We start from the raw sequence: 57,671 nt of genomic DNA on the forward strand, positions 1-57,671 counted from the left end.
CTCGCTGCTGGCCACCGTGCTGCTCGCCCGACTGCGCCAGGAGCATGGCCAGGCGCCGGCCCTGCGCCAGTTGTTCGAGCAGCCGACGCTGCGCGCCTTTAGCGCCCTGCTCGGTACCTCGGCATCCGGCACCGCCGCCGAGCTGACGCCGCAGCCACGCCCCGAGCGCCTACCGCTGTCCTATGCGCAGCAGCGCCTGTGGTTCCTCGACCAGCTCAACCCGCAAGCCGCCGAGTACAACATCACCTCGGCCGTGGAGCTCAGCGGCCCGGTGCGCCTCGACTGGCTGCAGCAGGGCCTGGCCGAGATCGTCGCCCGCCACGAAGTGCTGCGCGGCCGTCTGCTGGAGCGTGGCCAGGGGGCCGAGCTGCTGATCGACGCCGAGAGCCGTGCGCACCTGCCCATCGAGCCGCTGGCCGAGACGGACTGGGACGCCCGGGTTGCCCAGCGCCTCGAAGAGGAGTCCCGGCGCCCCTTCGATCTGGCGGCTGGCCCGTTGGTCCGTGGCTGTCTGCTGCACAACGAGCGGCGCACCCTGCTGCTGCTGACCCTGCACCATACGGTGGCCGACGACTGGTCGATGCAGTGCCTGATCGACGAACTGGCCGAGCTCTACCGCGCCCGCGACGAGCAGCGCGAGGCACGTCTGCCGGCCCTGCCGGTGCAGTACGTCGACTACGCCCTCTGGCAGCGGCTGCCGGCCCAGGCCGAGCGCTACCGCCAGCAGTTGCAGTACTGGCGCGAGACCCTCGGCGATGGCGACTACCTGTTGGAACTGCCCACCGACCACCCGCGCCGTGCCGAACCCGACACCGCCAGCGGCTTCCACGATCTGCTGCTGCCCGAGGCTCTCGTCCAGCGCTTGCGCGAGGCGGCGCAGCGCCAGGGCGTGACCCTCTATGTGCTGCTGCTGGCGGCCACCCAGGTGCTGCTCGGCCGCCTGGCCGGCCAGCGCGACGTGCGCATCGGCACCGCCGTGGCCAATCGCGATCTGGCGGAAACCCAGGCGCTGATCGGTTGCTTCGTCAACACCTTGGTGATTCGCGCCGAGGTCGACCCGCAGTTGGCCTTCGAGTCCTTCCTGAAACAGGTCGGCGAACGCGTGCTCGATGCCCAGGAGCATCAGGAGGTGCCCTTCGAGCAGGTGGTCGATGCCCTGGTCAGTGCGCGCGACATGACCCGCACGCCGCTGTTCCAGGTGCTGTTCGCCATGCAGACCGCGCGTCTGCGCGCCGATGCCTGGGCGCCGCTGACGTTGCGCGAAGTGGAGGTACCGTCCAGTGCCTCGAGTTTCGACCTGGGCTGGGAGGTACACGACGACGGCCAACGTCTGTCGCTACGCCTGAAATACAAGCGCCAGCTGTTCGAGGCCGACACCATCGCGCGCTGGGCAGGCGCCTGGCAGCGCCTGCTGGCCGAGGTCGCCGAACGTCCGCTGGCGAAACTGGGCGAACTGGACCTGCTCGGCAGCGCCGAACGCAGCCGCCAGCTACGGCAGTGGAATGCCAAGACCAGGGCCTACCCCGGTCCGCACGACCTGGCTCAGGCACTGGCCGAACAAGCTGCGCGCACCCCGCACGCGCCGGCGCTGGTCCATGCCGAACAGCGCCTCAGCTATGCCGAGCTGCATGCCCTGACCGGGGCCGTGGCCAGGCAGTTGCGCGAACGCGGGGTGGGTCGCGAGCAGGTGGTCGCCGTGTGCATGCAGCGCTCGGTGGAAATGGTGGTCGCCCTGCTCGGCATCGTCCGCGCCGGCGCCGCCTACCTGCCGCTCGACCCGGAGCTGCCGCCGGCACGCCTGGCCCTGATGCTGGAGGATGCTGTCCCGGCCCTGACCCTGGTCCAGTCGGCCACCGCCACCTGCCTGCCGGCCGGCACGCCGCTGTGGTGCCTGGATGCCGCGGCGCTGGAAGACGGCCCGCAGCCCGAGCCGATCAACCAGCCCGGCGACCTCGCCTACGTCATCTACACCTCCGGTTCCACCGGCACGCCCAAGGGGGTGCTCAACGAGCACGGCGCGCTGATGAACCGCCTGTACTGGATGCAGGACGCCTTCCCCATCGGTGCGGACGACCGCGTGCTGCAAAAGACCCCCTACAGCTTCGACGTGTCGGTCTGGGAGTTCTTCTGGCCGCTGATCACCGGTGCCTGCCTGGTGGTCGCCAAGCCCGACGGCCATCGCGACAGCCATTACCTGGCCGAGCTGATCCAGCGCGAACGCATCACCACCCTGCACTTCGTACCCTCGATGCTGCAGGCCTTCGTCGGCGAACCGGCCCTGCCGCGCTGCGCCTCGCTGCGCCAGGTCTTCGCCAGCGGCGAGGCGCTGCCGCTGGAACTGCAGCAGCGCTTCCAGGCGCGCCACCCGGCTAAGCTGATCAACCTCTACGGCCCCACCGAGGCGGCCATCGACGTCAGCTGCTGGGTCTGCGATCCGGCCTCGACCCTGGGCTTCGTGCCCATTGGCAAGCCGATCGCCAACCTGCGGCTGTATATCCTCGACGAGGCGCTCGCCCCGCTGCCCATCGGCGCGGTCGGCGAGCTGTACATCGGCGGCGCCGGCCTGGCCCGTGGTTACCTGAACCGGCCGGAACTGACCAACGAACGCTTCGTGGCGAGTCCGTTCGACGCCGGCCAGCGCCTGTACCGCACCGGCGACCGCTGCCGCTTCCTGGCCGACGGCAATATCCAGTACCTGGGCCGCCTCGACCATCAGGTCAAGCTGCGCGGCCTGCGCATCGAACTGGGCGAGATCGACGCCGTCCTGCTCGACCAGCCCGGCATCGAGGCAGCAGTCACTGTCCTGCGCGAAGACTTGGCGACACCGCAACTGGTCGCCTACCTGAGCGCCCCCGAGGCCGTGGACGTCGAAGCTCTCAAGCGGCACCTGGGCCAGCAGTTGCCGGCGCATATGGTCCCGGCGTTCATCGTGCAACTGCCGGCCCTGCCGCTGAGCAGCAACGGCAAGATCGACCGCAAGGCATTGCCCAAACCCCAGGTCGAGGGCCAGGCGCGCACGCAGCGGGCGCCGAGCAACGCCACCGAGGAGGTGCTGTGCCGGCTGCTCGGCGAACTGCTCGGCGTGAAACAGCCGAGCGTCGACGACAACTTCTTCGCCCTCGGCGGCGATTCGATCCTCGGCCTGCAATTCATCGCCCAGGCGCGCGCCCAGGGCATCGGCCTGACGCCGCGCCAACTGTTCCAGCAACGCACCCTGGCCGACCTCGCGCGGGTCGCCAGTCAGGTCGAGCAGTGCCAGGCGGAACAGGGCCTGCTGCAGGGCGAGGCGCCATTGCTGCCGATCCAGCACTGGTTGCTGGAACGAGCGCTGGCCGAGCCCGGCCACTGGAACCAGTCGGTGCTGCTAAAGCCCAGCCGCTCGCTGCACGCCGATGCTCTGCATGCCACGCTGCAGGCCCTGGTCGAGCAGCACGACGCCCTGCGCCTGCGTTTCACCCGCGACGGCGATCGGTGGCGCCAGGCCTATGCCGGTGCCAGCCAGGCCGTGGCATTCGCCCAGGTCCGCCTGGCCGTGCCCTGCACGCCGGAGTCCCTGCGCGCCTGCATCGCCGAACGGGTCGAGGCGAGCTTCGACCTGGCCGGCGGGCCGCTGATCCGCGCCCTGCTGATCGACCTGGCCGAGGGCGAGCAGCGCCTCTATCTGGTTGCCCACCACTTGGTGGTGGATGCGGTGTCCTGGCGCCTGTTGCTGGAAGACTTCAGCACGCTCTACCCGCGCTTGGCCGCCGGCCAGAACGCCACGCTGCCAGCCAAGACCAGCTCCTACCGCCAGTGGGGCCAGCGCCTCTGGCAACAGGCCGCCAGCCCGGCCGTGCAGACGCAGCGCGACTATTGGCTGCAACAGACGCGGCCGGGCGAGCTGCCGGTGGACCAGCCCCAGGCCGACAACCGCGTGGCCGATGAGGTCAGCCTGAGCGCGTCATTGAGCGTCGAGGAAACTCAGGCGCTGCAGCAGGCGCAGGGCAGCTATCGCACCCAGGGCCATGAACTGCTGATCGCCGCCCTGGCCGGCGCGCTGCAGCAATGCTCGGGCGCGAGAGCCATCGGCATCGACCTGGAAGGCCACGGCCGCGACGCGCCGTTCGCCGAGCTGGATATCAGCCGCACGGTGGGCTGGTTCACCCAGCTCTATCCGGTGCGTCTGGACCTGCCGCAAGGCGGCGATACCGGCGCGCTGATCGTCGCGGTCAAGGAGCAACTGCGTGCCGCGGCCGACAAGGCCCTGGGCTACGGTCTGCTGCGTCACCAGACCGAGGCGCCGTTGCCGGCGCACCGCCATCCCGTGCTGTTCAACTACCTGGGCCAGATCGATGGCGTCGGCGCCGAGGGGCTGCTGCAACTGGTTGATGAACCGCTGCCACCCACCGTCGCCGCCGACACGCCGCGTAGCCACGAGTTGGAAGTGGTGCTGGCGGTGCTTGGCGGACGCCTGCAAGTGGAAATGAAGTTCGCCGGCCTGCGCCTTGCGCCAGCCACCCGCGAGCGCCTGTTGCAGGCCTACCTCGCCCATTTGCGCGGCGTTATCCGCCACTGCCAGGACAACCAGACGGGGCAACTGTCGCCGACCGACTTCCCTCTGGCCAAGGCCCTGAACCAGAAGAATCTGGACACCCTGCTGAGCAAACTCAAGAGCAAACCGATCTCGCAGAGCTAGCGGGCGCTGCGCCGGCCGCCCATGGGGGCGCCGGCGCCCGCCACGCACTCGACACCTTTTTACGGCCTACGGACTGGAACAAGAATCATGAGCAACATCGAGGACATCTACTCCCTCTCGCCCACCCAGCAGGGTCTGCTGTTCCACAGCGTCTACGAGCCGGATTCGCGCGTGTACTACCAGCAGCTCAGCCTGGACATGACCGGCCCGCTCGACACCGGCGCCTTCCGCCGTGCCTGGCAAGCGCTGCTGCAGCGTCATGCCGTGTTGCGCACCGCCTTTCTCTGGGAAGACCTGGACGACGCCTACCAAGTGGTACAGCACGAGGTGCCGCTGCCGCTGAGCGAACTGGACTGGCGCGACCGCGACGAGGCCGAGGAGGATTTGCGCCAGCGCGCACGGCAGGAACGCGACCAGGCGCTGGAACTGAACGAGGCGCCGCTGATGCGCCTGTGCCTGGTGCGCCTGCCGGAACAACGCTGGCACCTGATCTGGACCTTCCATCACATCCTCATGGACGGCTGGAGCGTCGGCGTGGCCATCCAGGAATGGCTGGCCCTCTACTACCAACAGGTGCGCGGCGACAGCGCCGGCCTGCCGCCAAGCCGTGGCTACCGCGACTACATCGCCTGGCTGGCCGAGCAGGACGCCCAGGCCACCGAGGACTTCTGGCGCGAGCAGTTGCTGGACTTCAGCGAACCCACCCCGCTGCCCAGCTTCGCCCCGCCGCCCGAGGCGCCGCAGACGCATCCCTACGCGGAACGCGAGACGCGCCTGGACGCCGTCGAGACCGAACGCCTGAACCGGTTCGCCCGTAGCCAGCACCTGACCGTCAACACCCTCATCCAAGGCGCCTGGGCATTGCTGCTGGGGCAGCACGCCGGGCGTGACGAGGTGGTCTACGGCGTCACCGTCGCCGGTCGCCCGGACGATCTGGCCGGGGCGGATGCCATGGTTGGCCTGTTCATCAACACCCTGCCGCTGCGCGTGCGCCTGGACGACGCCCGTTCGCTCGGCGACTGGCTGCAGGACTTGCAGCAACGCAACAGCGACCTGCGCCAGCACGCCTACCTGCCGCTGAGCCGGCTCAAGCCGCTGAGCCAGGTGCCGGCCGAGCGCGCGCTGTTCGACTCGATCCTGGTGTTCGAGAACTTCCCCGTTACCGACGCGCTCAACCAGGACGCCGAAGGCCTGAGCTTCAGCGCCCCGCCGGAGCTGCGGCGCGAAGACGGCATCCGCCTGACCCAGGGGCGCAACCACTTCCCGCTGTCACTGATCGTGGTCCCCGGCGAGCGCCTGGAATACCTGTTCAGCTATGACCGCAGCCGCTTCAGCGACGCCGAGATCGCTATCCTCAGTGCCCAGCTGCGGGCGATCCTGCTGGCCATGGCCGAACAGCCGCAGGCGCGCGTGCGGACGCTGGACTGGCTGAGCGACGAGGAACGCCAGCGCCTGGAGGCTCATGGCCAGGGCGCTCACCTCGCCGTCGCTGCCAGCACCCTGCAGCAGCGCTTCATCCAGGGCGCGCAGGCCCATCCCGAGCGGCTGGCCGTGCAGGATCGCCAGCGCGCCCTGAGCTACGCCGAACTGGACGCCGAGTCCAATCGCCTGGCCCACCACCTGCAAGCCCGGGGCGTCGGCAGTGGCCAGTTGCTCGCCTTGGCCCTGGAGCGCAGCGTCGACTTCGTAGTGGCGCTGCTGGCCACCCTCAAGTGCGGCGCCGCCTACCTGCCGCTGGACCTCAAGCAGCCGGCCGGACGCCTGGCGGACATCCTCGAGGACAGCCGCGCGGACCTGTTGATCAGTCAGCGCGCCCTGGAGTCGCGCCTGCCACGCAGCGAAAGCCCGGCGCGGCTGTGGCTGGACGACGAGGCCAGCGCCCTCGCCAACCGGCCAACCACGGCCGTATCGGCTGACGACGATCCGGACGCTCCGGCCTACGTCATCTACACCTCCGGTTCCACCGGTACGCCCAAGGGCGTGGTGGTCGAGCACCGCGCCATCGTCGGCTACCTTGCCGCCGTCGCCGAACTGCTCGATCCGCCTCCTGCGGCGCACTACGGTCTGCTCTCGACGGTGGCGGCCGACCTCGGCCACACCCAGTTGTTCGGCGCGCTGTGCAATGGCGGCAGCCTGGTCCTGGTCGACGAGGACACCAGCTTCGATCCCCTGGCGCTGGCCGACTTCTTCGGCGAACACCCGGTGGACGTGCTGAAGATCACCCCCGGCCACCTGCACGGCCTGCTCCAGGCCCACCCCGACCCACGCCTGCTGCCGCGCGAGAGCCTGGTATTCGGCGGCGACGCACTCAAGCCCGAGCTGCTGCGTCAGGTCGGCGCCCTGGCTCCGACCTTGCGCCTGTTCAACCATTACGGCCCGAGCGAGGCCACGGTGGGCGCGCTGGCTACGCCGCTGGCGGCCGATAGCGGCCTGGTGGCCCTCGGCCGCCCGCTGGCCAACCGCCGCCTGCGCGTGCTCGACGGCAGCGGCCGCCAGGTGGCCATCGGTGTTCCCGGCGAGCTGTGGATCGCCGGCGACCTGGCGCGCGGCTACCTGCACCGCGCCGACCTTAGCGCCGAGCGCTTCGTCGAAGTCGACCAACAGCGCTGGTACCGCACCGGCGACCGCGTGCGCTGGCTGGCCGACGGTCAACTGGCGTTTCTCGGCCGGGTCGACAACCAGGTGAAAATCCGCGGCAACCGCATCGAACTGGGCGAGGTAGAAGCACAGATCAAGCGCCTGTCACCGCTGATCGAGCAAACGCTGGTGCGCGTGCTGGAAATCGATGGCACACCACGCCTGGTGGCCTACGTGGTGGCGCGCCAGTCGCTGTCGGCGAGCAAGCTGTGCGACGACCTCGGCCGCCGCGTGCCGGACTACATGGTCCCGGCGCACGTCATTACCCTCGACGCCATCCCGCTGACCGCCAACGGCAAGCCGGACCTGCGCCAACTGCCGTTGCCCAGTGCGCCGGCAGCCGACAGCGCCGGCCACGTCGCCCCGCGTAACGAGGTCGAGGCGTTGCTGGCGCGCATCTGGCAGGACGTGCTGAAGGTGGAGCGGGTCGGCGTGCACGACAACTTCTTCAGCCTCGGCGGCGACTCGATCCTCAACCTGCAGATCATCGCCCGCGCCAACCAGCAGGGGCTGAAGCTGACGCCCAAGCAGTTGTTCGAGAACCGCACCATCGCCGATATCGCCCAGGTGCTCGGCGCTGGCGCCGAAAGCGCGGCGTCCCGGCAACAGGGCGATGGCTTCGTCGTACCGCTGAGCGCCGGCCAGCATTCCCGCCTCGAAGCCGGGGCACTGCAACCCAGTTGGCGCTGCCTGACCATCGACGGCGAGCTGCCTGCCACCCACCTGGCCCAGGCCCTGGCCGCCCTGCAAGACCATCACCAGGCGCTGCGCCTGGCGGTGCAGCGCACCCCGGAAGGCGAGTGGCAACAGCGGGTGTTGGCCACTGCCGCGCCCTGTGAGGTGAGCGAGCAGCAGCACACCGACGAGCCGCTGCAAACCCTGGCCGAAGCGGCCTTCGCCCGCCTCGACCTGGCCGCCGGACAGGGCCTGCATGCCAGTTTGCTGCGCGGCGAAACGGGTGATCGGCTGCTGCTGGTCGCCCATCCGCTGTGCCTCGACGAAGCGGCCTGGCCACTGCTGCTTTCCGACCTCAACCTGGCCCTGTCGCAACTGCGCCATCAGCGGCCGATTCGCCTGTCCTACACGGGCGGCGAGCTCGGCGCCTGGTGCGAACATCAGCAGCGGGACGCCAGCAGCGAGCGCCTGGACGAAGTCTGGGAACACTGGCTGCAATTCGCCGGCCTGGAACTGCCGCCGCTGGCCCTGCCCGAGCCGGACGGACAGGCCGAGCAGCGCCTGGACGAAGCGACCTCGACGCAACTGAAGCGTCTGCTCGACACCCTGCAATTGGACTGGAACGCCCTGCTGGCCGCCAGCCTGGTCGAACGCCTGCGCGGCGAAGACGGCGCACCGGTCGCGCTGACCCTGCTGGCCGGGCGCCCGGACGCCACGCGACTACCGCTGTGGGCACCGATCGTCCAGGCGGACCTCGATCCGGCGCGAATCCTCGGTGCTCTGGCCCTGCCGGTGCCGTTCTACCTGCACGCCCCGAGCGGCGACGCACTGGCTCGCCTGCAGGATGTGGCCGCGCAGTTGCGTGCCTACCCGCAGTTCGGCGCGGACTACGGCACCCTGCGCCATCTGGCGGACAATCCCTACCTGCTGGAGCCGCTGCGCGAGCTGTCAACGCCGACGCTGGCCCTGCGCTGGCTCGGCGACTGGGATGCGCACCGCGAGGCGCAGGCGGTGCTCGCCGGCGTCCAGGCTGCCAGCCGCGAAGCGGCCCTCGCCGAGGCGCTGACCCTGGACGCCTGCTGGCACGACGGCACCCTGCACCTGCACGCCGCAGGGCCGCTGGCCAGAACCTGGCTGCCTGCCCTGGTGGAACATCTGCAAACCCTGGCGGCGCTGGCCGACAGCCCCGAGTTGCGTCCAGCCAGCGCGGCCTTCCCGCTATGCCACGCGCAGGCCGCGACCTTGGCCAGCGAGCCGCTGCCCTGGGCGCGCCTGGAGGACCTCTACCCGCTTTCGCCCATGCAACAGGGCATGTTGCTGCACACCCTGCTGCAACCGCACAGCGGCATCTACCTGATGCAGCAACGCTATAGCTGGGACGGCGCGTTGCAGCGCCCGGCCATGGAGCGCGCCTGGCGCCTGCTGCTCGAGCGCCACCCGATGCTGCGCACCGCCTTCTGGTGGCAGGAGGACCATGCCCCGCTGCAGTGCGTGTACCGCGACACCGAGCTGGCCTTCGAGTGGTACGACTGGCGCCACCTAGACGCCGAACGCCAGCGCGAGGCGATGGATGCCGTACTGGCCGACGAACGCCAGCGCGGCTTCGATATGAGCCGCGCGCCGCTTACCCACCTGCGCGTGTTCCAACTGGCGGACCAGCGTTTCAGTCTGGTGCGCAGCTTCCATCACATCCTCACCGATGCCTGGTGCTTCGGCCTGCTGATGGAAGACCTGCTGGCCATCTACCAGGCCGTGGCGCGCGGCGAAGCGGTGGCGCGCCCGCGCCTGCCCCCGTTCCGCGGCTACATGAGCTGGCTCGCCCGCCAGGACATGGACAGCGCGCTGGCCTTCTGGCGCGGAGAACTAGCCGGCTTCGAGGCACCGACGCCGCTGCAGGTCGACCTGCCCGTGGCCCAGCCGGACCGCGCGCCGGAGGTGGTCGGCGACTGCGACCTGACCCTCAGCGTCGCCCGTACCCAGCGCCTGCAGCAGCTCTGCCAGGCGCACCAGCTCACCCCCAACACTTGGATCCAGGGCGCCTGGGCCCTGCTGCTGTCGCGCTACAGCGGTAACCGCGACGTGCTCTTCGGCGTCACCGTGGCCGGCCGCCCCACCGCGCTGGCCGGGGTCGAGGAGATGGTCGGCCTGTTCATCAACAGCCTGCCGCTGCGTGTCGACGTCGATCCCGAGCGTCCGGTGATCGGCTGGTTGCAGGCGCTGTTGTCGCACAACGCCGAGCTGCGCGATCACGAATATGCGCCGCTGGTGGACATCCAGCGCTGCAGCGAAATCCCCCGTGGCCGCCAGTTGTTCGACAGCCTGGTGGTGTTCGAGAACGCTCCGCTGGACGTCGCCAGCGTCAGGCTCGACGGCTTCAGCATCGACATCTACGAAGACCGCGTGCACACCAACTTCCCGATGACGGTGGTGCTCTACCCCGGCGACCGCCTGGGCATCCGCTTGTCCTACGACCAGAGCCGGTTCACCGCCGACAGCGTGCAGCGCATGCTGGGCCACCTGGTGCAGCTACTCGGCGAGATGCTCGACCAGCCCGAGGCGCCGCTCGGCAGCCTGGAGATGCTGCCCGAGGCCGAGCGCCGGCAACTGCTGTTGGACTGGAACCGCAGCGCCGTCGACTTCCCGCTGGAGCGCGGCTATGCAGCGCTGTTCGCCGACCGGGTGCAGGCGCATCCGCAGCGTCTCGCCGCGGTCTGCGCCGGTGAAACGCTCAGCTACGCCGAACTCGACCGACGCAGTAATGCCATCGCCCATGCCCTGCAGCAGGCCGGCGCCGGCCCGGACACCCTGGTCGCCCTGGCCGCCGAGCGCGGGCTGGCCCTGCTGTGCATGATGATCGCCACGCTCAAGGCCGGCGCCGCCTTCCAGGCGCTGGATATCCAGCATCCGCCGCAGCGCCTGGGCGAGTTGCTGGACCTGAGCGGCGCGCCGCTGCTGCTGGTGGACGAAAAGGCCTGCGGGCTGCTCGACGCGGTACTGGCCGGCGTCGCGCGGCAGCCCACCTGCCTGGTGACCCAGGAGCTGTGGCAGGCCGACCACGCGCCGGTGTGCTACGCCCATTCCGCCGACCAGCTCGCCTACGTGATCTTCACCTCCGGCTCCACCGGCACGCCCAAGGGTGCCTTGGTGGAGCAGCGCGGCATGCTCAACAACATCTTCGGCAAGGTGCCGAGCCTCGGGCTCTGTGGCGAGGACCGCATCGCCCAGACCGCCTCGCCGGCGTTCGACATCTCGGTCTGGCAGTTCCTCGCCGCGCCGCTGGTCGGCGCCACCGTGCACATCCTGCCGGACAGCGTCGCGCACGATCCGGCCGCCCTGCTCGACGCCATCGAAACCCAGCGCCTGAGCCTGCTCGAGGCAGTGCCGGCGCTGATCCGCGGCCTGCTCCAGGAGGCCGGCCCGCAGCACGAGCTGGCCAGCCTGCGCTGGCTGCTGCCCACCGGCGAGGCGCTGCCGCCGGCGCTCGCTCGCGACTGGCGGCGCCGCTTCCCCGGCACCCCGTTGATGAATGCCTACGGCCCGGCCGAGTGCTCCGACGACGTGGCCTTCCACGCCATCCACGACGCGCCGCAGGACGACTGCGCGCACATGCCGATTGGCCGGCCCACCGCCAACAACCTGCTGTACATCCTCGACGACGCCCTGCGCCCGCTGCCCATCGGCGTGCCGGGCGAGCTGTGCGTCGGCGGCGTGGGCGTTGGCCGCGGCTATCTGGGCGACGCCGAGCGCACCCGCGCGGCGTTCGTCGAGCACCCGTTCGAACCTGGCGCACGCTTCTACCGCACCGGCGACATCGGCCGCTACCGCGCCGACGGCGTCATCGAATACCTCGGCCGCCGCGATCAGCAGGTGAAAATCCGTGGCCACCGCATCGAACTGGGCGAGATCGAGAACCGCCTGATGCGCCACCCGCAGGTCGACAGCGCCGCGGTACTGGCCCTGCCCGACGCCCGTGGCGACCTGCAACTGCTGGCCTGCTACGTGACCTGCGACACGGCGCCGGACGCTGCCAGGGCACAGGCACTGCTGGTCGAGCATCTGCGCGGGCAACTGGCGGCCTATATGGTCCCCGGCCACTGGCGCCGCCTGGAGCGGCTGCCACTGAACGCCAACGGCAAGGTCGACCGCCGCGCGCTGGCCGCCCTCGGCCTGCCCAGCGAGGCCGCCGCGCAGGCCCAAGTAGCGCCGCGCACGCCCACCGAACAGGCCCTGGCCGAGCTCTGGCAGGAGCTGCTCGGGCTGAACTCGCTGAGCGTCGACGATGACTTCTTCGCCCTCGGCGGTCATTCGCTGCTGGCCACCCAGGTGGTTGCACGCATCCGTCGCCGGCTCGCCGTCGACCTGCCGCTGCGCGCCCTGTTCGAGCACCGCACGGTGGCCGAGCTGGCCAAGGTGGTGGACGCCCAGGCGCCCGACGAGTCGGCAGTCGAAGAGATCGTGCCGGTGTCGCGCGAACAGCTGCTGCCGCTGTCCTACGCCCAGCAGCGCCTGTGGTTCCTCGACAAGCTGGAAGGCCCCAGCGCCGCCTACAACCTCTCCACCGCGGTACGCCTGGAGGGCGAGCTGGACGTCGAGGCGCTGCGCGCCGCGCTGCAGCACGTGCTCGAGCGTCACGAGTCGCTGCGCACCGGCTTCAGCCTGGACGGCGACACGCCGCGGCAGATCATCGCGGAGGATATACGCTTCGAACTGGCGCTGCAGCCGCTCAGCTCGGACGAGGACATCCAGCGGTGGATCGACGACGAAGCCGCGCGGCCCTTCGACCTGCAGCGCCCGCCGATGCTGCGCGCGCGTCTGCTGCGCCTGGGCCAGGCGCGCCATGTGCTGCAGTTCACCCTGCACCATATCGCCACCGACGCTTGGTCCATGGGCATCCTGGTCGAGGAAGCCATCGCTGCCTACAGCGCCTATCGCGCCGGCCGGCAACCGGCGCTGGCACCACTGCCGATCCAGTACGCCGACTACGCCCACTGGCAACGCAGCGCCCCACAGCAACGCCGCCTGGCCCGCGACATCGACTTTTGGCGCGGTCAACTGCAGGGCGCGCCGATGCTGCTGCGCCTGCCGCTGGACAAGCCGCGCCCAGCCGTTGCCGATTACCAGGGCGCGGCGCTGCGCCAGACCCTGCCGCGGGCCCAGGCCGAGCGCTTGCAAGCCTATGCGCAGACGCAGCGCGCGACGCTGTTCATGGTCCTGCTCAATGCCTTCAACTGCCTGCTGCAGCGGGTCACCGGCGACGATGACTTCCTGGTCGGCACCGACCTGGCCAACCGCGAGCATCCGGCACTGGAACGGCTGATCGGTTTCTTCGTCAACGTGCTGCCGTTGCGCGCGCGCCTCGACCCGGCGCAAGACTTCGCCGCCCGCCTGCAGCGCCTGCGCGACGACACCCTGGCCGCCTTCCAGCACCAGCAGGTGCCGTTCGACAAGCTGGTCGAGACCCTGCAGCCGCCGCGTCAGGCCGGCGTCAACCCGCTGGTACAGGCTCTGTTCGTCCTGCAGAACACGCCGCGCTCCTCCGCCGAGCTGCCCGGCCTGCACGTCGAGCAACTGGCTCCGCGCCAGGAAACCAGCAAGTTCGATCTGGCGCTGTTTGCCGAGGAAGACGAACAGGGCCTGACCCTGCGCTGGGTATACCGCACCAGCCTGTTCCAGCAGCACACCATCGAGCAGTTGCAGCGCGGCTTCGACGACCTGCTGCAACGGGTCATCGAGGTCCCCGAACACGCCCTGCAAGGTTGGGACTGGCGCCTGTCCAGCCCGACCGCCACGGAGAATGCCCCCATGTCCGATGCATCCGCCAGCGACGAGGCGAGCCGCGCCTCGCGCAAGCTGTCCAAACTGAGCAAGCTCAAGCAGACCCGTGCCACCGCCGTCAGCCAGCGTCCCGAGGAGCAGGTGCGCACCGCCTCCCTGGCCACCGGGCGTTCGCTGCCCCTGGTGATCGAGCCGCGCCTCGGCGAGCTGGACCCGGTGAGCTGGGCGCAGCAGGCCCGAGGCTGGATCGGCGAACAGTTGCGTCATCACGGCGGTCTGCTGTTCCGTGGTTTCGACCTGCCCGACGCCAGCGCCTTCGAGCAGTTCGCCCAGGCCATCGAGCCCGACCTCTACGGCACCTACGGCGACCTGCCGAAGAACAATTCGGGCAAGAACATCTACCACTCCACGCCCTACCCGGAGCAGCACATGATCCTGTTCCACAACGAGAGCTCGCACCTCGCGCAGTGGCCGCGCAAGCAGTGGTTCTACTGCGAGACGCCGGCGCCACGGGGCGGCTGCACGCCCATCGTCGACTGCCGCGAGGTGCTTGCACGCCTGCCACGGCCGATCGTCGAGACGCTGCGGGCCAAGGGCCTGCTCTATGTCCGTCATTTCACCGACAAGCTCGACGTGCGCTGGCAGGATTTCTTCAAGACCGAACGGCGCGAGGAGGTCGAGCAGCGTTGCCGCGAGGCCGGCACCCAATGGCAATGGCTCGGCGAGGACGGTCTGCGCATCGCCCAGCGCTGCCCGGCCATCGTCAGCCACCCGGACACCGGCGAGGAATCCTTCTTCAACCAGGTGCAGCTGCACCATCCGGCCTGCCTGGAGCCGGAGGTGCGGCGCAACCTGATTGAGCTGTTCGGCCCCGAGCAACTGCCACGCAACGTCTGCTACGGCGATGGCAGCCCCATCGAGGACGAGGTGATGGCCGAGATCGGTCGCGCCTATGAGGCTTGCGCCGTGCGTTTCGCCTGGCAGAAAGGCGACGTGGTGATGCTCGACAACATGCTGGTCGCCCACGCCCGCGATCCCTTCGAGGGCGAGCGCAAGATTTGCGTCGCCATGGGCCAGATGATGCGCCGCGACGAACTCGATGCACTCGAGGAAAATGCCACGCGCCATGAGCTGGCGTTGGAGGAGAGCCTGTGATGGAGCAGTTCCAGCTTTCACCGCAACAGCGCCTGCGCTGGCAGTCGGGCCTGCCGGCCGCCGCGCTGACCCTCGACCTGCACGGCACGGTCGAGCCGAGCGAACTGCGCCGGCGCCTGCAAGCCCTGGTGTCACGGCACGAAGCCTTGCGCCTGCGCCTGTGCCCCTCGCCCGGCCTGCGCGTGCCGCTGCAACAGATCGTGCCGCCGAGCGAGGCGATGCAGGCCGAAGACGGCGTGCGCCTGGACTGCCAGGCGCTGGCCGCCGATCACCAGCGCCTGCACCTGCAGTTGCCGGCCCTCGGCGCCGACCGCGGCACCCTGCTGCGCCTCGCCAGGGCCCTGGCCGGAGAGGCGCAGCGGGATGATGAAGACATGAGCTACACCCAGTACAGCGCCTGGCTATACGAACTGCAGGGCGAGGACGACGCCGAGCTGGGCCGGCGCTACTGGCGCGAACAAACTTTGGGCGAACACGAGCAGGTCGAGCTGACGTACCGCGAAACGCGTGTTCGGGCCGAGCCCGGGCACCTGAAGGCGCAACTGGATGGCACGCCGGAGCTGGCTGCCCAGCTCGATGCCTTCTGCCAGCGGCACCAGGTCACCCCCGCCGAGGTGTTGCTGACGGCCTGGTGCGCCCTGCTGCAACGCCTGAGCCCGGGCGAGGCGCCGGCCCTGACGATGAACTGGGTGCATGACTGCCGCGACGATTACGAAGAGCTGGCCGGCTGCTGGGGGGCGTTCGCCAAACCCCTTCCCCTGGCCTGGCGCTTCCCGTTGCAGAGCCGCTTCGGCGAGGCGCTCGACGGCGTGCAGCGCCTGTGCGACCGCGCCCGCGAATGGCAGGAGTACTGCGCCATCGTCAGCGACCTCTCCCCCTCGGCCAGCCGCTACGGCTTCGAGTGGGGCGGTGTGCTGCCCCAGGCGCTGCCCATGGCCGGCGTGCCTGGCGCGACGCTCTCGGTGCTGGAGCTCGATTCGCCGGCTCAGGCCTTCGAGCTGCTGCTCACGGCCGACGCCCTGACCGACGAACACGGCACCATCGCCTATCGCTTCAACCTCGCCTTCGCGACCGCCGGTTACAGCCTGCAGAGCGCCCTGGTGCTGCTGGAACAGTACCGCTCGCTGCTGCTCGCCGCCCTCGACGATCCCGAGCAGGCGCTCGCAGCCCTGCCGCTGCACAGCCCGAGCTTCGACGCCACCCTGGCCGCCGTGCAGGGCGCACGGGCCGAGGTGCCCGATGCCCACTTCGCCGCCTTTCCCCTGCGATTCAGCCAACAGGCGGCGCGCTTCGCCGAACGCCTGGCGCTGCGCGATGCAACCCGCCAACTGACTTATGCCGAGCTGGAGGCGCGCAGCAATCAACTGGCCCGTTACTTGAGCGCGCGCGGGATCGGTACCGAGGACCTCGTCGCCCTGTACCTCGACCGCAATGCCGATGCCATCGTCGCCATGCTCGGCGTGCTCAAGTGCGGTGCGGCCTTCCTGCCGCTGGACGTGCAGCAGCCGCTGGCGCGCAACCAGGCGATTGTCGAAGCCGCCCGCCCCGCCTTCCTGCTCGTCGACGGCAGCGCCACGCCACCTGCGCTACCGGGTCTGGAGAGTCTCGACCTGGGCGATACCCAGAGCTGGCACGAACAACCGGACAGCCCCCTGACACTGCCAATCGCCGCGCACAGCGCCGCCTATGTGCTGCACACCTCCGGCAGCACGGGTACGCCCAAGGGCGTGGTGATCGAACACCGCCAGCTCGGCAGCTACGTGGACAGCCTGCTGCGGCGCCTGGCCCTGGCCCCCGGCGAGCGCAGCGCGCTGGTCACCTCGCTGGCCGCGGACCTCAGCTATACCCTGCTGTTCCCGGTGCTGCTCAGTGGCGGCGAACTGCACGTGGTGGACAAGGCCACCAGCCTCGACGCCGCGGCCTGGGCGGCTTACCAGGCGTGTCACCCGATCGACCACCTGAAGACCGTGCCCTCGCTGCTCGACGCCTGGCTCGGGCACAGCGCGGCCGCCGCCACCCTGCCGCGCCGGCAACTGATCCTGGGCGGCGAGCACAGCCCACAGCGTCTGCTGCAGAGCCTGCGCCGCCTCGCGCCGGACCTCACTGTCTACAACCACTATGGGCCGACCGAAACCACCATCGGCGTGCTCATGCATCGCCTCGACCCGGCCATCGAGTACCGCCACCTGCCGCTCGACGACCGCCTGGACGGCATGCGCACCTATCTGCTCGACGAACAGGGCAACCCCGTTGCGCCGGGCCAGGCCGCCGAGCTCTACCTGGCCGGGCCGCAGCTGGCCCGCGGCTACCTCGACGCAGAGCAGACCGCAGAGCGCTTTCGCGACCATCCACAACTCCCCGGCGAGCGCCTTTACCGCACCGGGGACCGCGCGCGCTACCGCCCGGACGGCAGCCTGCAGATCATCGGCCGCGCCGACCGCCAGGTGAAAGTCCGTGGTTTCCGCGTCGAACTCGACGACATCGAGGCGCAGCTCGCCCGACTGCCCGGCGTGGCTCAGGTGGCGGTCACCTGCGTGGCGCGCGGCCCGTTCGATCAGCAGTTGTTCGCCTTCCTCACCCTCGAACACGGCCAGGCCGGCACGCTCGCCCGGCTTCAAGCCCTGGCCCAGGAGCACCTGCCGGAGCACATGCTGCCGACCCTGCGGCTGGTCGACGCCCTGCCCCTGCTGGGCAACGGCAAGCTGGACCGCAAGACGCTCGGGCAATGGGCCGAGCAGGTGCTCGAGCATGTCGGCGACAGCCTGCCGCGCACGCCGCTGGAGCAGTTGCTGGCCGAGGTCTGGGCCGGCGTGCTGGGCCTGGAGCGGGTCGGCATCGAGGATGACTTCTTCGCCCTGGGCGGCCACTCGCTGGCCGCGGTCAAGCTGGCCAGCCGCCTGCAGAACGCGCTGGGCACTCCGGTGCCGGTCAATGCCGTGTTCGATGCGCCGAGCGTGGCGCGCTTCGCCGAACTGGTGCAGGCCCGGTTGCAGCTCTCGCCGCTGGTGCAACTCTCCCAAGCCTCTGCGGCGAAAGGCAACCTGTTCTGCTTCCACCCCTCTACCGGCCACGTGCAGGATTATCGCGTCCTGGCCGAGCCGCTGGCGGACTGGAATCTCTGGGGTTTGCAAGCCACCTACCTGGCCGAGGGCAGCCCGCTGCCGGGGCGCGACAGCCTCGATGCCTTGGCGGCGGTGTATGTCGAGCAGTTGCGCCGGCAACAGCCACAGGGGCCTTATCATCTGCTTGGCTGGTCGCTCGGCGGCCTGCTCGCCTTCTGCGCCGCGGCGCAACTGGAGCGCGCCGGCCAGGAGGTGGCCTTCCTCGGCATCGTCGATTCGCAGACCCAGCGCAGCGCACCGGCGGAAACCTTCGAGCAGTTGCTGCAAGCCGCCGCCGAACGGCTCGACACCGACAGCCAGCGACGCCTGTCGACGCTGACCGAGGCGGCCCGTGCACACCTGAACGAGCGGGCACCCGACGAGTGGCCGCTGGCCCTGGCGCAATGGGCCCGGCAGCAAGGTCTGCAATTGGCAGGCGACAGTTGGGAGCAACTGGAATACCGTTTGCGCCAGCACGGCCATACCCAGGCGCTGATCGGCACCTTCCGCCCCGTCACGCTGCGCTGTCCGCTGCACCTCTGGTGGGCCAGCGCGACCCTGGATGCCGAGGACTTCAGCGCGCCGGACTGGAGCCGCCTCAGCCAGGGCCCGATCAGCGAACGGGTCATCTCCGCGCAGCACCTGGACATCCTGCGCCAGGAGGGGTGGCAACAGAGCCTGGTCGAGAGCCTGGCCGCCCTGGGCACGAACCGACGCGAACCTTCGAACGACGAGACGATTTGAGAATGGATCTGTTACTGCTACTGGCACGCCGTTCCTGGCTCACCCTGCTGATCGCGACTGCCACCGGCCTGGTCTGCGGCCTATCGGCCGCCGGCCTGATCGCCAACATCAACCACTCGCTGGCCGGCTTCGGTCAATTGCGCCCGGTCGATGGACTGCCGTTCGCCGGTCTGGTGGCACTGGTGGTGGCCTCGCGTGTCGTCTCCGATGTCAGCCTGCTGCGCCTGGGGCAGACCGCAGTCAGCGACATGCGTCTGCATCTGAGCGGCAAGCTAATCGACACGCCCTACCCGCGCCTGCAGCGTCTGGGCAAGCACCGCCTGCTGGCAATGCTCACCGACGACACCCAGGCCATCAGCCAGGCCGTCGAGCTGGTACCGATCCTGCTGGTCAACAGCGGCATCGTGCTGGCCTGCCTCGGCTACCTGGGCTGGCTCAGCCTGCCGTTGCTGGGCCTCACCGCGGCGCTGATCCTGCTCGGCGCGGCCAGCTTCCACTGGCCGCAGCGCAAGGCGCTGACCTCCATTGGCAAGGCCCGCGAATTGAAGGACCAGCTATTCGACCAGTACCGCCTGCTCACCGACGGCAGTAAGGAACTGCAACTCAATCACGCGCGGCGCCTGCAATTCTTCGAGCGCCTGCTGCATCCCATCAGCCAGCAGTACCGCCGCGACTTCGTGCGCGGCATGAGCATCTATGCCCTGGTGCTCAACTGGGGTAACGGCATCTTCTACTTGCTGATCGGCACGGTGCTGTTCCTCGCGCCGCAGTTCATCGAACTCGGCGCGACGCTGGTGACCGGCTACATCCTCACCCTGCTGTACATGATCACGCCGCTGTCGGAGCTGATGAACGCCCTGCCGACCCTGGGCAAGGCCAGCGTCTCGCTGCGCAAGATCCGCACCTTGGAAGGCCAGCTGGAAATCGCCGGCATGCCGGAGGACGCCCTGGCGCCAGCCCGTCAGGTGACCGAACTGAGCTGTCGCGCGGTACGCCACACCTACTACCGCGAAGGCGAGGACGGCCGCTTCACCCTCGGCCCGTTCGACCTCGACCTGCGGGCCGGCGAGGTGGTGTTCATCACCGGCGGCAACGGTAGCGGCAAGACCACCCTGGCCTTGCTGCTGACCGGCCTCTACCAGCCCGAAGACGGCGACCTGCGGCTCGACGGCAAGGTTTCGTCCAGCAGCCAGAACCCTCTCTACCGCCAGCACTTCTCGGCGATCTTCACCGACTTCTGCCTGTTCGAGCACTTGCTCGACGGCGACGACCCGCAGCTGCTGCAGCAAGCCCGTGACTATCTGGCGCACCTGCAACTGGCGCACAAGGTCAGCATCGACGGCGGCCGCCTGTCCACCCTCGATCTCTCCACCGGCCAGCGCAAGCGCCTGGCACTGCTGGCCGCCTACCTCGACGATCGTCCTTGCTACCTGTTCGACGAGTGGGCGGCGGACCAGGACCCGGTGTTCAAGCGCTTCTTCTACACCAAGATCCTTCCGGACCTGCGCCAGCGCGGCAAACTGGTGATCGTGATCTCCCACGACGATGCCTACTTCCCGCTGGCCGACCGGATGATCAAGGTGGACCAGGGCCGCGTGTTCGAAGCCAGCCGCGAAGCCCTCGCGGCCACGGCATCCTGAGGAACGGCCGATCATGCACGCTCATCGCCTGCAGGACTCGCCGTGGGTCCACACCCGACCGCTGCCCGGTGCGCGCCTGCGCCTGTTCTGCTTCCCTTTCGCCGGTGGCAGCGCCGGTAGCTTCATGCCCTGGTCCCAAGCCCTGGCGCCGGATATCCAGCTCTGCGCGATCCAGTTGCCGGGGCGCGGGGCACGCTTCGGCGAGCCGCCCATCCAAGACTTCGTCACGCTGATCGAACAGCTGGGTCAGGTTATCGCCCATCACGACGACTTGCCCTACGCCTTCTTCGGCCACAGCCTAGGCGCTCTGGCGGCCTTCGAACTGGCGCACCACTGTGTCAGGCGCGGCTTGGCGCGTCCGCGTCATCTGTTCGTCTCGGCCAGCGGCGCACCGCGCCACCGTGTCGGCGCGCCACGCTACGACCTGCTGAGCGACCGGGAGCTTGTGGACAAGCTGCGCGACTATGCCGGCACCCCGCCCGCGGTGCTGGCGAACCAGGAACTGATGGCGCTGCTACTGCCGGCCATCCGCGCCGATTTCGCCCTGCTGGGCAGCTACCGCTACCAGCCGCGTCCGCGCCTGGACGTTCCCATGAGCGTGCTCGCCGGGTACGACGACGCCCATGTAGGCGAGGAAACGCTGCGCGACTGGCAGACGGAAACCTCGACCGGTTGCGAGCTGCACGGCTTCGACGGCGGGCATTTCTTCCCCTTCGAGCGGCCGCAGGCGGTGCTGGAGTTAGTCAGAGGTCGGTTGGGCTCGAGGGTGGCGAATCCAGGCTTCGCCGAGTTGATTCCGTAGCCCGGATGCGATCCGGGGAAGTCGACCGGCATCGGAAAACCATTCCCGGATTGCATTCGGGCTACAGGGTCGAGCTAGCCCTCGCCGCCGTAGATGTAACGCAGATAGCTCGCCTGTTCCGCCTGCGGCAGGCGATGCAGCTTAGGGCAGGACTCGCACAACACCTGCGGCTTGCCCGGTACCGGGGCATGCAGTTGATAGTGCAGGCAGCAATGACGACGCAACGGGATGCGCGCGCAGACCTCCGGTGCCGGCGAGTCGACCATCCATTGCAGGCTTCTCGGCTTCAGGCGGCCGTCTGCAACCACGGCCTGCTCCAGCCAACGGTGGGCCTCGGCGAAGCCTTCGCGCTCCAGGCTGGCGTCGATCCTGGCGAATGCGCCATCCCACACTGCCGCCAGGTTGCCCCACAGCACCTTCGGCGCCAGCCCGCCCCAGGCGGCGAGGCTGGCAAACAGCGGCTCCAGGTGATCGTGCAGCAGACGCGTCCAGTAATCACCACGCTGCCAGGCGGCGAGCGCCGGCTGCGGCGAGGGCAACAATACTGCCGACGGCTGGCCGGCGTCATGCAGCAGCGCCACGTCCCGCTCCCAGAAAGCGATGGCCGAGTCGCGCACCAGCGCGGCCGCGAGGGTGGCCGGCAGCAGCACGCTGAGGTAGTTCATCGACCACTGGGACGCGACGGGAGGACGCTTGATGCCGGGGTAGAGTTCGGCGAAACGGTCCAGCAAGGGATGCAGCACGCTCGCATCGGTCAGGCTGGTCAGCGGCACTGCTGCACGACCATCGCTTTCGACCTGGATCACACGCTGGATGGGTGGCCATGCGTGGCACAGCCAGTCCGGTAGTTCGATGGCCAGCCTCCATAGCCCAAGGCATAAAAACAATGAGAACGATTAGCGTTGATGGTATAGCCGTCCCTCTATAAACTCAACGCGTTTAACGCCGGGCAAACCTTGAGGCCACATGCAGACACTCCGCGATTTCTGGTCGCTCGCCCGGCCGTTCTGGTCCTCTTCCGAAAGACGTCCCGCCCTCCTGCTGCTGCTCGGCACGATCCTGATGAACCTGTGTCTGGTGGGCGTGAACATCCTCTACAACCTGTGGAACCTGCATTTCTACAACGCCCTCCAGGCCCTCGACTACGACGCCTTCCTGATGGGCGGCGGCTATTTCATCCTGCTGCAGGCGGGGCTGGCCACCTTCACCGTGGCCGCCTTCCACTTCCAGCAGAAGCTCACCCTGCGCTGGCGCCGCTGGTCCACCGAGAACACCCTGCAGCTGTGGCTGCAGCGCCAACGCTACCTCAAGTTGCAGCTCACCTCGCCGGAAACGGACAACCCCGATCAGCGCATCGCCGACGACATCAACCTGTTCATCGGCATGTCGCTGAAGCTCAGCCTGGGCCTGATGACCGCCCTGGTGTCGTTGTTCTCCTTCCTGCATATCCTCTGGCAGGCCTCGAGCCTGGTGCGGATTCCCATCGCCGGAGAAGAGCTGGTGATCCCCGGCCTGCTGGTCTGGGCGGCGCTGCTGTACTCCATCCTCGGCACCGGCGGCGCCTTCTGGCTGGGGCGCACCTTGCCGCGCCTGAACTTCCTCCAGCAACGGCGCGAGGCCGACTTCCGCTTCTCCCTGATGCGCCTGCGCGAAAACGCCGAAGCCGTTGCCCAATACCGCGGCGAAAGCGAGGAACACGCCCGCTTCAGCCAGCGCCTGGGCGCCGCGCTGGATAACTTCTGGGCCTTGGTGAAGCAGCAGAAGGTCGTGCTCGGCTACTCCACCTTCTACATGCGCAGCGCCATGATCATTCCCATGTTCGTCATGGCGCCGCAGTTCTTCGCCGGCGCCTTCCCGCTGGGCCGACTCACCCAGCTCAGCGCCGCCTTCGGCGAGGTCCACGAGGCGATGGCCTATCTGGTCAAGGTGTTCCCGGAGATCGCCGAATGGAAATCGATCATCGACCGCCTGACGGGCTTCCAAAAGCGCCTGGCCAGTGTCGGCGACGAAACCGGCGTACGCCTCGAACACAACGCCGACGGCTTCGAGGTACAGGACCTGTCGCTCTGGCTGCCGGACGGCAAGCCGCTGCTGGGCGATCTGAACCTGTACCTGCAGGCGGGCGAGAGCTTGCTGATCCAGGCCCCGTCCGGCTATGGGAAATCCACCCTGATCCGCGCGCTTACCGGCATCTGGAGCCATGCATCCGGCAAGGCACGGTACGATCTGGGCAATGTCCTCACTTTGGCGCAAAAACCCTATCTGCCGCTCGGCAGCCTGCGCGACATGCTCTGGTATCCCGCTGCTCCCCGCCCCGAGGACGACCCGGCGCTACAGCGCATCATGCGCCAGTTCGGTCTTGGGCATTTGATCGAGCAGTTGGACGCCGAACTCGACTGGTCGCAAACCCTGAGCATCGGCGAACAACAGCGCTGTGCATTCGCCCGCGCCCTGCTGATGCGCCCCAAGGTCCTGCTTCTCGACGAAACCAGCTCAGCGCTGGATGAAGCGACGGAGCGAAACTGCTACACGCAACTGAAACACTCGCTGCCCAACTCGATCATCATCAGCGTGGGACATCGGGCCTCCCTGGAACACCTGCATACCCGGACATTGAATTTGCAGCATTGCCGACTGGCCGAGCCGAAACTGGACTACTCATGACAGTTTGCACGTTTGTCCCGTCCCTTCGCTGGCGACTTCTCCCAGTTTGATCCCACTGCACCCGTTCAGGGCCGCATGCGACTGGTCATTGCGTCGTAACCGGCACTGACGGTACGCAAGGAAGCGTCTACCTCCCCCGACTTGAATCAGTTCGACGCCGGCGACCGGTCGTTATAACCACCGATATGTCGTCCTGTGGCTGTGCATCCGAAGCTGGATTGCCCTGCGCGCCCTCTTTTTCAGGATATCTCGCCAGCCATACTGAGTTTCATGAAAAACCCTTTTTTATCAGACACTTATATTTAAAAACGGCAGAATATCAAAACTCTTCATTTTGCGACTTACTTAACCAATATATTGCAAATACCCTAGCAATTTTGCCCGCTTTAAGTGATATATCGCAAAACAATAAAACAATGCACTTAATTGATCTCAAAACCGGGAAGGAATGGTTCTCAAAACCGAAACACCACACCCTATTGCGCAAGACTTTGCGCACAGCGTGTGCGTTACCATCAGCCAACTGCAATTAATTAATGAAGCTTGAAATGTTTAACTTTCATTACTGGCATATTGATCCCCAAAAAATTCCTCGGTCACTTATCTAATAGTTAGTGCCAATGAATAACCAAGCCGTTTGAGACTGGCAGGTGGCCCTTGCTTACATTTCATTAGCGCAAATTCCCGAAATTTCTTTTCTGAAAACAACTCGTTAATCGTCCGCACGCTGGGCAACTACAAGGCTAAATCAGGCCAAGGGCTGGATTTTGCTTAAAAACAGAGGGAACGAATAATGAACACTAAGTTCACCGAGACAATAAGCAGTTATCCACGCCCCCCTATTGACGGGACTGTCATATCCAATCCCCCTTCTCTCACCCTGCCCTCCAACCCTGTCTTGCTCGGCGGCGAAAACCGTTCCGGCACCACGTTGCTCAGCGTCCTGCTCGACTCGCATCCCGATCTGGTCGTCGGTCCTGAGATCGATTTCACCGAGCCCGTGGACCTCGGCCCGCACATACTCGCGATATGCGATCTGATGGACCGCCACAGCTCACAGCTCGCCGATGCGACGAAGGACAGCATCGATCCTGAGCTATATGACGGCGCGCACTTCGTTGTGCAGTGCGAGCGTTTCGGCCTCGGCCGTGACGACCTGCGAGAGCTGGTGAGCCGCGTGATGACCGAGCGCGGAACCGACTTGTTCACCCTGGAGGACCGTTGCCTGCTCATCGATGCCATCGGCGAATTCCGCCGCGAGCAGACGGGCGCCAAACGATGGGGGCTGAAGCTTCAGCGGAAGATCCAGGACGTCGGTACCTACGCCGCGATCTGGCCACAGGCTCATTTCATCCACATCATCCGTGACGGTCGCGACCTGGCCGCCTCTCATCTCAAGACCGTTCCCGACTGGGGCTACCGGACTGTCGCGGAAGCCGCGCGAGGCTGGCTGGAAGTCGTCACCCGGCCCCGCCAGGCTGCGCCAGAGGGCCGCTACCTGGAGGTGCGCTACGAGGATTTGATCATCCGCCCCCGCGAAACCGCCGAGCGGATGCTGGCTCACCTCGGCCTGCCCTGGAGCGAGGCGGTCCTGTACCACGCGGAGCAGAAGCACGCGCTGTTCGACAAACCCTGGGGCCACCCCGCAGCGGAAGCTGCGGGTAAGCCGCTCTACACCGGGCGCAATGGGCGCTACCTGCAGGACCTCTCCCGCGGAGAAATCGAGGAGTTCGAGCGGATCGCCGGAAAGGAACTGGCACACCTGGGCTATGAGCTGGCAACCGGAGGCGTGGCCTGATGCAGGCGGCATACGAGGTGTCCCGACACCACCTGCCGCGTAGCTTCTACCTCCTTCTCACGGGGCAGACGGTCTCGCTCGTCGGTTCCCAGGTGACACTTCTCGCCCTTCCCTTGATTGCGATCGAACAGCTCGCTGCGGGCCCGCTCGAGACCGGCGTATTGCTCGCCTGCGGACGGGCCCCGTATCTGCTGCTGGGGTTGCTCACCGGCGTTCTCGTCGACCGTCTCCCGCACCGTGTCCTGCTGATGACGGCGAACATGGCGATGGCACTCACCTTGGCCACCGTGCCGCTGGCCAGTCTCCTCACCGGACAGGTCGGCATGCCTCATCTGTACGCTGTCGCCACCCTGGTAGGTGCAGCTACGGTGATCGCCGATGTGGCTTTCCTGGCTTGTGTGCCAACCGTAGTGCGCTCTCCCCAACGGGTGCAAGCGCAGAGCAGACTGGAGCTGGGGCAGTCAGCGGCATTGGTGCTTGGTCTGCCGCTCGCGGGCTGGCTCATCGCCACAGTCTCTGCACCTGCCGCGATACTCGCGGACGCCGCATCGTTCCTGCTGGTGACCGTACTGCTCCCCTACGTGGTGATGCAGCCGGCACGTGACAGGTCCGGCGCACGTGAACGACGTAACGGCGGAATCGTCCGGCGAGTCTTCTCGGAAGCGGCAGAGGGTGCGCTGTTCGTGCTGCGCAACCTCCAACTGCGCGCAGTCACGCTCGCCACCGGCACCCTCGTCTTTTTCCATAGCGCCTACTCCGCTGTCCTCCTGCTGTACCTGACCGCAGAGCTGGGTCTGGATGCCACGGCAATCGGTATTATCACGGGTATCGCTGCGACAGGGGCTGCCCTCGGTGCGCTGCTGGCCCGTCCGGTGGCACAGGTGTTGGGGTTGGGCCATGTACTGATTGCGGCTCTGCTCATCAGCGCTTTCGGTGCGGTACTCACCCCTGCGTTTCAGGTATCGGGATGGTGGGCGTGGCCGGTGACAGGGCTTTCACAGTTCCTGTTATGGGCTGGCCAGCAGCTCTACAACGTCCATCAGGTCCCGATCCGTTACGCCCTGGCACCACCCGAGCTGCATGGCCGGGTGAACGCAAGCATCCGCACCGTCGTCTGGGGGCTCGCCCCTCTGGGAGCCCTGCTGGGTGGTGCCTGTGGAGCCTGGCTTGGCGCCCGGACGACCCTCCTGCTCAGCGGTGCCCTGATCGCACTGGCCACCGGGTGGCTCATGGCATCGCCCCTGCGGAACGTCCGGACAGCGCAACTCGAAGAGGCCTTCCCGGAACCGACATCCCCCTTCCCCGCCCGCCATTCGCCGGAAGGGACTCCACCCACCATTTCCGTTTCTTGAGGATAAGGACAGTCATCCACCATGAAGTTCTTGGACATACCATCGTTCGGTCTGTCGCCGGGGCGCCTTACCGTCTGGCGGGCCAGCGCACCGCCCTCTTTCGACGCGCCCTGGGCAGACGATCCGCGCCCGGCCTCCTATGGCCAGGAAGCGCTCATTACCTACGCCCTGGAGGCGGCCAGCGAAGGCCCCCTGCCACCGTCCTGGCTGGGCGGCGCATTCGACCTGCCCGCCGAACTCGATGCAGACGCCTTTGCTGCGGCCGTGCGTGGCTGGATAGACCGTCACGAAACCCTGCGCAGCCGTCTCATTCTTTCTCTGCCCATCACTACGGGCAGCTGCCTGCGTCGCATGACGCTACCTGCCGGTGTGGTGACGATCCAACCCGACGCGACGCGCGACTTTACCGACGGTCAGGAGCTGGCTCGTTATCTCGAAGCGCTGTTCGACAGCGAAGCCGGCCCACTTGGCTGGCCCGGGTATGTCTGCGCCACCATCAGCCGCCCGGAAGCGACCACCGTCTGCCTCGCCGCCGACCACACCCTGATGGATGGCTACTCCCTTCTCCTGACCGCATACGAGATTCAAACCCTATACGCAGTAGCACTCGCTGCCTCCACCGGGGAGCCCGTTCCGTTCCCTCTGCCACCCACGGCCAGCTATCTCGACTTCGCGGCGGCCGAACGGAACGCCGCCGACACCCTGACCACCGACCACGAATCCATCGTCCGCTGGCGACGGTTCGTCACCGAGGCCGGAGGATGCCTGCCGGCGTTCCCTGTACCGGTCAGCGACGTGAGCGGCAGGCCCGCCGCCCAACCTGGCGGATACGCCGAGCTTCTCGATGCCTCCACCACGCATGCCTTCGATCGCGTCTGCCGTGCGGCAGGCGGCGACTCCTTCTCCGGGCTGCTCGCCTGTCTGGCCAAGGTCGGCCAGGAAATCACCGGTTCGGACAGTTTCCGCACCATGGCCCCCTTCCACACGAGGGCTGGCCTCTCGCGCTCCGCCATCGGTTTTTACGTGGGAATGAGCCCGATCGCCTTCCCCCTGGATGCAGCGGACTCCTTCGCCGAGGCCGTGCGCTCCGCGGTCTCCGGCCTCGACGGAGTGAAAGAACTGGCCCAGATCCCCTTTCCCCGGGTGACGGAGCTTCTCGGCCAAGCGCTCCACGACCCCTTCATGGTTTCCTACGGCGACCTTCGTCGCGCCCCGGGAGCCCGCAACTGGAACACCTGGCGGACCGCCATGCTTCGCAGCCGCAGCACCGACCCGGACGACGTGTACTTCTGGTTCATACGCACCCACGACGGCCTTTTCGTCAGTTACCGCCACCCCGCCACCGACGCGGCAGAAATTGCGGTTCCTCAGTACGTGGCCCGTACCAGGCACCTTCTGGCCTCCGTTGCTAGCACAGGCTGCTGGCCCACCCCCATCCCACAGGAAACTATTGCCCATGACGGATTTCAGGCACATCGCCGCTGCCTCTTGTGACTACACACGCTTCGACGCGGTTATCGTCGGCTCCGGGCCATCCGGATCGGTCGTCGCCCGAACGCTTGCGGAAAAAGGCTGCCACGTGGCCGTTCTGGAGTATGGCGGCCTGGTTTCCCCAGGTGCTTTGCACGGGCCTCATCAGGCGGCCTACAGCGCGGCACTCACCTCCAGCGGCCCCGCCGATGGCAAGCCCTGGACAGCATGCTGCGTCGGCGGCGGCATGCAGTTCTACAACGCGATCACGTTCAGATACCGGGAAGCCGACTTGTCGGCTTCCCGGTATCTGGCCACCGACATGGAAATCGATTGGCCAATCACCCTCCAGGAGCTCGATCCGTACTACACCGAGATCGAGCACCTCCTGGGAATCAGTGGCGCGAATGGATTTCCCTCGTACCCGGCCAGCCCGCGTGGCGTGATGCTCTCCAATGCGATGCAGGCGCTTGGCATAAGCCCGAAGAACATCCCGCTGGCGATCCGGCCGCCAGGAACGAGCAAGGGATGCATCGAATGCTCCGCTTGCGATGAACTGGCATGCCCCACGGATGCAAGGGCATCGGTGCTGGCGAGGAACATTCTGGATGACTCCGCCCTGCCGGGAACGATCACTGTGTTGTACGGCTGTTTCGTCAACCGGATCGAGACCCGCAGCGACGGTCGGGCCGAAGCCCTCGAGTGCTATGTGCCACTCTCCTCGGAGCTGATCCGGATTCCGGTCGAAAGGGTCATCGTTTGTGCGAACGCGATACAAACGGCGGCATTGATGCTTCGGTCGAAGAGCAGGCATGCGCCGAGAGGAATCGGTAACGAATCCTGTCTGGTCGGGCGCGGACTCTCCTTCAAGATCAGCGGCTACTCCGTCGGCTACATGGAGCTGACCTGTTCCAACGCTTTCGTGCCGCACTGGGGGCCGCATGCGACCGTGTATACCGACGAGTTCTACGAGCATGCCGACGTGCCATGCCGATTCGGGGGGCTCATCTATGAAGCGAATTTCCCCTTGCCGGACGAGAACGTCGGCCTTGTGCGCCTGCACTACATCGCCGGCGAAGAGCCGTGGTCGCACAACCGCGTCGTACTGGACGAGGCCGTTGACCAGTACGGGATTCCCTACATCCGCTTCGAATACCGAAACTCGGAAAACGACCTGGCGCGGATAAATTTTCTCGCCGACCGCGCGGACGACATTCTTCGCCACCTGGGCGCGTCCCGCATCGAGCGGGAGCCTTTTGCCCATGCCAAGGGCAGCTCCCATCTGCACGGCACCATGCGTGCCGGGCACGACCCCGGAACCTCGGTCGTGGACAACTACGGCAAGGTCCATGGGTTCACCAACATCCATGTCATGGATGGCTCCGTCATGAATTTCGCGGGGAACAGCAATCCGACACACACCATCATGGCCAATGCGAGGCGCATGGCCCTGTCGCTCGAGTGAAGAGGGAATTGAAATGCTCGATCCTGTAGTTACCGGCTATCTGACCGAATGGGAGCGGGAAACCCGCTCCTCCATCGTGTTCCGCTCCGCCAAGGGCGCCATGGCGGAGGACGTCGACGGCAAAATGTACCTGGACATGACGTCCTGCAGCGGGGCTTCGCCCTTGGGCAGCAACGACCCCGTATTCAAGGCCAGGCTGGCGCAGGCGATGGCGCGGGAAACCGACGTCCTGCCATCGCCGGTGAGCGAGCAACGCCAGCTCCTGGCCGGAAAAATGGCGGCGATGTTCCCGGACCATCCCCGCGTGTTCTTTCTGAGGACCGGCTCCTGTGCGACGGAAGCAGCGGTCCGGATCGCCCGGCACCGGACTGGCCGGCCGGTGATCCTGACGGCGGGCTTCCACGGCTGGCACGACCTCTTCCAACAGCATCCCTGGTCAGACAACCCACCGGCCGAGGATCGGCACGTCCAGGATTTCCAATACGACCTCGATGTGCTGGAACGACAGTTGGTCGAGAACGAAGGCAAGGTCGCAGGCATTTTCTTCACCCCCGAGCCCTCGGTCTTTCCCCCGGAATTGCTCCGGAACGTCGCCCGGATAGCCAGGCTGCATGGCGTACTGCTGATCGTCGATGAAGTCCTGTGCGGACTTCGCTACGCCAACGGTGGCTATTGCCAGCAACACGGTGTGAAAGCCGACCTCATCACCTTGGCCAAGGGCATCGCACAAGGTGTCGGCCTGTCCGCGGTCGTCGGCACCGCCGATGCCATGGAGGGCGCCGACAGGGCCTATCTCGGCAATACCTACCTGCGCGAGAACCGGGCCTTCGTGGCCGGCAACCTGACGCAGGAAATCTTCGCAGAAGGCCAAATAGTCACGCGCCTGGCCGAGAGCGGCTCTGCACTCAAGGCGTTGTTCCTGCGCTCGTTCGAGCGCAACGCAATACCGGCGCGCATCCTCGGCAGCGACAGCATGTTCGACATCGTCCTGCCTACGCTCAGCCATGGACAAGCCTTCGCTCAACGGTGCCTGCAGCACGGTATCTACATTGGCTACCCAGGCAAGTACATGAGCAATGCGGCCATGGACGACACGTTCTTCAGCGCTCTGCAGTCGGCATTGGACGGAGCGCTCGCAGACTACCGCAAGGACCAGGACATGACGGTCCATGTCACCGAGGCCTCCGTCGTCGAGTACTGCGCGAAAGCCTTCCACGCCACGGAGCGCGCATGCCTCTCCAACAAGCATCACTGGGCCTGATACAGGGAGAAGATCATGAAGAATCGAACGGAAACGACAATCGCCTATCCGTGCAATGGATGGGGGCTGCGGGAAGAAGACTTCATCGGCATTCAACTCAAGGGTTATGACCACATAGCCTTCGATCTGGATGGAGTCCTCGTGGATTCCGAGGCCGTGGTCGAGGCCGCACTCCGTCGCTGGGCGCAGGAAGAAGGCATCTGCCCGGATTACACGATGCGCATGTCGGCCGCCCGCCGGGATATCGAACTGGTGGCGGCGATTGCCCCCAACCTCTGTCCGGAGCGCGAAGCGGAACGTATCGCGGATTACGAAATCCAGGCGATGAAACTACTGCAACCGATCCAGGGTGCTGCCGAGTTCTATGGATCGATCCCCTTCGGCCGAAGATCCATCGTTACCTCGTCGGCGAGGATTTCAGCCCTTGCCCGCCTCGATGCGGCGGGAATCCCCCACCCGAAAATTCTGATTGCAGCGGAGGATGTCAGCCAGGGAAAGCCGGATCCGCAACCCTATCGGACGCTGCTGCGCATGTTGGGCATCGCCCCGGAAAGATGCCTGGTTTTTGAAGACTCCCTGACCGGTATCGAAGCGGCAACCGCCGCCGGCTGCGACTGCGTAGCTGTTGGCCTCAACGCCAAAGGCCACCCTGAAACCAAAGGTTGGATAGAGCACTTTCGCGAGATTTTCTTTCCGGCCGGCGTCGCTGAGCCTGCTTTCCAGATCGAACGGAGGGACACGCTGTGAAAGTATCCACGGAACGACGCACACCGCTGTTCGATGAAGTGCTGATAGAAGGGTCGGTACTCGAGCACTACACCGCGAAGCGGGAAGAGTACGGGCCCCTTCTCGATCACCTGCTCCGCTCGTCTCGCGTAATGCGTGACACGTTCGGTCACCGTCGAATCTGGCACATGAACTCCACGGCGTTCGGCGGTGGAGTCGCCGAAATGCTTCCCCATCATATATGCCTCCTGCGGGAACTTGGCTTCGACGTGCGCTGGCTCATCTTCAAGCCGAAGGAAGAGCAGTTTTTCCAGTTCACCAAAGGGCTTCACAACTCCCTTCATGACACTGCCGTTGCTGGCCTGGATGCCTTGCTGCCGCAGTATCTGGAGACATCCCTGCAAGGTGCTGCGGAACTGGAGAAAATCATCGGGCCGGACGACTTCCTGATCATCCACGATCCGCAGCCGCTCTGCGCCGCCGCCCAGTTTCTCGAGGCCTACCCGCATCCCGCCATCTGGCGATGCCACATCGGCTATCCCGAGCGCACCCCGACAGTCGAGAATGTCTGGCGACTCCTGGGGACCTACCTACGGCCTTTCCAGCGCATTGTCCTGAGTGCCAAGGAATATGCCTTCGATACCGACCGTCCCATCGATATCATCCAGCCGTCGATCAGTCCGTTCTCGAGCAAGAACCGCAACCATATGGGGACTGCGGACCGGACGCTGGAGGATTCGGTTTCGTTCAATGCCCACGAGATCGAGCCCTGCCCTTCGCTGAGCGACATTCTCGGCTCGCGCTATTTCCTGCATGTCTCCCGATGGGATGGGTTGAAAGGCATTGACCGGGTTATCGCCGCTTTCGAGCGTTTCGCCAGAATGCCGCTCGACGGGGTAGACGATATCCGCCTGGTCATCGCCGGGCCCGACCCCTTGGGTGTCGCTGACGATCCCGAAGGACGCGCGTATTTCGAGAAATGCGTAGAGCTGCACACCCGGTTACCCAAGGACGTGCGGCAGCGCGTGTACCTGGCCTGTATCTCGATGGAGAACCATGACGTAAATGCAGAGATCGTCGGTCGGCTGCAACAGAAAGCCCACGCCGTGTTTCAACTGTCCCGCGAAGAGGGCTTCGGCTTGACGGCAACGGAGGCACTCTTCCGAGGCAGACCCGTCATCGTGTCATCCGCCTTCGGCCTGAAAAGGCAGGTCGTGGACGGGCTGAACGGCATCGTTCTCGACGAGCCGGACATCGAGGCCAAGGCAGCAGGAATCATGCAGCGCCTGGCAACCGATTATCGTGACTTCGAGGACATCGCCAGAACCGCGCATGAGAGTTGCCTGCGCTCCAGTACGCAAATCTCGCAACTTCCCAGGTGGTATGAGTCGATGCAGTCAGCCCTGTTCAGCTTTGAGGATGCGCACTGCAAGAAACCCTCGAATCACAGAGCGTTTGAGCCAAGCGTATGATCGACTTTGCTTTCTGGCTCAGCCATGACGTGCATTGGCAGGCAATCGAGGTCGACCGCAAGGCGAGATCGGCGCTCAAGCAGCAAAAAGCGGTCGTCGTCTGGTTCACGGGGTTGTCAGGTTCCGGTAAATCGACGATCGCCAACCGGCTGGAAAAGTTCCTCCATTCCCAAGGCCGCCACACCTATATGCTGGACGGCGACAATGTTCGCCACGGACTCAACAAAGACCTCGGCTTCACCGACAAGGATCGTGTCGAGAATGTCCGTCGGGTGGCCGAGGTCGCCAGACTGATGGCGGACGCGGGCCTGATCGTTTTGGTGTCGCTCATTTCCCCCTTCCGTTCGGAGCGCCAGCTCGCGCGCGAACTCATGGCCGATGGCGAATTCATCGAAGTCTTCGTCGATACGCCCATCGAGGAATGCGTCCGGCGGGACCCGAAGGGGTTGTACAAGAAGGCAATGCGCGGCGAGCTTCACAACTTCACGGGTATCAGCTCACCCTATGAGCCGCCCGAGCGCCCGGAAGTGCATCTCGAAACGGTCGGGACGGCCCCCGATGAGTTGGCGATGCGAATCCATGCCCTGCTGGAAAGCCGAATAACGTGCTGATGAACGTCGCCGGCGTCAGCTCCGAGCAAGGAACATGCGCTCGTAGGTGAAGTCATCCACCTCGATCACCTTGACTCGACTGATTGCCGGATGACGTGGGTTCAGGACGATGTTGCGTTCGAGCGGCAGCACTGCGGATGGCACGATCAAATGAAGAGTACGCTTCGCGTCCATAAAAGAAGCGCCATATCCCATGCAGCCTCATTCGTCTCTTGGCAACGCCCGTTGGGTCACCGGAATGCCGCGCTCTTACCAGCTATGCCGCAACCCCGCCTGGACGGCCCAGTTGCGCTTGGTATCCACCCCCGTGGCTTCGGAGGCTTCGAGATAAAGGCTGGTGAAGCCGAAGCCAATGTCGCCGCCGAGTACGAATTCGCTGCCCGTGCCGTTGCGGTCCATCGTATCGGGAATGACCGTAGCGCCATCCTGGGAGGCCTCGATCTCCAGGTCGTCGCCCATGTAACGCAATGCCGAAGCCCGTACATACAGCCCCCCGTTCACGCCGAGCCCCTGTAGTGTCCTGCCCACTTCCACGCCAGCCCGGGCAACAGAATTGACCTGCCCGTCCTGCTCGATTTTCACGCCGTTGCGCGTGGTGTGCTCATTACCTCGAATGGCACCGACGGACACGCCGAGCTGGGGCTCGATGTAGTAGCCCCCGCTGAACCTGAACGGATAGCCGCTATCGGCATACACGCGGGCTGCGGGCGTCCGGTATTTCCCGGCGATATCGCGACCGGCCGAATCGCGCGCGGTGTAGCGGTTTTCCAGCATCGATGCGTCGGCACCGAGCACTACGTAGGGGCCGCCATCCGCGGCCCAACCGCTGTACAGTCCCAAAGTGGTTTCGCTCAGTTCGCCCTTGCCCTGCTCATAGTTGGCATTCGAACGCGTCTGGCCGAAGCTGACACCGACGGCACTGGACGCACCATCGCGGGCGAAACGGCGGTCCGCCCCAACGGTGATGCCGTTGTAACTTTGGCCATAGTCGCGTGAATAGGCGGTCTTCGCATCCAGCTCGCCCGCGTCGCCTCTAACCCATACGCCGGTGTCCTCGGCGCCTGAACTACGCAGCTGGGTACGCGCATGTTGAGCGGAGGCTTGGCCGTCCTCGCTCCAGAGATTGACCAGGCTGTCGGCGGCATCGGCGGCGGCCAGAACCGTCTCCGCCGGATGTATAGCGGCAACTGCAACACTTCCCCCCGTAGCGACGGTACCTACCCCCGAACTCACGCTACCCTCGGCCCCGTTGTCCGCGAGCGTGGCAATGCTGCCGCCCGAACCGATGACGATTCCCGTCAGCAGAATTCTGCGGCCGTCGGCACTGAGACTGACCTGCGGGGTGTAGCTGAAGCTCACCAGATTGTTTTCGTAGGTTCCGCTCCAGGTCCTCGCCAAGCCCGTGGTGGCGGCGAAGGTGGCCGTACCGCCCGCGGCCGCACTGGCATCGACGATGGTGATGGGCGATGCGGCTTGAATGGTCGTTCCCGAACCGATGGTCGAGGCGTTCACCCAGGAGACATCATCCAGTACCGGGTCATAGGCGATACTGACGCCCTGGGTGCCGGTAGCGGAGAAACCAGTGATACCGCTGCCGAAGACGATCCTGTCCGCCGTGACCGTCCCGGACGCACCCGTGATGTCGCTGAGCAAGCGGAAGCGTGCGTTATCGCTCAGTGAGACCGTAGCGCCTTTCGTGCTGTTGATCAGCAGCGTGCGATAGGAATGGCTGGGAACCGACGAAGGCGCGAAAGTCCCCCAGTAACCGGCCATATCGATCATGCCGGCATCGCCCAGGGTGAGAGAACCCGAGCCGAAATCGGTACCCATCGTGCCCGTGCCCTGTGGAATCCAGCGCGCGCCGTTGCTGAACGCCAACGTGGTACGGCCTACCGAATAGCTCGTCGAGGACTGCCAGCCGCCGACTTGGCCTGCCAGGAACGAGTCGGCAGTATCGAAGTTGACGTCCACCGAGCCCAGGAAACTGCCGTTATCGCTCATGGCGGTGACGATATGGCCATCCAACCGGACGCTGTGCCCACCGTTCTGATTGACGGTGATGCTGGCGTTCTGGGTATCCAGCGGCACGCTCCAGAGCGAATAGGCATTGCCTGTCCCGCTCGGCGCTGTCGCGATGTTCAGGTCGCCGGCGACGGAAATGCTACCCAGGTTGCGGAAGCCATAGACGTCGCAGGTGGTGCAGGTGGACGCGACCGTGAAGGACACCGGATCGGACGTCGAATTGAAGCGAATGGCGCCGGTGTTGGTGATGCCGTAGGTCACCGCGGCAGACAATACATCGGCCGAAACCGCACCGTTGTAATCCATCTGCGCACCGGGCGTGCGGTCGTTGCTGATCCCGGAGGGATTGCCGAAGGGCACGTAGGAACCGCCCCGCACCGTGATTTGCAAATCACCATCCCAGTTCATCCTGGCCCGCCAATGGGTATTGGCGACGCCGAAGGCGGAGCGCGGGCTGGAGACATTGACGGTGGAATCACCGGTGACCGCCAGGATGCCCTGGTTGCGGATACCGAAGGCAGTGGAGCCTTGGGCAATGCTCTCCAGGGTCAGCTTGCCGTTTACCGTCAGCCGGCTGCCGATATTATCGTTATAAATTCCATGGGCGTTGTCGCTCGGCCAGATGGAATGAGCCAGAACGCTGGTATCACCATTGAAGATGATGGTGCTGCCACTCGAGTTGTATACGCCTTCCAGCGTCTCTCTGCTCTGGGCCAGGATGTAGGTCGGGCCGTTGAACGTGATGCGGCTGCTTCCAGAGGTATAGATGCCTTGAGCCCAGGCAGGCGAGTAAGCGTTGATAGTGGTCGAGCCGTTGAACACAATGTTCGCGCCGGATGTGGCCCGCACACCGATGGCGGCACTACCGCCGCCGCTGGACTTGGGATCGTCCGCTTGTGCACGAATGATGCTGTCGCCGTTGATGGTCAGTGCGGTGCCGACATCGTTGATGCCGACCGCCAACCCCCAGGCACCACTCTGTTTCCTGACGGCGGAAATGCTCAAGGGCTGGCTTGCGCCGGTATCCAGCGCGACCGGCGCCGAAGCGGCAGTCAGGGAGACAGCGAGTACATCGGTTCCCGTTCCTTCCAGGGCCACGCTATCGCCATTGGCGAAGGTGTAGTGCAGAACACCGTCGATCTCGGTAAGGGCATAGGCCGGATCGTAGCCACCGGTGCCGCCGGGTCTGTCGTTATCGGCCACACCGGTAATGGGCTCGTCGTAGATCACCGCGCCGCTCACCGTAGGCCATGCCACCAATCCCGCCAACAATGCGACGGAGATCGACTGGGTCAGAGCCTTGCGCGGATAGGCGAATGCCTCCGGCCCGGTTGCTTGTGGCAGATATCCAAATGGATGAGCGGTGGCCGGGCGAAAAACCCGCTTCGGGGGGAGGCAAGGCATCGGTTCCCTCGTTTCGAAAGACGGCAGGCGGCGGAATGTTGAATTGCCGGACGCTAGCACGGCCCGAAAACCCGATGGTCACGTCTCCTCGGAGCTGTGAGACATCTCCCATGACCTTTGCCAAACGGTTTGAGCTTATGGCCTTTGGCCTGCTGAACGGTTGTTTAACGTCCGCCGTGAATTGTCGACACGTGCAAATTCTGCCTGCGCATGCCGTCGTAGGAGCCAGCTCTGCTGGCGAAGCTTTGGCGTGGCCCCATCGCGAGCAGAGCTCGCTCCTACAAATCCAGGGGCGGCAAGATGTGGAAACGGTGAAGCTGGAAATACGAAGGGCGAATTCATTCGCCCGGCGCATGGGGAGCGAACCCTCCACGAACGGCGGTACCGTCAGTCGTAGATGGATTCGCCCTCCACCGCCCTGTTATGCGGCTGGCATCAAACGCTCGAGCACTGCTCGGCGCCCCAGTCACCCACGTCCGGGTTGTTGCAGGCGCTGGAGATCAGGCTGGTTCCGCGCGAGGTCACCTGCTTGATCTGGGTACGCTTGGTGTCGGCCTGTTGCAGCTTCTTCTCGGTGTCTACCGCCGCTTTCGGCACCGTCGAGGCGACTACCGGCTTCTTGGTTTCCGCCTTGGCGACCTGGGTCACGGTCTGGCGTTGCACGCCAATTTGCTGGAGGTCCTTCTCGTAGGCCTGGGTGTAAGTGTCGATGTTTTCGCCGGCACGGCCATCCACCGCGGCCAGCAGCGCGTTGGTCTCCTTCAGGCCGCTGACGATCTCGGCGAAACGCTTTTTCCCCTCCACTTCGGTGATCTTTCCGCTCTTGTGCGCCGCCTGAAGGTTGGTGAATTCGCGTTGGTAGCAATCCTGCGCTGCCGTGGCGTAAGCGATGCTACGGTCCATGTCGCCGACACTGGCGTCGATATCGGCGCCATAGGAAGCGATGCGGGCCTGATCGTCGGTGATCTGTTTCTGCCGCTCGGTGTAGTAGCCGACCGCGCCGCCGACCAGCGCCCCGGTGGCCGCGCCGATCAAGGCGTTGCGTGCGGTGTGGTCGCCGCCGCCGGCCAAGGCGCCGGTCAGGCCGCCCAGCAAGCCGCCCGTCACGGCACCGGTGGCCACGGATTTCTGCATGGCGGCATCGGAACTGCGCAGATGGCTGACCGGCTCGTAACAGCTCGGGTAGTACTCCGCCCGGGTGGTGGCCGCCACCTTGGAACTCGCTCCGCCGCCGACGCTGGCGCATCCGCTGAGGAAGAGGCTGGTACAGACCGCTCCGATGGCGAAGCGGGCACAGACAGACACGGTATTGCGATGATTTTCCATGGTCGCTCTCTCCTTCCAGTTGATTCCTTCTTCGGCCCGCCGACGTTCCCTCCATTGCCGGACGAAGCCACGCTTGCGCCCGCCCGTCAGGGAGCGAGCAGTTCCTTCAGGATCGCCTCCGGTTCGGCGCGCTGCTCCTTGCGATATCGGTCGATATGGCGAACGAACAGGGTGGCGCGTTTGACCAGGCTTTCGCCCAGTACCGGCTTGCGACTGAGTTCTTCCCGGGTGCGCTGGAACTGCGCCTGGATGACCGCATCGGTATAGCGCGTACCGGTCGCCAGGTTGTCGATGTAGATCGCCACGGCGCCATTGAGCGCGCTGCGGCCGTTGCCGATGGCGGTTTCGTAGAGCTTGGCGGCAGCCGTATCCTTGGCCGCCTGGGCCTGTTGCAGGCTCTTCTTCAGATTGGTCAGGCGGATGTTGTAGTTGTTGATGGTCTCCGCCACCAGCGCGGCCGACTGGATCAGGTTGCCGGCCGCTTCTTCCCGCTGGCGAGCGATCAGCGAAACGTTGCGCTTGAGTTCTTCGTTCACCCGCGACAGGCGCGCCTGCAGATTCGGGTCGGTACTGCCAGCGATGATGTCGTCGAGCAGCTTGGTCGGGTCCTCGGTATCCTGGATTTCATCGGTGAGTCCGGCCAGCCGGCCTTCGGCCTGCCATTGCTCGAACAACTCCTTGTAGCGCGAGCGCGGTGCCGACAATGCCCCCAGGGCCACCCGGAAACCGGTGGTTTCGTTGCGTTGTTCACTACCATCAGCGGCGAACAACGGGTATTCCCGGCGCATACCGGTGAACAGGGTCATCTCGCCTTCCAGGTAGTTGCCGCCCTTGACCACGAAACCACCGTAGGTCCCCTGACGGCGTCCGGCATGAACCAGTTGGAAGGGTTCCTCGACCATTTCGGCGGCGTTGCCGATCACGTCGAACAGGCCAATGGGGTTGGGCTTTTTCAATCCGACCGGCAGCAACCGCGCCCCCTGCCCGGTGCCGCCGGCGACCTGGTTGAACACCGCCCAGTCGCTCAACGGGCCATCGTTGTCGCTGCCCTCCACCTTGCGCGGGAACAGCCGGGCTTCCAGCTCCTGGCGGCTCACCGCATGGGCGCCGCGGGCGGCGAACTCCCATTCCACTTCGGTGGGCAACCGGACGAAGCCGATGCCACCGTCGTCGCCATTGCCATGGCGTCCGCTCACTGGCAGACGGTCACGATGGTGTTTCATCAGCCAGGCGCTGTAGACCGAGGTGAAGCGCTCCGCCTCCAGGCGCGAGAGCTTCACCTTTGGCAAACGTGCCTGCATGCCAGCGGCCGGCGGCTCGCAGGCGGGAGGCTCGCCCTGCCCCTCCAGAGCCGGAGCCTGGGCCATGACCAGATCGTACTGGCGCTGGGTCACTTCATACTTGCCGACGAAATAGAACATCGGCTTGAGCAGCGTATCGGCCCCGACCTTGGGCAGGTTCGGCTCGATACGCGGACGCCAGTCGGCCGGCAGGTCGCCGAGTACGAACTGACCATTGATGTAGTCGCGCCGGTAACCGGAAATGAAGGACTGCTGGTAGCCCGTCTCGCCTTCGCTGAACGGGTAGCCGAGGCTCACCTCGCGGTCGTCCAGTGCGCCTCGCGCCAGGATGTAGACATAGCGGAACACCATTTCGCCGTCGCAGGGCAGCGGCAGGCTGAGGTCGTCCGCCATTGGCTTCGGATTATCCGGCGTGGCGGTTTCCTCGGCCCACGCGGCGCCGCTTCCGACCAGCAAGGCGAGCACGGCCAGGCTGTAAACGACAGGGCTAGACATCACGCAATCCTTCCGAAGCTTCGATCTGCGCGGCTCGCCAGCCTCCCGACGCCGAGGCCAGCGCGCAACAGGCCAGGGTTGCCAGCAGTGCCGTCAGGTAATGGCTGAACAACAGGCGGCAGGCGTATTCGCCCGCGGCCGTCTCGAACAGCCGGTTCAGCCCCATCTGGGCGACGCCGTACAGTCCGGAGGCCAGCAGCACACCGAACAGGCCGGTATAAAGCGATTGCAGCACCACGAAGGCGATCAGCGCCGCCGTGGAAAATCCCAGCAGGCGCAGGACGGCCAACGCCCGCCGTTTGCGCTCCACGGCAGCCAGGGCGCTGGCGGTCATCGCGGCGAAGGCACCGAGCAGCGCCAGACTGGCGATGACCCAGAACACTAGCGACAGGTTGCGACTGAGCGAGCGGACCTGGGCAATGGCCGCCGCCTGGGTCGCCACTTCCAGACCTCGCTTGGCGAACAGTTGCCGCAGCCGCTCGACGCTGTCCAGGTCGCGGGCATAGAGCCGGAAGCCGGGATAGACACGGTTGGGATTGGCGGCTGGCTGGTGGCCGGGCCAGTCCTTGCCGTCCCGATAATCTTCGGCGGCCTCCAGCAGACCGGTCCGGGAGAAGAGCGCATCGCGAGGGAAAGCTTCCAACGGCAGCACGCCCTTCACCCGCAGCGGAATGCGCTGGTATTCCTGCCGGCCGTTGCGCTGGCGGCCGAAAGCGGCGGTGAAGGTGTCACCGGTATGCAGGCCGAGCTTTTCCGCCGCCCGCTGGCTGAGAGTGACCTCGTCGGGCGCTTCCGGCAGTTGCATCGGCGGAACGAGCGGATCGCCTTCGGCGGTGGGCAGCATTTCCACGGTCAGCGCCTGGCCGTTGCCGTTCGGATAGAGATCGGCCGTGGCGGCGATCTGGCGGGTGCGCGGCAAGGCGAAGGCCACGTCGCGACGGGACGCCAGTTCGTCGATGTCCTGGGCGCTGAAGCGGCCGCCGGCCAGCGGGATGATTTCGCGCACGCCGGGATCGTGTTCGAGGCGCGTGGTGAGGGTGGTGACCAGCCCGAATTTGAGGCCGAACAGCACCAGCAACGGCGCCAGGACGGCGACCAGCGCCAGCACCGCACACACCGACAGGCGTGCCTCGGCACGGTAGTCGTGCCAGGCGAGCTGGGCCATCAGCCCCGGTCTCATGGAGCCGCTCCCAGGGTGGCGGTCACCCCGCCGTTGTCGCCCGGCCGTACCTGCAGTTCCCACGGCTGGAGCCCGGCGCGGCGTGCCAGACTGGTGTCGTGGGTAGCTACCACGATGCACACGCCCCGTTCCTCGGCCTGGGCCACCAGCAGCCGCATGACCCGCTCAGCATTCAGCGGGTCCAGCGAGGCGGTCGGTTCGTCGGCCAGGACGATGGGCGGATCGTGGGCCAGTGCCCTTGCGATACCGACCCGCTGGCGCTGACCGACGGACAGGGCCGACGGTTTTTTGCTCAGTTGATCGGCAATCTCCAGACGCTCGGCCAAGCGCTGCACCGCGGGGTCGGTCGGCAGACCGAGCAAGGCGCGCGACAGGCCGATGTTGCGTTCGACATTGAGGAAACCCAGCAACCCGCCGGTCTGCAGCACATAGCCCACCAGATGGCTGCGCAGGTCGGCCAGGACGTTCTGCCGGCCGCTACGCCAGAGTGCGGCGATGTCGTGGTTGCGGCCATTGGCGGTAAGTTCGATGCGGCTACCCGGGTCCGGCGAAAGCACCAGGGCCAGCAGGTCCAGCAGGGTGCTCTTGCCACTGCCGCTGGGCCCGACCAGGGCAATTCGCTGCCCCGGCTCCAGGTCGAACCGGGGGACCACCAGGCTGTAGCGCTGGCGCCCCTCCCCGCGGGTCTTGCAGACATCCCTGAGGGTCAGCATCGGCACGGGCTCCCGAACGTCTCGCGTCTCACCCTTCCCTCCTCACGGCAGCGTCGCCAGCGGCACGCGGTACAGCGCGTCGCCGGGTTGGGCATCGCCGAAACGCACCCAGTTGGCGATGTCGTTGTGGAAGGTTTCGTACAGGCGGATCTTCGATTCCAATTCGTCGATGAAGTCTTCCTGCTCCGCCACGCTGAGCGAGAGCCAGAGTTCCTGGGTCATGTTCAGCGACTTGCTGCGGTACGGCAGCCCTTCCAGGTATTCGCCGAGTACGCCGCTCTGCAGCAGGTTGCTGCCACGGGTCAGTCGGGTCGGGTCGCGACTCATGTGGGCGCTGGCGCTGGCGATCTCCTGGAAGAAGTCCTTCGGCGAGGTCTGGGTGCGGCGTGCGGCTTCGACGATCAGCTTCAGCGACTGCTGCAGCTCGTTGAGTTGCAGCTTGCTCAACAGCACGCAGACCTGGAAGGCCGGCAGCGACGGATTGGTCAGGTCGCGGTCGGCGGTCCAGGCGGTGACCAGTTGCGGCGCTCGGGTGGCGGAGCGGCGGCCGAGGAAGTCCATGTGCATGGCGTAGCCCACGGCGGTGGTCTTGGCCGCGACGCTGGCCCCGTCATGCAGCGGTGGCAGGCTGGGCAAGCGGTCGTTGCCGGCCTCGTGGACGAGGTTGGCGATCACCGAGCCGATTTCGGCGACGGTATCGCCGAAGCGATCCACCCCACCGTCCGCCACCGGCACGTAGAGGTCGGCGATCTGCGGGTTGGGGTCGGCGGTCAGGCTGCGGTACTGCTGCTCGGCGAAACCGTGGTTGTTGCGCCCGGCCGGGGTACGCAAGTGCAGGGCGAAGATGCGGATCTGCTTGGCCTGGGCGGCTTCGCGCACTTCCGCCTCGTTCATCTGGGTGCGGCCCAGCGGATCGTTCTTGCGTAGGGCGCCGGCGTCGGTGATCAGTAGAATCATGCGCCCGGCGTAAGGCGACCAGTCCATGTTTTCCACTGCCTCCATCACGCCGGCGAAGGCATCTTCGTTGAAGGCGTGGCTGGAAACGTCGGTGGCTTTCACCTGACTGGCCAGCTCGGCGAAACGCTGAGGATTGCGTCCCTCTTCCAGGCTGACCAGGGTCTTTGCCACGTATTCCAGACCCGGCGTCTTTTCCACGTTGCTGCGGAAACCGACCAAGCCGAAGCTCACGTTGTCCAGGTCACCCTGGCTGGCGATCTGTTGCTGCAAGCCCTGCACCACCCGGTTGACCCGGTCGATGTAGGGCTGCATCGAAACCGAGGTATCCACCACCAGCACGATGCCGGTGCGGAAGCTGTCGCCGCCGCCGGCTACCGTCGCACGGCCCTCGCCTCGGACCTGCGGCGTGTCGCCGGGATCGATGGAAGCCACGTTGAGCAGTTGCACGGGCTGGCCGCTGGCGTCGAAGCTCTCCCGCGATTCGAAGATCGGCAGCAGGTAAAAAGCCTCCTGGGGAACGGCCGTATCGCCGGGCTCCAGCGCCACGACCTGCGGATCGGCCTGCTCGAAACGCGCCTTGTGCAAGGTGTCGCGCGCCAGCGCCGGATCGGCGAGCAGGCGTTCCACCGTGGCGGCATCCTGCAGGAACATCACCGGCGAACGCCCGGAGCGCTCGGTGAACTTCAACACCAGGCTCTGCTTCCAGTCGCTGACCTGTTCGGCCGGCAGCCAGCCGTCGCGCTGGCCGTCGCTGGAAGCCCCGACCTCGACCCACGGGCGGCCGTCGACTTCCTGGCGCCGATAGACGTAGAACACCGAGAACGCCGGGATTGCCGCTCCCTCGGCCGGCGCGCCTGGCTCGCGGGCGAAACGTGCCTCGGGCTTGCTCAGCACACGCTGGAACAGGGTCTTCTTCCCAGCCATGAGCAGCGGCCGATCGCCGCCATTGCCGACCACGGCGACGTCCTCTGGCGGTTGCGTCTCATCGACCGCTCGATCAGGAGTCTCGCGGCTCGGGTCCGTTACAGGCTCGCGCGTATCGTCGGTCTGGGCGATATCCGGCTGCGGCGGCGCATCCGGACGCAGGAACCAGTAGCCCACCCCGCCCGTGACCACGACGACGAGCAGCGCCAGTGCGAACAGCGCCATCCAGGGTTTGCGTGGGCCGTCGTCACGGTTGGCCGCAGGGTCCGGTACACGCAACTCGGCCACGGTGGGATGCGGCACGGCGGTATCCAGCGCCGGCGTCACGCTGACCGGCTCTGCCTGTACAGCCGCCGAAAGCGCCGACAGATCGACCGGGCGGACCTGGGTAGCCTGGTTGTCGTCCACCGGTACGCTGGCGTTCAGCCCGTCCAGCGCCGCGATCAGAGCGTCGGCGTTGGGGAAACGGTCGGCGGGGTCCTTGGCCAGCAGCTTGCGCAGGATGCCCTGGTAGCGACCCTGCTCGATGGGCAGCTCGGGCAGCGGCTCGGTGAGGTGGGCCAGCGCGGTGGAAAGCGAGTCGCTGCCGCTGTAGGGCAGCTTGCCGGTGAGGATTTCGTAAAGCACCACGCCGAGGGCGTAGAGATCGGCACGGCCATCGACCTGCTGGCCGCGCGCCTGCTCCGGACTCATGTAGCTGGGTGTGCCGACGGCGAAGCCGGCCTGGGTGAACTGGGTGCGGTCTTCCAGCGACTTGGCGATGCCGAAGTCCGAAAGCACCGCCGAACCGTTGGCGCGGAACAGGATGTTGGCCGGCTTCACGTCACGGTGGACCAGGCCCTGGGCATGAGCATAACCGAGCGCCGAGGCGATCTGGCGCAGCCAGAGGATGCCCTGCTCCGGGCTTACGCCTTCGGCGATGCGGTCCTTGAGGGTGCCGTTGGGCAGGTACTCCATGGCCATGTAGTAGTGATGGCCGACGTTGCCAATGTCATGGATGGTGACGGTGTGCGGATGACTGAGACGCGCCAGGGTCTTGCCTTCGCGCAGGAAGCGCTCGCAGAAGCTCGGGTCGGCCGCCAGCGCCGCCGCCATGACCTTCAGCGCCACCTTGCGCTCCAGCGAGCGCTGGGTCGCCAGGTAGACCGTGGCCATCGCGCCGTCGCCAAGCTCGCGCTCGATCTGGTACCCCGGAATCTCTATGTCCATGCTCGCTACTTCCGTCAACAGGCCTTGACGACCACCGCCGTGATGTTGTCTGGCGCCCCCCGGGTCAATCCCAGGTGGACCAGGCTGCGAACCATTTCGTAGGGCGCTGCGTAGCCCAGCACTTCGCGCAGCTCGTCATCCTCGACGGTCTTGTTCAAGCCGTCGCTGCATAGCAGGAAACAGTCATCGGGCAGCACATCCAGCTCGACGCTGGCCAGCTCCAGTTGCTCCTGGGCCCCCACCGCCCGGGTGACGATGTTGGCCAGCGGATGGCTGCGGGCCTCGGCTTCGCTGAGCAGGGTGCTGTCCACCAGCTCCTGGACGTAGCTGTGGTCGTGGGTGATGGCATCCAACTGGCCGCCACGCAGGCGGTACATGCGGCTGTCGCCGGCCCACAGGCAGATGGCGCGGGAACCTCGGGCGGCGAGCAGGACCAGGGTGCTGCCCATCATGCTCACGCCGCGTCGCACGGCCTCGTCGCGCACCGCAGCGTTGATCTGCTCCAGGGCAACCCGCAGGGCCTGGACGTAGCCTTCCAAGTCCTGCTCGGGCGGAATGCCGCGCAGGGTGTCGACGATCAGGCTGCTGACGAAATCGCCGGCCGCGTGGCCACCCATGCCATCGGCCACCACCCACAGGCCGGCGTCCGTCGCGTCCAGGCAGGCATCTTCGTTGACCTGACGCACCATGCCGACATGGGTGTGGCTGGCGGATTCGTAATGATCGATGGATATCGGGACCATCAAAGAATTCCAAATTCGGACTGAATGCTTTCCGGGACGGACGGCTGGCCGCTCTCTCCCACCAGAAATCCCACGAAACTCTGCGGCCCCGGCAAGCCCCGGTAACGCAGCAGGCCGGCGGGTACCCGCTCGGACCCCTTGCCCCACCAGAAACTCGCGCCCTCGCAGGCCAGTTGGCCCAGCGCGGCGCCGCGCGTCTGGGGCGTGGCGGCGGCGACCTGCCAATGACCGTCCCGCCCCTCCCGCCAGGTGGGTCCGGCAGCACAGGACGGCGTGCCGAGACGCGTCACCGCCGCCTCGAACGCCTCGACGTCTGCCTCGTCGCCCAGGGTCGAGAGCAATAGCGCCTCGGCCCGCTCGTACCAGTCGTCCGTCCCGCTCACCAAGGCCGACAGGTCGCTGTCCGCCGGCAACATCACGGCGATGGTCAGTGGAAAGTAGCGCCCGACCCGGTCGATGCTGGGCATCATCACGCCGGTGACCGCCTCGCTGCCGAGCAGGCCCGGCGCCACGGCGAAACGCCAGAGCGGACTGACCAGATAGGCATCCAGCCAGCCGGCGCCGAGCTCCGCCTGGCTCGCTGCCATGCCCGCCGCCAGCCAGGCGTCCCACGCCTCGATGAAGGCCGGTGGCAGGTCGCGGTGCATGAAGTCGCCGCGCCCTGCCAGCTTTCCGTAGAAACCGGGTGTCGTCATAGGCGCTCCGGCAAACTGAAGCCGGACACCACACGGCTGCGGAACGGGTTGAATGCGCTGCTGGCACGTAGCTCGTAGGAGATGCTGGCATTGTCGACGCGCATGCGCAGGGTGAAACGATCCGGCGAGCTGCCCTGGGTCAGGTCGGACTGTTCCAGCAGACGGAACCAGGCCCAGGGACCTTCCACGGTCATCCCTGAGCGTCCGCTGCTGGTGGGCGGTGTGACGGAGACGCGGACCATGCCCAGGGCGTTGGGGCTGGGCCACTGCATCGCCACCGGCCTGCTCGGTCCGTGGTCGTAGCTGAGCTGCTGGCCGTCTAGGTCGAGCATGAACTGGTTGACCGAGGCGTCCATGGTCACCGGCTTGAGTTCGAAGCGCACCGTCGGCTGGGTGCCGCCCGCCCGGAAAAAGGCGTCGCGGATGTTCGCCGCGCGCTGGAAGGTCTGCAACACGCCGGAGCCGATACCGAGCTTCTCCGCCGCCCCCGGCTGCCAGCGCCAGGTGCTGGCGGAGGTATCGACGTAGGGTTGCAGGTACTTGCGGAAGTAGCTGTCGAGCACACCGCCGACGCCAAAGAAGTGCCCGAAATCCTCCAGGGTCGCGTCGCGGCTGCTGCTCCGATCGAGCGGATAGCGGCCAGCCAGGGACTGGCGGTAGACGCTCACCACTTCGCTGAGCCAGGCGGCGTTCAGTTGGTTGCGAATGCCGCCCATCATGCTGTTCGTGGTAGCGCTGACCACGGACTTGACCAGATTCTGCACCACCGGCGGCTGACGCTCGGCGTTGAGGGCGACCCGGTTAGCGGCGGCCGACGCCTGGTTCTTCGCCTCGCCGAGCAGCGCCTCGCCGCTGGCACCGCTCATGCCGCTGACCTGTACGTAGAGTTCGTTGAGGTCGGCCAGCAGGCTGTCGATCGGCGCCTGCTCGTCTCCCTCTTTCGCCACCAGGCTGTTCAGCTCGGCGAAGCGCGCGCTGATCGGGTCTTCCACCGTTGCCGGGCGGCTCTCGCCGGAGCCGGACTGCCCCACCAGCGAGCCGAGCTGCTGCTTGAGCTTGTCCACAGTGCCGCCCTCTTTGGCTTTCTGGGCCAGCAGGCGTTCCTCCTGTTGCAGGTCGGTTTCCTTGGCCACCGCCACGAGCAGCTTTTTCAGCGGCGAGTTCGGCCCGGAGAGCACCCGCAACACGTCGGCGGCCTGGGCCACGTTGGTGATGGGCACGAAATCCAGGTCGGCAAGCAGCGCCTCCCAGTGGTTCAGGTAATCCTGGAAGTACAACTGGCGCACGTCCACCGCCAGGCTGGCGACATCCTGGTTGTCCTCCAGAGTGCGGCCAAGCACCCACTGCTCTTCAGCCAGGGCTCCGGATTGAGTCAGGCTGGCTGCGAGGAAGCCTTCGCGGTAGCCGCGCTGAGTGAAGAAGCCACTCAGCGGATCGTTCAGCGGCCGCCCGCTCTTGCGCGCGAATACCAGCGGCGCATCGCGGCCGGCGGCTTCGCTGATGCGGAAGTCCTTCACGCCTTCCGGCAACTTCTGCCGCTTCACCCGGTTGTAGACCCGCTGCGCTACGGACATTTGCTGCAACTGCCGGCGCAGATCGGCAATCAGCGCTTCATCCAGGCGGGCCGGCGGCGGCTTGCGCTCGAACAACGCATCCAGATGCTCGCCCAGGGCCTGGCGCTGCCCGGGTGCGAGATCGCGGGGCAGGCTGTGGTCCCAGTCGAGGTTGATCCAGGCCTTGATGAAGTCCGGGTCGTAATGCTCGGCGCTAGCCAGCATCAGGTAGGCCTTCAGCCCTTCGTAGAGGAAGTCGGAATTGCCGCCGTTGCGTAATTGCTCCTCGATACGGGTCAGCAGGCGTGGCGCGAGTACCGCGATCAGCAACTTGCGGTAAACGCTGCTGGCCTCGGCACCGAGCATATCGCCCTGGAACAGACCGTAACCCTCCGCCCAGGACGGCGGATTGGCGGCTACGTTGCGGACCGCGTTGAGTACCGGCAGTACCGCCAGTACGTCACGCTGCGCCGGACTGATGGCTTCGACCTGATCCTTGAGTGGCTGGACCCGTCCATCGACAGCCGCGATGTAGTTCTGGTTGGCCCGGTAGCTGGCAATCCACACCAGGCAGACGCCGAGAAACAACACCGCCGTCGCCGCCAGGGCGCCGCGCGTGATCCACTTGCGTCGGCGCTCCACCTTCGGGTTGGTACCGACCAGCCCGCGTTCGCCGAACGCCACGTCGCGGAACAGCCGTTCGATGAAATAGCTGCGCCCAGTGCCGGTCTGCCGTGCCAGGTGCTGGCGGTCGAGGTTCATGCTCTGCGCCATGGCACCGATCAGCCGGTCGATCGGGCTGCCTTCCTGGGTGCCGCTGGTGAAGTACACGCCGCGCAGCAGTGGCCGCTCCTCGTAAGGGTTCGGCTTGAACACCGCCTCGAGGAAGCTGGTCAGGTTGTCGCGGATCGCTGCGAACTGTTGCGGAAAGCCATAGATCAGGTCGCGCCGCGCCGGGTCCCGCTCCTGTTGAAGACGCTCCACCAGGCGCTCGGTGAGGCGCTGTTCGAGGGCGGCAAACTCCACCGGGAACGTAGCCAGGGGGCCCTGCGCACTCTTACCGTCGTCGAGGGCGAAGGTGGTGCCCCAGACCTGGGCGCGGTCCTCTTTGTTCAGGTTGTCGAAAAACTCCATGAAGCCCGGCACCAGGTCGAGCTTGGTGAGCATGACGTAGATCGGGAAGCGCACCCCGAGCTGGGTGTACAGCTCCTGCACCCGGGCACGGATGGCCTGGGCGTGGGCGGCACGCTCCGCGTCGCTGCCGAGCAGCAGGTCGGACAGGCTGATGGCAATGAAAGCACCATCGATGGGCCGGCGCTTGCGCTGGTTGCGCAGCAGATCGAGGAAGCCCAGCCAAGCCGCCTTGTCCACCGCCGCGTGGCTGTCCTGGGTGGTGTAGCGGCCGGCGGTGTCGAGCAGCACGGCTTCGTCGGTGAACCACCAGTCGCAGTTGCGCGTGCCCCCGACCCCGCGGATGGCGCCGCTGCCCATCTGCGCCGCCAGCGGGAAGTTCAGCCCGGAGTTGATCAGCGCGGTGGTCTTGCCCGAACCCGGCGGGCCGATGATGACGTACCAGGGCAGTTCATAGAGGTTGCGCCGTTCGTTGCCGCCCAGCTTGGCCCGCTTGAGCAGGGCCAGCGCCTCGTCCATGCGCTGCTTGAGGGTCGCCAGTTCTTCGGCGGTGGCGACGCTGGTTGCATCCGGCGCCACCGCCACCAGGCCCTGCATGACTTTCGCCGCGTTGCGCCGCGCCTGGATGACGCGCAGCACGCGAAAACCGATCCAGATAGCGAACACCAGGGCGATCAGCACCCAGCGTGCCGTGGCCGATGCCAGGGGTTCGTACTCGCCGAAGGCGATCAATGGCCCGAGGAACCAGATGACCAGACTGAGGGCGATCAGGCCGAGTACCGGCACCACCCAGCGGACGAAGAAATTGAAGAACGCCTTCACTGCGCACCCTCCGCGAAAACCGTGATTTCGACCCGACGGTTACGCGCCCGTCCTTCGCTGGTGTCGTTGGATGCCACCGGTTCGGTATCGCTGCGGCCTTCGGCGGTGAAGCGTGCGGGCTGGCCGGTGCGCGCGGCGAGGATGTCAAGCACCTGCTGGGCGCGGTCCTGAGAAAGCTTCCAGTTCGACGGATAGCGCAAGGTCTTGATCGGGCGGTTGTCGCTGTGGCCGGCCACCAGGACCTCGCCGTTGACCTTGCGGATGGCATCGGCGATGCGCAGCAGCAAGGGTTGCAGGTCGTCGGAGATCGACGCGCTGCCGGAGGCGAACAGCTCGTCGCCGCGGATGGTCACCACCGAGCGGTCCACAGCGTCCTCCACCGCGACCCGCTGGGCCTTGATGTCCTCGGCGAGGAAGCGCGCCAGGCGCGGCCGTTCGATGAGCTTGGGCTGCACCGGGGGGCGGTCGATGGTCTGCACCGGGATTTCGCCCAGGGCATGGATGTTCTTGAACACCGGCTCGGCATCCGAGGCCAGCTTCAGGCGCAGGCCGAGCAGGAGCAACAGCAGCAGCGCGGCGCAGACGGCAAACCCGACCCAGGGCGGCAGGTACTGGGTGAGGCGGTCGCGGACCACCGTCAGGCCGCGCCAGTGCGGCGACAGCTCGCGCTCGATTTCGCCACGCACGGTGCGGATCGTCGCGCCGGTGCGCTCACGCAGCGCTTCGAGCTGGCTGCGGCCATCGTTCATTACCCGGTAGCGGCCTTCGAAGCCCAGGCACAGGCACAGGTACAGCAACTCCAGCAGATGCAGGCGCTGACGGGGGTTCTGCAGGCAATGTTCGAGCAACTGGAAGACCTTCTCACCGCCCCAGGCCTCGTTGTGCAGGGTGATCAGCAGGCTTTGCTTGCCCCATTCGCTGCTGCTACCCCACGGCGTGCTGAGCACGGCTTCGTCCAATGCCGTGCACAGCACGTAACGGCTGAGCATCACTTCATCCTGCGGCACACCCGCCTCGCGGGCCTGCTCCTCGAACTGCCGCAGGTAGGCCAGCAATTGGGCCCGCAGGCTGGCAGGCATCGGGTGGGACAGCGTCCTGCGCAAGCGGGTCAGCAAGGCCAGCAACGGGCCGGCCGCGCGCTCCAATGGGTTGAGGCCCTGGCCGCGGACATGGGTCAGCGGTGCGCTGGGCATCTGCGGGGCCGGACCGGCATCCGGGCGTGCCGGCTGCGGGTCGGGGCCTCGTCCGCCGGGCCGGGGCATGATCATGGTGCGGTCGCTGGCCCCCCCGGAACCGCTGCCGACAGGCGCTCCGCCGAAAGGGTCTTCTATCGGATGCATCGAATTATCCTCGAATGGCCCAGAAGGCCAGGTTCAGGCCGGGGAACTGGCCGGCGACGTGGAAGGCGAAACCACCCGAATGGGTCAGTTGCTTCCAGTGGTCGCTACCGCGATCCAGTTCGAAGTAGGTGGAGCCGGCGTGATAGGGAATTTGCCTTGGCGCAACGGGCATCGGCAGCAGCGCGATGCCCGGCAGTTGCAGGTTGACCAGATCGCGGATGTGCTCCACCGACCCTACTTTCGCCTGCTGCGGGAACAGGCTGCGCAGGTGCTCGGCCGGCACATCGGCACGCACCACCAGGACGAAGCTGGCGGCATCGATGAGCGTTCGGTCCGGCAGCATCGCCACGTGTACGCCGTAGGACTTCTCGACGATGGGAATCGGGATGGCGCGGCTGTCGATCACCATCGACAAGGCTTGGCGCAACGCAAGCATCACCGGGGCGAAGGTGGCGTCAAGGTCATCGTGCTGGTAGGCCGGATAATCGGCCGGCCGGCGCGCAGTGGAGGAAAAGGTGCAGAACTCCCCGGCCAGCGCGACCAGCTCGCGGTACAAGGACTCCGGGTGCAGCGGGCTGAGCCGGGCCAGATGGGCGAGTAAGGGCTCGGCGCGGTTGACCAGTTGCAGCAGGAGGAAGTCGGCGATTTCCGAGGCACCGCCGGCACCCGAGGCCACCACTCGACCGGCCAGTGCCTCGCCGCGTTGATGCAGCAGTCCCTGCAGTTCGCTGCGAAAGCCGGACAAGGTGTGCGACGCGGCGACGTCCAGCAACGGCGGAATGTAGGTTTCGTCCAGTTGCAGGGCGCCGTCGTTGCGCTTCTCCACCACCCGTACCACGCCCACGCAGGCGTATTCGCCGAGGCCATCCCGCTCGGTGAGCAGACGGAAGGCACGGGAGCCCACCGCTACCGGTGCGCGGCTCTCGAACGGTGCGTTGTCGTCACGCACCTCGCGGACCTGGCTCACATAGCGCGCGCCACCCAGCGGCTCGCCCTCGCCCGCCGTGTCGCGGGTCCCGGCACGCTTGAGCGGCAGGGCCAGGTAGACCAATCCATCGCGCAGGTTGTCGTCGACGGCCAGCGGCGGCGGCGCCGGGTCGTCGCCGGGTATGTGGAACGGCGTGCCATCGGGCAGCACGCCGCGGGCGGACACGATGGCCAGCTTGCCCTGGGTCAGCAGGGCATCGTCGATACGCAGCTCGGAGAAACCCCAGCCGCCAGCGATCAGGCTGCGGCAACGGCCATCGACCAGGGTTTCGAGGAAACGATCATGTTGCTGAAAGTGCTGGGGCCGGAGAAACATTCCCTCGGACCACACCACTCGGTTATTCCAGGACATGGTTGGACTCCGACCGGGCTATTTCTCTTCCGCGGGCATGGCGCTCACGGCGCGGGCCCCGAGGGTGATGTCGAACCGGCTCTCCTCATTGGCCGGTATGCTGACGAGCTGCCGCCATACGGCGCTGTCCAGGTCGCGGTAGGCCACCACGATGCCGAGCAGGCGGGTCGAGGCATCCAGGGCCCGCTCCAGCTCCTGGCGGTCGCCCGGCTGGATCAGCAGTTCATCCTGCTCGATCAGGTCGGCCGCAAGCGTGGCCTGTGGGGATTCGACCAGGGAGAAGTAATCGGCCCGGCTGAACGCGGCGCCGCTCTTCAATTCGTAGAGCCGGACACGGACGGGGGCCGCCTGCCCGCTGGCGGAGGGATTGAGATCGGCGGAGGCCTGGAACTGCAGCAGGACCCGGGTCGGTGGAGGTTCGGATGCACAAGCGGCCAGTAATAATGCAGCCACTGTTATCCATAATGTCCTTGGCATGTATCCGTCCTCTATGACGTTTAATTCCGAATCAGAATAGACCGCAAAAACGAAGCGGGGCCGAAGAAGTAAGAAACTTACGAATCCCAGCAAAGTGCCACTATTTTAGTGGCTCTTTAGTTGCGTCTTAGTCTGAGACTTTGTTCTTCGTAGGCGCGACTGAATTCGCGTCCGAACAGGTCCTGAAAATCGTCTTCCGCCTCCTTCGAAATATTGGCATAGAGCTCGGTGAACAATGCCCAGTATTGCGCCTGCCGACCTCCCGGCAATAAGCCAGCAAGTCCGGAGGGTTTATTCAGGCGCGCTTCGAGTTCCGCCGGCTCGAAGCGCTTCAACAAATGTTTGATGGCCGCTTGTACGCCCGCCATGACGGCCAGTTGATGGGCCTTGAGGTCTTCGAAACTTTCCGCGATAGCCCGGTCCGGCGCCATGAAGGCCTGGTTGCCATGGCGCAGCAATAACAGCATGGCCTCGTCGGCGTTTGGCGCGAATTTCAGCGGGTTGTTCTCCACCGGTCGGATCATGGTCTGGGCCATGCGGAACTCGCCCTTCAGGCTGCTACGGGCGCGCAGCACGTCCAACAGCCCTTCCACCATGAGCCGGTAGCTACGGCCGATAGCCTCCATCTGCGCAGCCGCCTCGTCACGATTGACGTTCACCTGGTCCATGCCAGCGCCCCGCAGGAAGGCTTCCAGAGCCTCGCTGTGGCCGGTCGGAGCGCTGCTCCGCTCGGCGCGCGGCGGAACCGGCGTCGGTTTCGGCGGCGGCATCGGGCTCTGTTCGGGCTCGGGGGCAATTGGCATTTCCGCGACCGGCTCGCTCGGCATGGCCAGTGGAGCCGGCTCGACCGGTTGCCGCGGCGGCACGGCAGCGCCCGATGCGGGCGTGCTCAGCTCGGCGAACGGGTCCCAATCCATGGGAATCGCCGGCTGCGGAGGGGATACCGCAGGAACTACCGGCTCCGGCAGCACGGGCTCCGGCGGCCGGAAGTCATGCCGGTCGGCGGGGACGTGGTCCGGACGAGGAGCTGGCGGCACCGTCGGCGCGGCGAGGAAATCGAACAGATCGGGCTTGGTATCGAGGGACGAACGTCCCTGGAAATGCGCACTGATGGGGACGTTGGGAGCTGCCGGCTGAGCGGCCGGGGCGATTTCCGGTGCGCCGGTCTGCCGGCTCATGAGGGCATCGAAACTGATGAAGGGATCGGCCGTCGCCACGCCGGGGCTCATGGCATCGAGCTGCACCAGGATCTCGTACTCGCCCAGGCGCAGCACCTCGCGGTCCTGCAGCGGTTCGCTGTTGCCGCGCCGCATGCGAACCCCCGAATTCACCAGCAGCACGCCGTTGGTGCTGGTATCGGTCAGGTAGTAGGTCCCGTCGCGGAACTGGATGGTGCAGTGCTGGCTCGACACCAGACGCTCCGGATCGGGCAGCACCCAGTCGTTATCCGTGCCCCGCCCTATCCTCAGCTCGCCTTGATCGAGCGTCATTTCCGCACACTGTCCCGGTGTGAGTTTGTGATAACTGGTGATGGTCAAACGCAGCGGCATTAAAGCTCCTTGCATCCCGCCAATGATGGCTATTAAATATCAAGCCAGTTGCATCCAGTATAAACTTCATAAAGCCGTTGAGTGTCGCCCATTGCAGCAATGAGTGTTGTGCTTTTTTGGAATTAGGCATATAGCAAAACAAAATAAACATCTCTTTCCGATTTGACCTATCTTCTATCCCCCTGAACTTCGGGCGCCCATCCGAGACTTCTTGACAAGTTCGAATCGCGGCCAAGAATTAGCTCATTCTTACAAACAGATTTACTGAAAGCGGTGTTGCCAGAGCGTAATCCGAAGGACGCGGATTAAGTCGTACGTTCATGATGTCGGCGCGCCAGCTTTATTCAGGTTGATATGGAGATCACCCGCTGTGGTGGACTTACCACTGTTGATTACGGCTGTCAGCGCAGACTCGCCCTGTGGCGACGACCTGGAATACGATGCCTCCTTTCTCGAGCTGGAGCGTGCCGCACAGGGCTTGCCCGAGCGGCAGATGGGCGATGCCGTACTGGCCGCCGAGCCCCCTGAGTGGCGCAAGGTCCGCGACTTGGCCACGAGCCTGTTCGGGCGCAGCAAGGACCTGCGCATCGCCAACTACCTGGTGCAAAGCGCTATCGCCCTGGATGGCTTCCCCGGCCTGACCCAAGGCCTCGCGCTGGTTCGCGAACTGCTCGAACGTTACTGGGAGGACCTCCATCCCCGCCTGGACAGCGAAGACGACAACGATCCCACCTTCCGCCTCAATGCCCTGCGCGGGCTGACCGACGAAACCCTGCTGCAACTGCTTCGCGATGCGCCCCTGGTGCGTTCGCGCGCCTTCGGCACGGTCAGCCTGAGAGCGGCGCTGAATGCGTCTGGGTTGCAGCGTTTCGCCTCGGAAACGTTGAACCTGGAACAGGTCGCCGGCGCCTTCCAGAACAGCGAAACCGAGGAACTGGAAAGCACCCGGGCGGCGCTCGCCGAGGCACAGATCCACTTGGCCGCCATCGAAAGCGAAGTAAGCAATCGCGTCGATGCGGCCGAAAGCATCGACCTCGCGCCGCTCAAGCAGTCGCTTCGCCTGGCATTGCAGTTGATCAATGAGCACGCACCGCACGTCAATGGAGCACCGGTCGACATGCCCGCAGCAGAATCCGCCGCGAACGATCCGCTGCCCCAGGGTGCCGGCAACGCTCCCGCAGCGCCCCGCGCATCGGCTGAAATCACCAGCCGGGAAGACGTGCTGAAAAACCTCGACCGCATCCTGGCGTACTACGCCACTCACGAACCCTCCAGCCCGGTGCCCGTCCTGCTGACCCGTGCCAAGACGCTGGTGACCGCCGATTTCGCCGCCATCGTGCGCAACCTGATCCCGGACGGACTTTCGCAATTCGAAAACCTGCGAGGCCCCGGTTCCGAATAGTGCGGTGACGCTTATCCGTTTTTTCCGACGCCAATCCAGCCCGTCAGAGGCTGCCAAGGAGGAGCAACATGGCTAGCACCAGCAGTCAGAAGTTCATCGCGCGAAACCGCGCACCCCGCGTCCAGATCGAGTACGACGTGGAACTCTACGGCGCGGAGAAGAAGGTCCAGCTGCCCTTCGTCATGGGCGTCATGGCCGACCTCGCCGGCAAACCCGCCGAACCGCTGCCGGCGGTCGCCGACCGTAAGTTCCTGGAGATCGACGTCGACAACTTCGACTCCCGTCTCAAGGCCATGAAGCCGCGCGTGGCATTCAATGTGCCGAATGCGCTCACCGGCGAAGGCAACCTGAGCCTGGACATCACCTTCGAGAGCATGGACGACTTCAGCCCGGCGGCCATCGCCCGCAAGGTCGACTCGCTCAACCAGTTGCTCGAAGCCCGCACCCAGCTGGCCAACCTGCTGACGTACATGGATGGCAAGACCGGCGCCGAGGAAATGATCTTGAAAGCGATCAAGGACCCGGCGCTGCTGCAGGCACTCGCCAGCGCACCCAAGCCGACCGATTCCGAGCCGCAAGCGTAAGGAGGACCTGAACCATGGCCGAACCGATGAGCAATGAAGCGCTGCAGCCCGAAGCCGCCACCGAGCAGACCAGCGAGTTCGCGAGCCTGCTGCTGCAGGAGTTCAAACCCAAGACCGAGCGTGCCCGCGAGGCGGTGGAAACCGCCGTTCGCACCCTGGCCGAGCATGCGCTGTCGCGCACCGACCTAATTTCCAATGACGCGATCACTTCCATCGAATCGATCATCGCCGCGATCGACGCGAAGCTGACCGCCCAGGTCAACCTGATCCTGCATCACCAGGACTTCCAGCAACTGGAAAGCGCCTGGCGCGGCCTGCATTACCTGGTGAACAACACCGAGACCGACGAGCAATTGAAGATTCGCGTGATGAGCATCTCCAAGAGCGAGCTGCACAAGACGCTGAAGAAATTCAAGGGCACCGCCTGGGACCAGAGCCCGATCTTCAAGAAGATGTACGAGGAAGAGTACGGCCAGTTCGG

General features: G+C 66.0%; 32 protein-coding genes (1 of these 32 running past the window's edge). 17 read left to right on the forward strand and 15 right to left on the reverse strand.

The genetic code is table 11. From position 1 onward, the window contains the following. The 5 genes from BZL41_RS13745 to BZL41_RS13765 all read left to right on the forward strand — a co-directional run. A partial coding sequence (locus BZL41_RS13745) for a non-ribosomal peptide synthetase (protein WP_143518087.1) occupies positions 1 to 4,675 on the forward strand: 4,675 nt, incomplete at its 5' end. 87 nt (positions 4,676 to 4,762) lie between these two features. Beyond that, entirely contained in the window at positions 4,763 to 14,917 is a 10,155-nt protein-coding gene (locus tag BZL41_RS13750; protein ID WP_095599817.1) for a non-ribosomal peptide synthetase, read from the forward strand. After that, positions 14,917 to 18,762 carry a non-ribosomal peptide synthetase gene (locus tag BZL41_RS13755; RefSeq protein WP_095599818.1) on the forward strand — a complete coding sequence of 1,282 codons (3,846 nt, stop codon included), beginning with the start codon at positions 14,917 to 14,919 and terminating at the stop codon, positions 18,760 to 18,762. Before BZL41_RS13750 ends, BZL41_RS13755 begins: the two co-directional genes overlap by 1 nt. A 2-nt stretch (positions 18,763 to 18,764) precedes the next feature. Further along, positions 18,765 to 20,402 carry a cyclic peptide export ABC transporter gene (locus tag BZL41_RS13760; protein WP_095599819.1) on the forward strand — a complete coding sequence of 546 codons (1,638 nt, stop codon included), beginning with the start codon at positions 18,765 to 18,767 and terminating at the stop codon, positions 20,400 to 20,402. 13 nt (positions 20,403 to 20,415) lie between these two features. Continuing rightward, complete coding sequence (locus BZL41_RS13765; RefSeq protein WP_095599820.1) at positions 20,416 to 21,204, forward strand: thioesterase II family protein; 789 nt, start codon at positions 20,416 to 20,418, stop codon at positions 21,202 to 21,204. A 74-nt stretch (positions 21,205 to 21,278) separates the two neighbouring features. Here the strand turns inward: BZL41_RS13765 and fhuF are convergent, their stop codons facing one another. Beyond that, the gene (gene fhuF, locus BZL41_RS13770; RefSeq protein WP_095599860.1) at positions 21,279 to 21,935 is read right to left on the reverse strand and encodes a siderophore-iron reductase FhuF; all 657 of its coding nucleotides are present in this window, start codon (positions 21,933 to 21,935) and stop codon (positions 21,279 to 21,281) included. A gap of 235 nt (positions 21,936 to 22,170) precedes the next feature. On the opposite strand from fhuF, the gene BZL41_RS13775 reads away from it, so the two are divergent. The 9 genes from BZL41_RS13775 (at position 22,171) to cysC (ending at position 34,023) form a co-directional block, all read left to right on the forward strand. Continuing rightward, positions 22,171 to 23,868, forward strand: a complete 1,698-nt coding sequence (locus BZL41_RS13775) for an ABC transporter ATP-binding protein/permease (protein ID WP_095599821.1) — start codon at positions 22,171 to 22,173, stop codon at positions 23,866 to 23,868. A 793-nt stretch (positions 23,869 to 24,661) separates the two neighbouring features. Further along, the gene (locus BZL41_RS13780; RefSeq protein WP_095599822.1) at positions 24,662 to 25,666 is read left to right on the forward strand and encodes a sulfotransferase; all 1,005 of its coding nucleotides are present in this window, start codon (positions 24,662 to 24,664) and stop codon (positions 25,664 to 25,666) included. Then, on the forward strand, positions 25,666 to 27,018 hold the full coding sequence (locus tag BZL41_RS13785) for an MFS transporter (protein ID WP_168191001.1): 1,353 nt from the start codon (positions 25,666 to 25,668) through the stop codon (positions 27,016 to 27,018). Before BZL41_RS13780 ends, BZL41_RS13785 begins: the two co-directional genes overlap by 1 nt. Before the next feature lie 21 nt (positions 27,019 to 27,039). Further along, complete coding sequence (locus BZL41_RS13790; protein ID WP_095599823.1) at positions 27,040 to 28,512, forward strand: condensation domain-containing protein; 1,473 nt, start codon at positions 27,040 to 27,042, stop codon at positions 28,510 to 28,512. Beyond that, positions 28,475 to 29,953, forward strand: a complete 1,479-nt coding sequence (locus BZL41_RS13795) for a GMC oxidoreductase (RefSeq protein ID WP_095599824.1) — start codon at positions 28,475 to 28,477, stop codon at positions 29,951 to 29,953. Before BZL41_RS13790 ends, BZL41_RS13795 begins: the two co-directional genes overlap by 38 nt. Positions 29,954 to 29,966: 13 nt before the next feature. Next, the gene (locus BZL41_RS13800) at positions 29,967 to 31,214 is read left to right on the forward strand and encodes an aminotransferase class III-fold pyridoxal phosphate-dependent enzyme (protein ID WP_095599825.1); all 1,248 of its coding nucleotides are present in this window, start codon (positions 29,967 to 29,969) and stop codon (positions 31,212 to 31,214) included. Between the two features lie 15 nt (positions 31,215 to 31,229). Beyond that, on the forward strand, positions 31,230 to 31,961 hold the full coding sequence (locus BZL41_RS13805; RefSeq protein WP_095599826.1) for an HAD-IA family hydrolase: 732 nt from the start codon (positions 31,230 to 31,232) through the stop codon (positions 31,959 to 31,961). Next, the gene (locus BZL41_RS29275; RefSeq protein ID WP_095599827.1) at positions 31,958 to 33,412 is read left to right on the forward strand and encodes a glycosyltransferase; all 1,455 of its coding nucleotides are present in this window, start codon (positions 31,958 to 31,960) and stop codon (positions 33,410 to 33,412) included. Before BZL41_RS13805 ends, BZL41_RS29275 begins: the two co-directional genes overlap by 4 nt. Next, a complete protein-coding gene (cysC, locus tag BZL41_RS13815; protein ID WP_095599828.1) occupies positions 33,409 to 34,023 on the forward strand; it encodes an adenylyl-sulfate kinase in 615 nt (204 codons plus the stop codon). Before BZL41_RS29275 ends, cysC begins: the two co-directional genes overlap by 4 nt. 15 nt (positions 34,024 to 34,038) lie before the next feature. Here the strand turns inward: cysC and BZL41_RS28020 are convergent, their stop codons facing one another. From BZL41_RS28020 to tagH, 14 genes are all read right to left on the reverse strand, one after another. Then, positions 34,039 to 34,218, reverse strand: a complete 180-nt coding sequence (locus tag BZL41_RS28020; RefSeq protein ID WP_174706170.1) for an RES domain-containing protein — start codon at positions 34,216 to 34,218, stop codon at positions 34,039 to 34,041. 54 nt (positions 34,219 to 34,272) lie between these two features. Beyond that, the gene (locus tag BZL41_RS13820; protein ID WP_095599829.1) at positions 34,273 to 37,449 is read right to left on the reverse strand and encodes an autotransporter outer membrane beta-barrel domain-containing protein; all 3,177 of its coding nucleotides are present in this window, start codon (positions 37,447 to 37,449) and stop codon (positions 34,273 to 34,275) included. Positions 37,450 to 37,884: 435 nt separating this feature from the next. Further along, the gene (gene tagQ / locus BZL41_RS13825; protein ID WP_095599830.1) at positions 37,885 to 38,775 is read right to left on the reverse strand and encodes a type VI secretion system-associated lipoprotein TagQ; all 891 of its coding nucleotides are present in this window, start codon (positions 38,773 to 38,775) and stop codon (positions 37,885 to 37,887) included. Positions 38,776 to 38,861: 86 nt separating this feature from the next. Next, a complete protein-coding gene (locus BZL41_RS13830; protein WP_095599831.1) occupies positions 38,862 to 40,571 on the reverse strand; it encodes an SUMF1/EgtB/PvdO family nonheme iron enzyme in 1,710 nt (569 codons plus the stop codon). Continuing rightward, positions 40,564 to 41,751: an ABC transporter permease gene (locus BZL41_RS13835; RefSeq protein ID WP_095599832.1), complete on the reverse strand. Its 1,188-nt coding sequence runs from the start codon at positions 41,749 to 41,751 to the stop codon at positions 40,564 to 40,566. Before BZL41_RS13835 ends, BZL41_RS13830 begins: the two co-directional genes overlap by 8 nt. Next, the gene (locus tag BZL41_RS13840) at positions 41,748 to 42,464 is read right to left on the reverse strand and encodes an ABC transporter ATP-binding protein (protein WP_095599833.1); all 717 of its coding nucleotides are present in this window, start codon (positions 42,462 to 42,464) and stop codon (positions 41,748 to 41,750) included. The genes BZL41_RS13835 and BZL41_RS13840 overlap by 4 nt, the downstream gene beginning before the upstream one ends. A 42-nt stretch (positions 42,465 to 42,506) precedes the next feature. Continuing rightward, entirely contained in the window at positions 42,507 to 45,554 is a 3,048-nt protein-coding gene (locus BZL41_RS13845; RefSeq protein WP_095599834.1) for a serine/threonine-protein kinase, read from the reverse strand. Between the two features lie 14 nt (positions 45,555 to 45,568). Further along, complete coding sequence (locus BZL41_RS13850; protein WP_095599835.1) at positions 45,569 to 46,297, reverse strand: PP2C family serine/threonine-protein phosphatase; 729 nt, start codon at positions 46,295 to 46,297, stop codon at positions 45,569 to 45,571. Beyond that, on the reverse strand, positions 46,297 to 46,992 hold the full coding sequence (gene tagF / locus BZL41_RS13855; RefSeq protein WP_095599836.1) for a type VI secretion system-associated protein TagF: 696 nt from the start codon (positions 46,990 to 46,992) through the stop codon (positions 46,297 to 46,299). Before tagF ends, BZL41_RS13850 begins: the two co-directional genes overlap by 1 nt. Next, on the reverse strand, positions 46,989 to 50,498 hold the full coding sequence (tssM, locus tag BZL41_RS13860; RefSeq protein ID WP_095599837.1) for a type VI secretion system membrane subunit TssM: 3,510 nt from the start codon (positions 50,496 to 50,498) through the stop codon (positions 46,989 to 46,991). The genes tagF and tssM overlap by 4 nt, the downstream gene beginning before the upstream one ends. Beyond that, positions 50,495 to 51,838 carry a DotU family type VI secretion system protein gene (locus tag BZL41_RS13865; protein WP_095599838.1) on the reverse strand — a complete coding sequence of 448 codons (1,344 nt, stop codon included), beginning with the start codon at positions 51,836 to 51,838 and terminating at the stop codon, positions 50,495 to 50,497. Before BZL41_RS13865 ends, tssM begins: the two co-directional genes overlap by 4 nt. Positions 51,839 to 51,842: 4 nt before the next feature. Continuing rightward, complete coding sequence (tssK, locus tag BZL41_RS13870) at positions 51,843 to 53,177, reverse strand: type VI secretion system baseplate subunit TssK (RefSeq protein ID WP_095599839.1); 1,335 nt, start codon at positions 53,175 to 53,177, stop codon at positions 51,843 to 51,845. A gap of 18 nt (positions 53,178 to 53,195) precedes the next feature. Beyond that, complete coding sequence (gene tssJ / locus BZL41_RS13875; protein WP_095599840.1) at positions 53,196 to 53,654, reverse strand: type VI secretion system lipoprotein TssJ; 459 nt, start codon at positions 53,652 to 53,654, stop codon at positions 53,196 to 53,198. Positions 53,655 to 53,770: 116 nt separating this feature from the next. After that, a complete protein-coding gene (tagH, locus tag BZL41_RS13880; protein WP_095599841.1) occupies positions 53,771 to 55,204 on the reverse strand; it encodes a type VI secretion system-associated FHA domain protein TagH in 1,434 nt (477 codons plus the stop codon). A gap of 370 nt (positions 55,205 to 55,574) precedes the next feature. Between tagH and tssA the strand changes: the two genes are divergently transcribed. The 3 genes from tssA to tssC form a co-directional block, all read left to right on the forward strand. After that, a complete protein-coding gene (gene tssA / locus BZL41_RS13885; RefSeq protein WP_095599842.1) occupies positions 55,575 to 56,606 on the forward strand; it encodes a type VI secretion system protein TssA in 1,032 nt (343 codons plus the stop codon). Between the two features lie 68 nt (positions 56,607 to 56,674). Next, entirely contained in the window at positions 56,675 to 57,190 is a 516-nt protein-coding gene (gene tssB, locus BZL41_RS13890) for a type VI secretion system contractile sheath small subunit (protein WP_084335095.1), read from the forward strand. Positions 57,191 to 57,204: 14 nt separating this feature from the next. Continuing rightward, positions 57,205 to 57,671, forward strand: the 5' end (the start) of a protein-coding gene (tssC, locus tag BZL41_RS13895; RefSeq protein ID WP_095599843.1) for a type VI secretion system contractile sheath large subunit. 1,030 nt of this gene lie beyond the right edge of the window; only the first 467 of its 1,497 coding nucleotides appear in the window; the start codon lies at positions 57,205 to 57,207; its stop codon lies beyond the right edge, outside the window.

It is taken from the genome of Pseudomonas sp. PIC25 (assembly GCF_002286785.1).
In the GTDB taxonomy this organism is placed as follows: domain Bacteria; phylum Pseudomonadota; class Gammaproteobacteria; order Pseudomonadales; family Pseudomonadaceae; genus Pseudomonas_M.

What these genes read in the sequence shown, in the direction of transcription:
- BZL41_RS28020 (WP_174706170.1), bottom strand. Translation starts at nt 34,218, where the DNA reads ATGGGATATGGCGCTTCTTTTATGGACGCGAAGCGTACTCTTCATTTG.
- BZL41_RS13850 (WP_095599835.1), bottom strand. Translation starts at nt 46,297, where the DNA reads ATGGTCCCGATATCCATCGATCATTACGAATCCGCCAGCCACACCCAT.
- tssB (WP_084335095.1), top strand. Translation starts at nt 56,675, where the DNA reads ATGGCTAGCACCAGCAGTCAGAAGTTCATCGCGCGAAACCGCGCACCC.
- cysC (WP_095599828.1), top strand. Translation starts at nt 33,409, where the DNA reads ATGATCGACTTTGCTTTCTGGCTCAGCCATGACGTGCATTGGCAGGCA.
- BZL41_RS13775 (WP_095599821.1), top strand. Translation starts at nt 22,171, where the DNA reads ATGCAGACACTCCGCGATTTCTGGTCGCTCGCCCGGCCGTTCTGGTCC.
- tssK (WP_095599839.1), bottom strand. Translation starts at nt 53,177, where the DNA reads ATGTCCTGGAATAACCGAGTGGTGTGGTCCGAGGGAATGTTTCTCCGG.
- BZL41_RS13755 (WP_095599818.1), top strand. Translation starts at nt 14,917, where the DNA reads ATGGAGCAGTTCCAGCTTTCACCGCAACAGCGCCTGCGCTGGCAGTCG.
- BZL41_RS13765 (WP_095599820.1), top strand. Translation starts at nt 20,416, where the DNA reads ATGCACGCTCATCGCCTGCAGGACTCGCCGTGGGTCCACACCCGACCG.
- BZL41_RS13795 (WP_095599824.1), top strand. Translation starts at nt 28,475, where the DNA reads ATGACGGATTTCAGGCACATCGCCGCTGCCTCTTGTGACTACACACGC.
- BZL41_RS13840 (WP_095599833.1), bottom strand. Translation starts at nt 42,464, where the DNA reads ATGCTGACCCTCAGGGATGTCTGCAAGACCCGCGGGGAGGGGCGCCAG.
- BZL41_RS13830 (WP_095599831.1), bottom strand. Translation starts at nt 40,571, where the DNA reads ATGTCTAGCCCTGTCGTTTACAGCCTGGCCGTGCTCGCCTTGCTGGTC.
- tagF (WP_095599836.1), bottom strand. Translation starts at nt 46,992, where the DNA reads ATGACGACACCCGGTTTCTACGGAAAGCTGGCAGGGCGCGGCGACTTC.
- BZL41_RS13750 (WP_095599817.1), top strand. Translation starts at nt 4,763, where the DNA reads ATGAGCAACATCGAGGACATCTACTCCCTCTCGCCCACCCAGCAGGGT.
- BZL41_RS13820 (WP_095599829.1), bottom strand. Translation starts at nt 37,449, where the DNA reads ATGCCTTGCCTCCCCCCGAAGCGGGTTTTTCGCCCGGCCACCGCTCAT.
- BZL41_RS13760 (WP_095599819.1), top strand. Translation starts at nt 18,765, where the DNA reads ATGGATCTGTTACTGCTACTGGCACGCCGTTCCTGGCTCACCCTGCTG.
- BZL41_RS13790 (WP_095599823.1), top strand. Translation starts at nt 27,040, where the DNA reads ATGAAGTTCTTGGACATACCATCGTTCGGTCTGTCGCCGGGGCGCCTT.
- BZL41_RS13835 (WP_095599832.1), bottom strand. Translation starts at nt 41,751, where the DNA reads ATGAGACCGGGGCTGATGGCCCAGCTCGCCTGGCACGACTACCGTGCC.
- BZL41_RS13800 (WP_095599825.1), top strand. Translation starts at nt 29,967, where the DNA reads ATGCTCGATCCTGTAGTTACCGGCTATCTGACCGAATGGGAGCGGGAA.
- BZL41_RS13805 (WP_095599826.1), top strand. Translation starts at nt 31,230, where the DNA reads ATGAAGAATCGAACGGAAACGACAATCGCCTATCCGTGCAATGGATGG.
- BZL41_RS13785 (WP_168191001.1), top strand. Translation starts at nt 25,666, where the DNA reads ATGCAGGCGGCATACGAGGTGTCCCGACACCACCTGCCGCGTAGCTTC.
- BZL41_RS13780 (WP_095599822.1), top strand. Translation starts at nt 24,662, where the DNA reads ATGAACACTAAGTTCACCGAGACAATAAGCAGTTATCCACGCCCCCCT.
- BZL41_RS13845 (WP_095599834.1), bottom strand. Translation starts at nt 45,554, where the DNA reads ATGGACATAGAGATTCCGGGGTACCAGATCGAGCGCGAGCTTGGCGAC.
- tagQ (WP_095599830.1), bottom strand. Translation starts at nt 38,775, where the DNA reads ATGGAAAATCATCGCAATACCGTGTCTGTCTGTGCCCGCTTCGCCATC.
- tagH (WP_095599841.1), bottom strand. Translation starts at nt 55,204, where the DNA reads ATGCCGCTGCGTTTGACCATCACCAGTTATCACAAACTCACACCGGGA.
- tssJ (WP_095599840.1), bottom strand. Translation starts at nt 53,654, where the DNA reads ATGCCAAGGACATTATGGATAACAGTGGCTGCATTATTACTGGCCGCT.
- BZL41_RS13865 (WP_095599838.1), bottom strand. Translation starts at nt 51,838, where the DNA reads ATGCATCCGATAGAAGACCCTTTCGGCGGAGCGCCTGTCGGCAGCGGT.